This window comes from Nitrosomonas sp. (assembly GCF_019635155.1).
Lineage (GTDB): Bacteria > Pseudomonadota > Gammaproteobacteria > Burkholderiales > Nitrosomonadaceae > Nitrosomonas.
Genome location: NZ_JAHBZY010000009.1, coordinates 1 through 56348, shown reverse-complemented (window position 1 = coordinate 56348; position 56348 = coordinate 1). Strand labels below are relative to the sequence as shown.

Annotated in this window: 58 protein-coding genes, 1 tRNA gene, 4 pseudogenes and 1 other annotated feature (1 of these 64 running past the window's edge); of the genes and pseudogenes, 20 read left to right on the top strand and 43 right to left on the bottom strand. The window is 46.0% G+C overall.

From position 1 onward, the window contains the following. Positions 1-985 (top strand): annotated as a pseudogene (locus KF839_RS07895) (IS3 family transposase) (it extends 222 nt beyond the left edge of the window). Then, positions 57-173, top strand: a sequence feature (AL1L pseudoknot). (Overlaps the previous pseudogene by 117 nt.) Before the next feature lie 333 nt (positions 986-1318). On the opposite strand, the pseudogene KF839_RS14885 reads toward KF839_RS07895, so the two are convergent. The 6 genes and pseudogenes from KF839_RS14885 to KF839_RS07870 all read right to left on the bottom strand — a co-directional run. Further along, positions 1319-1483, bottom strand: a pseudogene (locus KF839_RS14885) (IS1595 family transposase); the annotation flags it as partial. Between the two features lie 49 nt (positions 1484-1532). Further along, positions 1533-1754: pseudogene (locus KF839_RS14880) on the bottom strand (IS1595 family transposase); the annotation flags it as partial. Between the two features lie 199 nt (positions 1755-1953). Continuing rightward, positions 1954-2268 carry a helix-turn-helix domain-containing protein gene (locus KF839_RS07885; protein WP_108698661.1) on the bottom strand — a complete coding sequence of 105 codons (315 nt, stop codon included), beginning with the start codon at positions 2266-2268 and terminating at the stop codon, positions 1954-1956. Beyond that, complete coding sequence (locus KF839_RS07880) at positions 2255-2635, bottom strand: type II toxin-antitoxin system RelE/ParE family toxin (RefSeq protein ID WP_292917296.1); 381 nt, start codon at positions 2633-2635, stop codon at positions 2255-2257. Before KF839_RS07880 ends, KF839_RS07885 begins: the two co-directional genes overlap by 14 nt. Positions 2636-2972: 337 nt before the next feature. After that, a protein-coding gene (locus KF839_RS07875; RefSeq protein ID WP_416362357.1) for an IS3 family transposase occupies positions 2973-4081 on the bottom strand; the annotation gives its coding sequence in 2 pieces (ribosomal slippage) (positions 2973-3820 and positions 3820-4081; 1110 coding nt in all). Positions 4082-4202: 121 nt separating this feature from the next. Continuing rightward, positions 4203-5549, bottom strand: a complete 1347-nt coding sequence (locus tag KF839_RS07870) for a hypothetical protein (RefSeq protein ID WP_292917294.1) — start codon at positions 5547-5549, stop codon at positions 4203-4205. A 209-nt stretch (positions 5550-5758) separates the two neighbouring features. On the opposite strand from KF839_RS07870, the gene KF839_RS07865 reads away from it, so the two are divergent. Beyond that, entirely contained in the window at positions 5759-6289 is a 531-nt protein-coding gene (locus tag KF839_RS07865) for a Slp family lipoprotein (RefSeq protein WP_292917293.1), read from the top strand. Between the two features lie 13 nt (positions 6290-6302). Here KF839_RS07865 and KF839_RS07860 read toward each other — a convergent pair whose 3' ends face one another. Both KF839_RS07860 and KF839_RS07855 read right to left on the bottom strand, forming a co-directional pair. Next, a complete protein-coding gene (locus KF839_RS07860) occupies positions 6303-7046 on the bottom strand; it encodes a GGDEF domain-containing protein (protein ID WP_292917292.1) in 744 nt (247 codons plus the stop codon). A 9-nt stretch (positions 7047-7055) separates the two neighbouring features. Beyond that, the gene (locus tag KF839_RS07855; protein ID WP_292917291.1) at positions 7056-7388 is read right to left on the bottom strand and encodes a hypothetical protein; all 333 of its coding nucleotides are present in this window, start codon (positions 7386-7388) and stop codon (positions 7056-7058) included. Positions 7389-7583: 195 nt separating this feature from the next. Between KF839_RS07855 and KF839_RS07850 the strand changes: the two genes are divergently transcribed. Together KF839_RS07850 and KF839_RS07845 are read left to right on the top strand one after the other, a co-directional pair. Next, positions 7584-7886 carry an antibiotic biosynthesis monooxygenase gene (locus KF839_RS07850; RefSeq protein WP_292917290.1) on the top strand — a complete coding sequence of 101 codons (303 nt, stop codon included), beginning with the start codon at positions 7584-7586 and terminating at the stop codon, positions 7884-7886. Continuing rightward, on the top strand, positions 7886-9070 hold the full coding sequence (locus KF839_RS07845; protein ID WP_292917289.1) for an iron-containing alcohol dehydrogenase: 1185 nt from the start codon (positions 7886-7888) through the stop codon (positions 9068-9070). The genes KF839_RS07850 and KF839_RS07845 overlap by 1 nt, the downstream gene beginning before the upstream one ends. A 64-nt stretch (positions 9071-9134) precedes the next feature. Here KF839_RS07845 and KF839_RS07840 read toward each other — a convergent pair whose 3' ends face one another. The 5 genes from KF839_RS07840 to aroQ form a co-directional block, all read right to left on the bottom strand. Further along, positions 9135-9941, bottom strand: a complete 807-nt coding sequence (locus KF839_RS07840; protein WP_292917288.1) for a zinc-ribbon and DUF3426 domain-containing protein — start codon at positions 9939-9941, stop codon at positions 9135-9137. 97 nt (positions 9942-10038) lie between these two features. After that, on the bottom strand, positions 10039-10956 hold the full coding sequence (gene prmA, locus KF839_RS07835) for a 50S ribosomal protein L11 methyltransferase (protein ID WP_292917287.1): 918 nt from the start codon (positions 10954-10956) through the stop codon (positions 10039-10041). A gap of 35 nt (positions 10957-10991) precedes the next feature. Beyond that, entirely contained in the window at positions 10992-12347 is a 1356-nt protein-coding gene (accC, locus tag KF839_RS07830) for an acetyl-CoA carboxylase biotin carboxylase subunit (RefSeq protein WP_292917286.1), read from the bottom strand. Positions 12348-12371: 24 nt separating this feature from the next. Then, positions 12372-12854: an acetyl-CoA carboxylase biotin carboxyl carrier protein gene (gene accB, locus KF839_RS07825; RefSeq protein WP_292917285.1), complete on the bottom strand. Its 483-nt coding sequence runs from the start codon at positions 12852-12854 to the stop codon at positions 12372-12374. Positions 12855-12968: 114 nt separating this feature from the next. Then, the gene (aroQ, locus tag KF839_RS07820; protein ID WP_292917284.1) at positions 12969-13424 is read right to left on the bottom strand and encodes a type II 3-dehydroquinate dehydratase; all 456 of its coding nucleotides are present in this window, start codon (positions 13422-13424) and stop codon (positions 12969-12971) included. Positions 13425-13649: 225 nt separating this feature from the next. Between aroQ and KF839_RS07815 the strand changes: the two genes are divergently transcribed. Then, positions 13650-13725 (top strand) — tRNA-Thr (locus tag KF839_RS07815). 293 nt (positions 13726-14018) lie between these two features. Here the strand turns inward: KF839_RS07815 and KF839_RS07810 are convergent. The 8 genes from KF839_RS07810 to KF839_RS07775 all read right to left on the bottom strand — a co-directional run bounded on the left by KF839_RS07810 (position 14019) and on the right by KF839_RS07775 (position 21162). Further along, positions 14019-14564, bottom strand: a complete 546-nt coding sequence (locus tag KF839_RS07810; RefSeq protein ID WP_292917283.1) for a 3'-5' exonuclease — start codon at positions 14562-14564, stop codon at positions 14019-14021. After that, positions 14561-15736, bottom strand: coding sequence for a hypothetical protein (locus KF839_RS07805; RefSeq protein ID WP_292917282.1), 1176 nt, complete (start codon positions 15734-15736; stop codon positions 14561-14563). The genes KF839_RS07810 and KF839_RS07805 overlap by 4 nt, the downstream gene beginning before the upstream one ends. Then, positions 15736-16632 carry an AAA family ATPase gene (locus tag KF839_RS07800; protein WP_292917281.1) on the bottom strand — a complete coding sequence of 299 codons (897 nt, stop codon included), beginning with the start codon at positions 16630-16632 and terminating at the stop codon, positions 15736-15738. The genes KF839_RS07805 and KF839_RS07800 overlap by 1 nt, the downstream gene beginning before the upstream one ends. Beyond that, positions 16629-17123, bottom strand: coding sequence for an HORMA-1 domain-containing protein (locus tag KF839_RS07795; protein ID WP_292917280.1), 495 nt, complete (start codon positions 17121-17123; stop codon positions 16629-16631). The genes KF839_RS07800 and KF839_RS07795 overlap by 4 nt, the downstream gene beginning before the upstream one ends. 3 nt (positions 17124-17126) lie before the next feature. Further along, positions 17127-18071 carry a CBASS oligonucleotide cyclase gene (locus KF839_RS07790; RefSeq protein ID WP_292917279.1) on the bottom strand — a complete coding sequence of 315 codons (945 nt, stop codon included), beginning with the start codon at positions 18069-18071 and terminating at the stop codon, positions 17127-17129. Positions 18072-18458: 387 nt separating this feature from the next. Continuing rightward, positions 18459-20102: a replication endonuclease gene (locus KF839_RS07785; protein ID WP_292917278.1), complete on the bottom strand. Its 1644-nt coding sequence runs from the start codon at positions 20100-20102 to the stop codon at positions 18459-18461. 7 nt (positions 20103-20109) lie between these two features. Next, positions 20110-20304 (bottom strand): helix-turn-helix transcriptional regulator, encoded by a 195-nt coding sequence (locus KF839_RS07780; RefSeq protein ID WP_292917277.1) that lies wholly within the window; start codon positions 20302-20304, stop codon positions 20110-20112. Positions 20305-20487: 183 nt separating this feature from the next. Beyond that, complete coding sequence (locus tag KF839_RS07775) at positions 20488-21162, bottom strand: hypothetical protein (protein ID WP_292917276.1); 675 nt, start codon at positions 21160-21162, stop codon at positions 20488-20490. Between the two features lie 105 nt (positions 21163-21267). On the opposite strand from KF839_RS07775, the gene KF839_RS07770 reads away from it, so the two are divergent. Both KF839_RS07770 and KF839_RS07765 read left to right on the top strand, forming a co-directional pair. Then, complete coding sequence (locus tag KF839_RS07770) at positions 21268-21537, top strand: BrnT family toxin (protein ID WP_292917275.1); 270 nt, start codon at positions 21268-21270, stop codon at positions 21535-21537. Beyond that, entirely contained in the window at positions 21506-21796 is a 291-nt protein-coding gene (locus KF839_RS07765) for a BrnA antitoxin family protein (RefSeq protein ID WP_292917274.1), read from the top strand. Before KF839_RS07770 ends, KF839_RS07765 begins: the two co-directional genes overlap by 32 nt. Positions 21797-21816: 20 nt before the next feature. On the opposite strand, the gene KF839_RS07760 is transcribed toward KF839_RS07765, so the two are convergent. Together KF839_RS07760 and KF839_RS07755 are read right to left on the bottom strand one after the other, a co-directional pair. After that, positions 21817-22149 carry a helix-turn-helix domain-containing protein gene (locus KF839_RS07760; RefSeq protein ID WP_292917273.1) on the bottom strand — a complete coding sequence of 111 codons (333 nt, stop codon included), beginning with the start codon at positions 22147-22149 and terminating at the stop codon, positions 21817-21819. Continuing rightward, entirely contained in the window at positions 22146-22412 is a 267-nt protein-coding gene (locus KF839_RS07755; RefSeq protein WP_292917272.1) for a type II toxin-antitoxin system RelE family toxin, read from the bottom strand. Before KF839_RS07755 ends, KF839_RS07760 begins: the two co-directional genes overlap by 4 nt. A 245-nt stretch (positions 22413-22657) precedes the next feature. On the opposite strand from KF839_RS07755, the gene KF839_RS07750 reads away from it, so the two are divergent. Further along, complete coding sequence (locus tag KF839_RS07750; protein WP_292917271.1) at positions 22658-22900, top strand: hypothetical protein; 243 nt, start codon at positions 22658-22660, stop codon at positions 22898-22900. Between the two features lie 108 nt (positions 22901-23008). Here KF839_RS07750 and KF839_RS07745 read toward each other — a convergent pair whose 3' ends face one another. The 4 genes from KF839_RS07745 to KF839_RS07730 form a co-directional block, all read right to left on the bottom strand. After that, positions 23009-24235 (bottom strand): tyrosine-type recombinase/integrase, encoded by a 1227-nt coding sequence (locus KF839_RS07745; protein ID WP_292917270.1) that lies wholly within the window; start codon positions 24233-24235, stop codon positions 23009-23011. A 247-nt stretch (positions 24236-24482) separates the two neighbouring features. Next, positions 24483-25463, bottom strand: a complete 981-nt coding sequence (locus tag KF839_RS07740; protein WP_292917354.1) for a tyrosine-type recombinase/integrase — start codon at positions 25461-25463, stop codon at positions 24483-24485. Then, the gene (locus KF839_RS07735) at positions 25373-25702 is read right to left on the bottom strand and encodes a helix-turn-helix domain-containing protein (RefSeq protein ID WP_292917269.1); all 330 of its coding nucleotides are present in this window, start codon (positions 25700-25702) and stop codon (positions 25373-25375) included. Before KF839_RS07735 ends, KF839_RS07740 begins: the two co-directional genes overlap by 91 nt. Beyond that, complete coding sequence (locus KF839_RS07730) at positions 25699-27066, bottom strand: replication initiation factor (RefSeq protein WP_292917268.1); 1368 nt, start codon at positions 27064-27066, stop codon at positions 25699-25701. Before KF839_RS07730 ends, KF839_RS07735 begins: the two co-directional genes overlap by 4 nt. Positions 27067-27933: 867 nt before the next feature. On the opposite strand from KF839_RS07730, the gene KF839_RS07725 reads away from it, so the two are divergent. From KF839_RS07725 to KF839_RS07715, 3 genes and pseudogenes are all read left to right on the top strand, one after another. Continuing rightward, positions 27934-29820: a P-loop NTPase fold protein gene (locus tag KF839_RS07725; protein ID WP_292917267.1), complete on the top strand. Its 1887-nt coding sequence runs from the start codon at positions 27934-27936 to the stop codon at positions 29818-29820. A gap of 863 nt (positions 29821-30683) precedes the next feature. After that, positions 30684-32570: an SLC13 family permease gene (locus KF839_RS07720; protein ID WP_292917266.1), complete on the top strand. Its 1887-nt coding sequence runs from the start codon at positions 30684-30686 to the stop codon at positions 32568-32570. A 184-nt stretch (positions 32571-32754) separates the two neighbouring features. Then, positions 32755-33486 (top strand): annotated as a pseudogene (locus KF839_RS07715) (IS5 family transposase). Between the two features lie 111 nt (positions 33487-33597). Here KF839_RS07715 and KF839_RS07710 read toward each other — a convergent pair. Beyond that, positions 33598-34962, bottom strand: coding sequence for an NAD-dependent succinate-semialdehyde dehydrogenase (locus tag KF839_RS07710; protein ID WP_292917265.1), 1365 nt, complete (start codon positions 34960-34962; stop codon positions 33598-33600). Positions 34963-35152: 190 nt separating this feature from the next. Here KF839_RS07710 and KF839_RS07705 point away from each other — a divergent pair, with 190 nt between their 5' ends. The 7 genes from KF839_RS07705 to KF839_RS07675 all read left to right on the top strand — a co-directional run bounded on the left by KF839_RS07705 (position 35153) and on the right by KF839_RS07675 (position 42164). Next, positions 35153-36925, top strand: coding sequence for a hypothetical protein (locus tag KF839_RS07705; RefSeq protein ID WP_292917264.1), 1773 nt, complete (start codon positions 35153-35155; stop codon positions 36923-36925). Positions 36926-37052: 127 nt separating this feature from the next. After that, a complete protein-coding gene (locus KF839_RS07700) occupies positions 37053-37343 on the top strand; it encodes a sll1863 family stress response protein (RefSeq protein ID WP_292917263.1) in 291 nt (96 codons plus the stop codon). A gap of 134 nt (positions 37344-37477) precedes the next feature. Then, complete coding sequence (locus KF839_RS07695; RefSeq protein ID WP_292917262.1) at positions 37478-38146, top strand: DUF1614 domain-containing protein; 669 nt, start codon at positions 37478-37480, stop codon at positions 38144-38146. Between the two features lie 73 nt (positions 38147-38219). Beyond that, complete coding sequence (locus KF839_RS07690; RefSeq protein WP_292917261.1) at positions 38220-39977, top strand: NAD(P)H-dependent oxidoreductase subunit E; 1758 nt, start codon at positions 38220-38222, stop codon at positions 39975-39977. Further along, positions 39974-40711, top strand: coding sequence for a 2Fe-2S iron-sulfur cluster-binding protein (locus KF839_RS07685; protein ID WP_292917260.1), 738 nt, complete (start codon positions 39974-39976; stop codon positions 40709-40711). Before KF839_RS07690 ends, KF839_RS07685 begins: the two co-directional genes overlap by 4 nt. A 203-nt stretch (positions 40712-40914) precedes the next feature. Next, the gene (locus tag KF839_RS07680; RefSeq protein WP_292917259.1) at positions 40915-41670 is read left to right on the top strand and encodes a fused MFS/spermidine synthase; all 756 of its coding nucleotides are present in this window, start codon (positions 40915-40917) and stop codon (positions 41668-41670) included. A gap of 335 nt (positions 41671-42005) precedes the next feature. Continuing rightward, positions 42006-42164, top strand: a complete 159-nt coding sequence (locus KF839_RS07675; RefSeq protein WP_292917258.1) for a hypothetical protein — start codon at positions 42006-42008, stop codon at positions 42162-42164. A 355-nt stretch (positions 42165-42519) separates the two neighbouring features. Here KF839_RS07675 and KF839_RS07670 read toward each other — a convergent pair whose 3' ends face one another. Genes KF839_RS07670 through KF839_RS07650 form a run of 5 tightly spaced genes read right to left on the bottom strand, consistent with a single transcriptional unit; the run spans position 42520 to position 44969 of the window. After that, on the bottom strand, positions 42520-43020 hold the full coding sequence (locus tag KF839_RS07670) for a phage tail protein (RefSeq protein ID WP_292917257.1): 501 nt from the start codon (positions 43018-43020) through the stop codon (positions 42520-42522). Positions 43021-43068: 48 nt separating this feature from the next. Then, positions 43069-43587: a phage tail protein gene (locus tag KF839_RS07665; RefSeq protein WP_292917256.1), complete on the bottom strand. Its 519-nt coding sequence runs from the start codon at positions 43585-43587 to the stop codon at positions 43069-43071. Positions 43588-43619: 32 nt separating this feature from the next. Further along, positions 43620-44141: a phage tail protein gene (locus KF839_RS07660; RefSeq protein ID WP_292917255.1), complete on the bottom strand. Its 522-nt coding sequence runs from the start codon at positions 44139-44141 to the stop codon at positions 43620-43622. A 49-nt stretch (positions 44142-44190) separates the two neighbouring features. Next, on the bottom strand, positions 44191-44838 hold the full coding sequence (locus KF839_RS07655) for a hypothetical protein (RefSeq protein ID WP_292917254.1): 648 nt from the start codon (positions 44836-44838) through the stop codon (positions 44191-44193). Continuing rightward, positions 44835-44969 carry a hypothetical protein gene (locus KF839_RS07650; RefSeq protein WP_292917253.1) on the bottom strand — a complete coding sequence of 45 codons (135 nt, stop codon included), beginning with the start codon at positions 44967-44969 and terminating at the stop codon, positions 44835-44837. The genes KF839_RS07655 and KF839_RS07650 overlap by 4 nt, the downstream gene beginning before the upstream one ends. Before the next feature lie 209 nt (positions 44970-45178). Between KF839_RS07650 and KF839_RS07645 the strand changes: the two genes are divergently transcribed. Both KF839_RS07645 and KF839_RS07640 read left to right on the top strand, forming a co-directional pair. Further along, the gene (locus KF839_RS07645) at positions 45179-45721 is read left to right on the top strand and encodes an NADH-quinone oxidoreductase subunit B family protein (RefSeq protein WP_292917252.1); all 543 of its coding nucleotides are present in this window, start codon (positions 45179-45181) and stop codon (positions 45719-45721) included. A gap of 1 nt (position 45722) precedes the next feature. Next, a complete protein-coding gene (locus tag KF839_RS07640; protein ID WP_292917251.1) occupies positions 45723-47201 on the top strand; it encodes a Ni/Fe hydrogenase subunit alpha in 1479 nt (492 codons plus the stop codon). 34 nt (positions 47202-47235) lie between these two features. Here the strand turns inward: KF839_RS07640 and KF839_RS07635 are convergent, their stop codons facing one another. The 10 genes from KF839_RS07635 to KF839_RS07590 all read right to left on the bottom strand — a co-directional run bounded on the left by KF839_RS07635 (position 47236) and on the right by KF839_RS07590 (position 55961). Beyond that, entirely contained in the window at positions 47236-47436 is a 201-nt protein-coding gene (locus KF839_RS07635; protein WP_292917250.1) for a DUF2905 domain-containing protein, read from the bottom strand. A 121-nt stretch (positions 47437-47557) separates the two neighbouring features. Then, positions 47558-48628 carry an alkene reductase gene (locus KF839_RS07630; protein ID WP_292917249.1) on the bottom strand — a complete coding sequence of 357 codons (1071 nt, stop codon included), beginning with the start codon at positions 48626-48628 and terminating at the stop codon, positions 47558-47560. A 164-nt stretch (positions 48629-48792) separates the two neighbouring features. Continuing rightward, positions 48793-49110, bottom strand: a complete 318-nt coding sequence (locus KF839_RS07625; RefSeq protein WP_292917248.1) for a DUF4389 domain-containing protein — start codon at positions 49108-49110, stop codon at positions 48793-48795. Between the two features lie 83 nt (positions 49111-49193). Then, entirely contained in the window at positions 49194-49682 is a 489-nt protein-coding gene (locus KF839_RS07620) for an NlpC/P60 family protein (RefSeq protein WP_292917247.1), read from the bottom strand. 53 nt (positions 49683-49735) lie between these two features. Then, a complete protein-coding gene (locus KF839_RS07615) occupies positions 49736-50815 on the bottom strand; it encodes a protein-glutamate methylesterase/protein-glutamine glutaminase (RefSeq protein ID WP_292917246.1) in 1080 nt (359 codons plus the stop codon). Positions 50816-50851: 36 nt separating this feature from the next. Continuing rightward, a complete protein-coding gene (cheD, locus tag KF839_RS07610) occupies positions 50852-51463 on the bottom strand; it encodes a chemoreceptor glutamine deamidase CheD (protein ID WP_292917245.1) in 612 nt (203 codons plus the stop codon). Between the two features lie 7 nt (positions 51464-51470). Then, positions 51471-52334, bottom strand: coding sequence for a CheR family methyltransferase (locus KF839_RS07605; protein ID WP_292917244.1), 864 nt, complete (start codon positions 52332-52334; stop codon positions 51471-51473). A 293-nt stretch (positions 52335-52627) separates the two neighbouring features. Beyond that, positions 52628-54811, bottom strand: a complete 2184-nt coding sequence (cheA, locus tag KF839_RS07600) for a chemotaxis protein CheA (RefSeq protein ID WP_292917243.1) — start codon at positions 54809-54811, stop codon at positions 52628-52630. 139 nt (positions 54812-54950) lie between these two features. Beyond that, positions 54951-55316: a response regulator gene (locus tag KF839_RS07595; RefSeq protein ID WP_292917242.1), complete on the bottom strand. Its 366-nt coding sequence runs from the start codon at positions 55314-55316 to the stop codon at positions 54951-54953. 60 nt (positions 55317-55376) lie between these two features. Continuing rightward, positions 55377-55961, bottom strand: a complete 585-nt coding sequence (locus KF839_RS07590) for a hypothetical protein (protein WP_292917241.1) — start codon at positions 55959-55961, stop codon at positions 55377-55379. Positions 55962-56348: the final 387 nt, after the last annotated feature.

Below are 56348 nucleotides of genomic sequence, written 5' to 3'. Positions count from 1 at the left end.
TTGGAACGGGAGAACCGGGAATTAAAGCGTGCTAACGAAATATTGCGTAAGGCATCGGCTTATTTTGCGCAGGCGGAGCTCGACCGCCGATCGAAATGATGGTGGTATTTGTCGAAAAAAACAAGGCGGAATACGGGGTCGAGCCAATCTGCAGACAAATACAGATTGCCCCATCGAGTTATTACGAAAATAAAAGGCGTGGGCGAGATCCGGATTTGTTGCCCGATCGCATCAAGCGGGACATGAAGCTAGAACTGGAAATACAGCGGGTTGGGAAAGCAACTTTCGGGTTTATGGCGCCCGTATGGCAACGATTGTTGCGAGAAGGCATTGGTGCTGCTCGCTGCACAGTCGAGCGATTGATGAAGCACCTTGGGATACAAGGTATCCGGCGCGGCAAGAAATGTTGGACGACTGTTGCGGATGATTCACTCTATCGGCCAACCGACAAGGTTAACCGGCAATTTACAGCAACCCGACCCAATCAATTGTGGGTGGCAGATATTACCTATGTTGCAACGTGGTCGGGATTTGTTTATGTGGCTTTCCTCATCGATGTTTTTGCCCGTTATATTGTTGGTTGGCGTGTTAGCCGGTCATTGCAAACCGGGGTCGTCTGTTGACAGAACAGGCATTGGGCGCGTCGAGAGTAAGGAATTAATTCATCACAGCGACCGCGGCTGCCAATATTCATCGATTCACTTCCTTACGGAACGTGAAGCCAATATTGAAGCTTCTGTTGGCAGTGTCGAAGATTCTTTATGACAATGCACTGGCCGAAACAATTAACTTAGTTATTCAAGACTTCAAGGTTATTCGGCATCGCGGCCCTTGGCGTAATATCGACGATGTGGAGTTTGCCACTTTGGAATGGGTGGATTGGTTTAACAATCGCCGATTACTGGAACCGATCGGAAATATTCCGCCAGCAGAATTTGAAATGGCATATTATCGACAACCAGGGGAGTCAACCGACACGGTTTGACTCAAGACAAATAGTCTCCGGAAAACCCGGGGCGATTCAGCTAACCGATAATGCTTATCAGTCTTAAGTCTCAGACAAGTCGAGGTTGCTTCGAAACTTTCATTTCACGCCGGTTATGAACATGCACACCGTCGAAGGAAATTTACACCGACCGTGGCTACCGGCGTCACGGACTGACAGAGGGAGTCAAGGTATGGATTACAGGTGCCAGGCGAACAGTGATGTTAGCAATCAAAAAGAAAATCAAACAGCGCAATACAGTGGAGCCAATGATTCAGGCACATGAAGAATAATGGGCTTTTTGGAAAAAACTTGGGATTGTAGTAGATCCGGTTAAATCTGAGTCCAAAGTTTAAGTACTTTTAGTTGTTGTTTAAGAGTTCCATAGTTGAGTCTGAATTCGCATTATTTGAGAAATAGTGGAAATGATCCTTTAGGAATACCATTGTATTTTCTTAAGACGCATTTAGTCTGATTCCAGAAGTTTTCAATGCCGTTGTAGCCTAATGGAATGGACACCCATTACCCTAAACGACATCTAAGTGCCAAAGTAGCTTTCATCTAATTCCACCACACCATCAAAAATTTCGTGAGATTCCTGCTCCAGATGGTAAACAATTACTTCCCGTATTTTGCGATAAAACAGTGCTGCACTATTGAGTTATATTTCCAGTATATCGGCTACCGATCTTGCTGTAACCTCCAACACAAAATACTCCAGCAGCCTTGATTGTATTTTCTTCAATAATCCACAATGACTTATCTTCATTCAATTAGCTTAGCATCTAAACTAATCTACTACAGGCCCCAAAACTTTCTCAAAAGCGCTGCAGGTGATGTCATGTAACATGCCATATCGTAAACGAGTAGGCAAGCTTGCATTCGGTTGCAGGAAATATTCTGGTCCTTGGTATTGAACACTACCGCGCAAGCACATAGATTGCTGCAAAAGAAGGAAATTAACCCACTCAGACGACAGCTTCCAGACCGCGTTTCTGCACAAGATATAGCAACTTAAGAGCGGTGCCTGTTGGCCGTTTCTGTCCAATCTCCCATTTTTGTACTGTCGAAACACTAGTATTTAGTATGGCAGCAAACACCGCCTGACTGACACGTGTGGCTTCGCGAATTTGTTTTATCTGCTCCGGTCCTAACGATTCAATAGGCGGCAAGCACAATCGGTCGAATTCATGCAGCGTAACCTGATCCAGCACATCAGCCTTGTGTAAGCCCTTGGCCGTGTCATGTACAGCCTCGAGAATGGTTGATTTAGTTTTGCGCATCGCAGTTAATCTCCATTAATTCTCCCGCATGTTGTGCTTGATCGAGCGCCTGTGTTGTCAGTGACAGCAGGTGAGCAGCCAACAGCTTTAGGGCTACCTCTTCATCTTTGTCAATGTTGCTACGTTCGTTCTTCGGAAAACCAAATAAGAATATCCAACGGTTTCCTTTATTGGTGGCGACCAACGTGCGAAAACCGCTCCTCTTTCCTTGCCCTGGTCGCGCAATTCGTTTTTTCAGCAGTCCATTGCCGAGATCGGCATCATGCAGTCCCTCTGTCATCTCATGTACGGCTGCGCAAAGACTGGACGAGGTTAACCCTTGTTTGTTTGCCCAACGATCAAACCATCGCGTCTTATAAACGACCATCCTGTATCTATCCTAAATGAAATATAGCACTTAGTGATATATCTGACAAGCTGAAACCTATAACATATTCGTTTTTAATTGGAACAGATAAACCGAAAATCCTCTGTTAATCACAAAAAATGTTGCCCTAAATGTTGCCCAAACTATGCCAAAACATGCCAATTTATGCTTATCCTTAGGCAACATTACAATTATAACTAATTGATAAATATGACACCATCAATTTAAACTGCTGGTTCGAATCCCGCTTTCTCCGCCAGTTTAAGGTCTCATCCAGACCACTCAGGACCAACTAAGACCCATATAGAACAGGGTAATCCTCCCCAAATTAGAGGGATTAGGAAGTAGAATTTAACGTTGTTTTGGCTTGCGCCAGTTTCATGGCGGGTGTGATGCCGCCGATGGCCATATTAGGGCGTTCGTTATTGTAAGTCCATAGCCAGCTTGTAGCAGTGTTTTGTGCCTGTTCGATCGTGTCAAACGCATTCATTTCCAGCCATTCATGGCGAACGGTGCGGTTGTAACGCTCGACATAGGCATTTTGCTGAGGTTTACCGGGTTGTATGAATTCCAGCTGAATGCCGTTCTTTGCCGCCCAGGCAGCTAGCAAGCCACTGATGTATTCCGGCCCGTTATCACAGCGGAGCATATCAGGCTTGCCGCGCCATTCGATGATATGATCCAGACTGCGTACCACGCGTGCCGCCGGAAGCGAGAGATCAACCTCGATCCCCAGCCCCTCACGGTTAAAATCATCCAGCACATTGAATGTGCGGAATGACCTCCCGCTGCTGAGCTGATCTGCCATAAAATCCATCGACCATATGACATTGGGCTTGTCCGGAACCGCCAGAGGACACGGTTTGGCTCGTTTCAACCGCCTGCGCGACTTTATCCGCAGGTTCAACTCAAGCTCACAGTAAATCCGGTGAATCCGTTTGTGATTCCATGTAAACCCTTTCACATTGCGCAGATACAGAAAACACAAGCCGAAACCCCATCTTTTATGGGCATGTGTCAAACGGAGTAACCAGTCGGCAATGCGCTCGTTGTCCGCATTGCGTTTGCCCTCATAGCGATAGCACGTCTCGCTGATCCCGAAGATCGCGCAAGACTGGCGGATACTGATCTGTCGATCACAAACCGCCTGACGCGCCAGAGCCTTTCGTGGTGAGGGCCGCGCTACTTTTTTCCTAAAACATCCTTCAGAATCTCGTTTTGCATGCTCATCTCAGCATACATCCGTTTTAAGCGCCGGTTTTCTTCCTGCAAAACCTTCATCTCGGACATCATCGATGCATCCATTCCACCGTATTTACTGCGCCATTTGTAAAATGTCGCATTGCTCATGCCATGTTCACGACACAGCTCAGGTACCGGCACCCCTGCCTCTGCCTGTTTGAGTATCGCCATGATCTGGCTGTCACTGAATTTCGATTGCTTCATCGCAGAATCTCCTCTCCATAAAGTACTAGAAAATTCTACTTTTGACTCCTGTTATTTTCTGGGAGGATTACCATGTTGACCCATCCCAGCACATCGTGGGACTAAACACCTAGTATCCGGACTAATCCCGGATCTTTAACTGAAACCTCGGTGGCCGCTGCTGTGCCGATGACGACTGATGATTGAGTCCCAATACGGTGACGCGGTGCGCACTATTGAAACTGGGTGCGCCGTCTTGGTCACGCAGGATCGACGATACTTTATATTCCAGCCGGTGCGAATGCGGATCGAGGCGGATATCGTGAATCCAGATACCGGCGCGCTGCAGTCTTTGTTGTTCGCATTCGTTGGTCAAATCCCAGCCGGTCAGCATCGGAATGGCGTAATCGTAAGGTAATTCATCAATTTGAAAGGTTTGGGTACGGACTACGCCGTCGACGCTTTTGCGGCAAGTATCGGCTTTACCGTTGCGGGGATTCAGCGCCAGGAAATCCCCGCGCACTTTAATACTGCGGCCATGAATCAATGCCGCACGGGTTTTGATGCGATGGGTGCGGATGCCGTTGTCTTTGAAAATGGTCTGTGTAGCCCAATTCGGGTTTCCGGACTGATTGGGCGTGGCACTGGTTTGTGTTAGATTATAAGCCATTTGCAGCAACGGATAATCGACGCGATCATTCCATTTGCAAGGCAACCAACGCCATTCGCATTCAAAACGATTGGCAAATTCAAAACCGAAACCGCGCGGTATGATCGCCAACGCATCGTATCGCCGCACCATACCTTTATGACCGCTACTTTCCAGAGTAGCGACCGCACCTTGTTTTTCATCCTGTAGCATCGTCGCTTCAATCCCGGCGTTATCTTCATCGACGACTGCATCGACTTCGGCTGCACGATACCCGAACGCGGTAAAAAACACACAAAATTCAAAGGCATCGTTGCGATTTTGATCGTCCAGTTTGCCTTGCGCTTCGAATACCAAGAAGGTCGAGCCTGTGTTTTTCACCAGTTTGCTGCGGCTGATCTCGGCGCGCAATGAATTGACTTCACGATCCTGCTTCAAATAGCGTAGATCCCAGCCATTGAGCACCACGGTGCCGTTATCCACATAACCCGGCATCTCAAGCCACTGCGTGATGATTACCGGTTCTGCGCCGTTATCGCGCTGCATGCATTTGCTGCCTTCCAGCATAATAAATTTGCCGCGATCTTCAAAAACAGTTCTCGCTTCCGCTTTGAAAGTCAGTTGTTCAAAAGGGGTCGGCGCAGCCGCTTTCACAGCCGCATCCAGCACTTTCTTCTCCGGCATTTTACTGGCGCAAGCGGAAAGCAGCAGCGGAATTAACAATGCGAAAGCAATATGGAGACAGCGAATCATTCCACCCTCTATGATAAACGTCGCGATCATTCGTTGAAATTGACTGCCAATAATAACGAAATTGGCGATCAGTTTGTATTCTACCATTCCGGCATGACAGTATGATTGACCTTTTGGCGCCGGTTAATTAATAGGCCATACTGAACAATTCCATTCGATCTTATTATCGCTGTATGTCAAGAATTTGACCCCGCTAAGGATTGATGAATTGCACCCATGAATATGTGAGCACTATTTTGTTGAAATATTGAATTGTGACACCATTTACGAGTCATTGATCTTATCCGGGAGGCATCATGAAAATTCTCTTTTTATTACCCGTTTTGCTGCTTAGCGCCTGTGCCGGACTGCCGCCTTCCATCGCCAATGCACCGGCTACCGAGATTTCCTATCAACAAGTGAGTCTTGATGCGAATAGTTTCAAAGATGTTCCGGTGCGCTGGGGTGGCGTAATTATCGATGTCGATAATGAAGAACATAACAGTATGTTGCAAATCGTATTCTACCCGCTGGATTATACAGGCCGTCCGCAAACGTACAGGGCCGGTGAAGGCCGCTTCGTTGTAAAAAGCCAGGCATTTCTCGATCCTGCGGTATATGCCAAAGACAAAGAAATTACGATTGCCGGCATAATTGCCGGTGATACCGAATTGACAGTCGGCAAAAGAATCATCCGTGTTCCGCTGCTAAATGCTACAGCGATATATCTGTGGCCCAAAGTGTCAAATCACAATTACTATAACCCTTACTACGGACCCTACCCTTACTATCCCGGTTACTACCCATTCTATCGCGGAGGATTTTATGGACCTTTCTACCGGTGGTAATCACTAATAAAAATTAGAAGAAATCAATGGAACCACTTTCTTTTCTGTCATCAATGCAGCCACTCTCAAGTAAAGTCTCATAGAAATGTAGCTGATTCCTGCCATTGTGTTTTGCATAATAAAGCGCTTGATCAGCTCGCCCAAGAATTTCAGACGCTAAATGGTACATTTCACCAATCAAGGTTGCCCCAATGCTGACAGTGATCGCATTGATCTGCGGGAAACGATAGGCCTCAATTTTTGTGCGGAAACGCTCTAAAACTTGACAAGCCTCTTCTTTGCCAGGCGCAAGGAAAATCACCACGAATTCCTCTCCGCCGAAACGAAACAATAAATCTTTTGCGCGAAAATTCTGCTTCATCACATAAGAAAGTAACAATAAAACTTCATCCCCCATCACATGACCGAATTTATCGTTGATCGACTTGAAATTATCGATATCGATGATAGCGAGGCAAAATTTTTCCTTGCCAGTTTTAGGTCTCCTGCGATTCCGATTACTGGTGTCTTGATATTGACCAAGCTCGGAATTCAAAGTAAGCGAGCTGATTTTATTGATGTTCGCTTCAAATGTTTGACGATTCAATAAACCAGTCAATTTATCTTTCTGACTTTCATCCAATAAACTGCGGAAATTATGCGTAATGCTCAGCAAGCTTGTAATAATGAGCATCTCGCTCTCGGTGAGCATGTGCGGCAACTCAAAAGTCAACATACTCTCGATTTTATTACTGGCGGCCAGAACCGGATAAACCACTAGAAATTTCTAGGATTGTCCGTGAATATAAGGTTTCTTTGTTGTTTCTATCCAGAGCTGTGCCGATCTGATTTCATTCGGAATTATTATTTCCGACGTATAAATTTCTTGAGACTCTGAAAATCGCCGTTTACTGCCATCTTCAATCAGCCTGGTTGAATAAGTGGACAACCAGCATGTTTTGTTATCCGGATTCAGTTTATACATCGATATCTGATTGACTTTTAGTAACTCAGCCAGCGTTTTTAACAGGCTAAGCTCAAACAGCTCGATATCGCGAATCGTCGTTAAAGAGGCTAAGCGATTTAACAGAGAGGATGTGCCGACATTTTTATTGGACATGAAAATGCTTAAAAATTGACAGAACGAACACAAAATGTGATTTTACTTAATCGGTAAAACTTCAAAGCACTTAATAGACCCACTAATCCCATCGTATAAAAAATTTGTATAAGTAACCCACAATTCCTCGCTTGAAAAACAAAATTTAGATCGTAGTACAATAAGAATCATCCATTATTCGAAAAGGAATCGGCTATGTATGTAACAATCGTCTATGCATCCGTGAAGCCGGATAAAGTTGATGCGTTCAAGCATGCTTGTCGTTTAAATCATGAAAACTCAATTCGTGAATCAGGAAATATTCGATTTGATATCTTGCAATCCGCCACCGATCCGACCAAATTTGTTTTCTACGAAGCTTATAAAACTCAGCAAGATGCTGCAGCTCATAAAGAAACCGCGCATTACCTGACGTGGCGGGATACCGTCGCGGATTGGATGGCCGAGCCACGCCGAGGTGTGCCGTATCAAGGCTTGTTCCCGGAGATAGTCGATTGATGTTTAATTTTTCCGTTGCACGGCTACCACGCATCGAATTCGGTTGCGGAACCATCAAAAAATTACCGGATATTCTATCCAGCTACGGCTTACACGTTTTACTGGTAACCGGTGCGCGTTCATTCGTCAACACCGACGGCTGGAACATCTTGCTCAGTGAACTTAGGCAACGATCCATTATCTGGCAGCATTGCACGATTGCCGAAGAGCCATCCCCGGGATTAATCGACGAACTGGTTAAACAATATGCTGCCGATTCTTTTGATGCTGTCGCCGGTATCGGTGGCGGTAGCACGCTGGATGCCGCCAAGGCCGTAGCAGGATTGCTGAAAATACAACGTTCCGTAATGGATTATTTGGAAGGCGTCGGCCCCGAGTTAACATACCAGGGCCCTGCCATACCATTCATCGCCGTACCCACAACCGCCGGAACCGGTAGTGAAGCCACAAAAAATGCGGTACTCAGCGTACAAGGTGAGAACGGTTTCAAAAAATCATTCCGTCACGACAAACTGGTTGCTGAATATGCCATCGTCGATCCCGATTTGCTGTCCAGTTGTCCTCCCGGCGTAATTGCCGCCAACGGTATGGATGCAGTAACGCAACTGCTGGAATCATATGTATCCACCAAATCTAACGCGTTTACCGATGCGCTTGCGATCAGCGGTCTGCAAGCCGCACGTAATGCATTAATGCCGTTATATCACCAACAGGGCGAACTAGCGCAACATCGCGAGAAAATGGCCTATGCTGCACTGCTCTCGGGGATTACTTTGGCGCAAGTCGGTTTAGGCTCGGTGCATGGCTTAGCTTCCCCGCTCGGTGCTTTTTATCCGATTCCGCACGGCGTTGTTTGCGGCACCTTGGTTGCAGCAGCGACACAGGTGAATATTGAAGCAATGCTCGCTCGAGACCCTGGTAATCAAGCGCTGGCAAAATATTTGCATGTCGCCGAGATATTGTGTGAAAAGCGATTTATCGATCCCGATGCCGCTTTTAACGCTTTGGTTGCTCAACTGACACAATGGACCAACGAGCTTAATTTGCCACGGCTGTCGCATTATGGATTGCAACCAGCCAATCTCAATAAAGTCATTGCCAATTGCCGCGGTAACAGTATGAAAACCAATCCGATTGTGCTCGACGATCACGAAATCCATCAGCTATTGCTGGCACGCTTATAATGGCAAAAAATGCGAATATTATTGCAGTAATTTGATGTCACGCTGCATAACTTCCGGCATACTTTCAAAGATATAGTAACAATAAGCGATACCCTAATGCACTTAATTCCGTGCTATCGAAATCCAGGCGTATTTCAATATCCTGGTGCGGCGCAATAAATAATCGCTGCCTATCTTCTTCTTGCAAATAATCATCCGCCGTAAAAATACGGCTGGTTATGACATGTTGCTGGGCATCAAGCAATACGAGCTGTAATGCCGGAAAAGCTTGCGGAAACGATGCGAAATTATGAATGGTCGCATGCATGGTAGTAACTTCGGGTTCGCCGGCAGGGTTTTTCTGCAGATCCGACGATTCGATGCCAATTTGGCGAATATCTTGCGAATAAGGAATCGTACACTTAAGCAATGCGCAATATTGCTCCAAATACGGTCTGGAATATGGTGCAATCACCGTCAATTCCGTCCGGTAATGATGCGTTATTTGCCCAACCAGCAACAGCAGTAGCAGAATGTTCGCAATCCGCAGCATTGGCGATGATCGTTTGGCCTGTTCTCCATCGTCAAACAATGAATCGGGTGACTCCGGTGCATCGGGTTCACTTGCAGGAGCGGGTACCGGATGAATGGTTGCGTCTGAATCCGGACCGACGTCATGGTTCTCAGTGAATGATTCAGGTGCGACAGCAGGCTGCGACCGAACGGTAAGCGGATATTCGATGGTTGACTCGTGCGCGGTTATCAGTGTAGCGAAACCGTTAAATACCCGTTGGCATTGTCCGCAACGCAAATCGCCGCCATGTGCTTGCAATTGCGCCGCATGAACGCGAAAAGTAGTGCTGCAACTCGGACAGCAAGTTACCAATGCCATGTAAGACTCGTCATTTTGAACGGTTTGTTATTTAGTAACAGGTTATCGGAGTACATTCCAACCGAGGTTATTCCCAGATCAAGACAGGGGCATTATTTCACTTTTTGCTTCCGCTTAACAGCACCCAGCCTTCTTGCGATGTAACAGTGCGCATGTCAAACCACTGCTGATAGACTTGCTTGACCTCTTCAGCTTGCTCTTGAAGAATTCCTGACAACACAATCTTCCCTTTGGAGCGGACCGCACGCGCAAGTACCGGCGCCAGCAACATCAGCGGATTTGTTAAGATATTAGCGACAACGACATCAACAGGATCGCCCGATGATGCATCCGATCCCAGCGCATGTTGTGCTGTCACAAAGAGAAATTTTGAAGGGTCACATTGATTTCGCAATGCATTATCTTGACTGGCTTTAATAGCTTGCGGATCGATATCGATGCCGGTTACATGCGACGCGCCAAGTTTCAACGCTGCAATGGCGAGTATCCCGGAACCGCAGCCATAATCAATTACCTTATCGCCAAGATTCAGATTTTGATCCAGCCAACCAAGACATAATTGCGTAGTTGGATGACTGCCGGTGCCAAAAGCCAATCCGGGATCAAGAATCAAATTGACTGCCGCAGGATCCGGAGACGCATGCCAAGTCGGAACAATCCAGAGCCGATGAGAAATTTGAATCGGATCAAACTGCGATTGAGTCAGCCGCACCCAGTCTTGTTCCTCAATACATTCCACATGATAGTCAAGTTGCTCGCCATCAGGCATGAGACTCGATATGTTCTGAAAAATCCCGGCGATATCCGCCGTTCGCTCGAATAGCGCTGAAACTTCCGCATTCTGCCAGATTTCACCACTTGGCTCGCCCGGTTCGCCGAACAGCATTTGCTCATCTTGAGTATCGGCTGCGGCATCGTGAATATCGACCGACAACGCACCCTGGTTCAACAATGCATCGCTTAGCACCTCGGCATGTTCGGCATCCGCTTTGATAATCAGCGTAATCCAGGACATGCTTTAGTGAGTATGGATAAAATCAAATTCGCGCCCTAATCGGTTTTATTATGCAGCGCCAGTTTTTGTTCCAAATAATGAATCGAGAAACCGCCACTCAAGAATGTTGCATCGTTAAGTAAATCCCGATGCAATGGAATATTGGTTTTTATGCCGGTCACGACCATTTCCGACAATGCGATCCGCATACGCGCAATGGCTTGCTCGCGGGTATCGCCATAGGTAATAATTTTCCCGATCATCGAATCATAGTATGGCGGCACCATATAATTATGGTACACATGCGAATCAACCCGAACCCCGGGACCACCCGGTGCATGGTATTGCGTAATGCGTCCGGCGGAAGGTGTTAATTTATAGGCATCTTCCGCATTGATGCGGCACTCGATGGCATGTCCCTTAAATATAATATCTTTCTGGCTAAAAGGCAGCGCTAGGCCGGCAGCCACATTGATTTGCGCTTGTACTAAATCGATACCGGTAATTGCTTCTGTAACCGGATGTTCAACTTGTAAACGAGTATTCATTTCAATGAAATAAAACTCATTGTTTTCAAATAAGAATTCGAATGTACCGACACCACGGTATTTGATACGGCGACAAGCATCGGCGCAACGTTCACCGATTTTATTGCGTAATTTCTCCGGTATACCTGGTGCAGGTGCCTCTTCAAGAATTTTCTGATGCCGCCGCTGCATCGAGCAATCCCTTTCACCCAAATGCACTGCGTTACCGTGCGCGTCAATCAATAATTGAAATTCAATATGCCGGGGATTTTCCAGATACTTCTCTGCATAAACTGTCGGATTTCCAAACGCAGCTTGCGCTTCATTGCGTGTCATGATGACCGCATTCGACAATGCAGCTTCAGTATGCACGACCCGCATGCCTCGTCCGCCACCGCCACCCGCGGCTTTAAGAATAACGGGATAACCGATTTCCTTGACGATCCTTTTTACTTCATCGATGTTTTCCGGCAACGCGCCATCGGAACCAGGTACACACGGTACTCCGGCATTTTTCATGGCATTTTTCGCGCTGACTTTATCACCCATCAAGCGAATCGTTTCAGGTCGGGGGCCGATAAAAACAAACCCGCTTTTCTCAACTCTTTCCGCAAAATCAGCATTTTCCGATAAAAAACCATAGCCGGGATGAATCGCCTCGGCATCGGTCACTTCGGCAGCGCTAATGATGGCAGGAATATTGAGGTAACTCTGCGCTACTGGTGCAGGGCCAATACAAACCGATTCATCGGCTAACATTACGTACTTGGCTTCCGCATCCGCCTCGGAATGCACCGCGACCGTTTTGATACCCATCGCTCGGCACGCGCGCTGAATCCGCAATGCGATTTCGCCTCGATTCGCTATAAGAATTTTCTCAAACATGGTTATCTGATCTCTCTCAGATAATTATTCGATAATAAAGAGAGGTTCACCGTATTCAACGGGTTGCCCATTTTCAGGTAGAATCGCTTTAATCACACCGTTCTTATCCGATTCAATTTCATTCAACAACTTCATTGCTTCAATAATACACAGCGTATCGCCTACTTTGACACTTTGACCAACTTCCACGAACGGATTTGCGCCCGGTGAAGCAGCCCGGTAAAACGTTCCGACCATCGGGGATTTGACAATGTGGCCATCCAATACCGCTTTTGCAGTGGAGGCTGCTCCATCGAAAGCATCATTATTTCCAACAGTTGCATTCGGCGCGGCTTGTGGCGTGACTTGCATCATGGTCGGCATGGCTTGCGGCATAATGGCATAGTTCGGTGTTCCGGAGCCTGGTTTGCTGATCCGTACCTTTTCCTCACCCTCGGTGATTTCCAGCTCGGCAATACTCGATTCTTCAACCAGCTCAATGAGCTTCTTTAGCTTTCTTAGATCCATATTCAATCTCCCGAGGTGGCGCCTCGCTTCAAGGTCGTTTTATCAAAAAATTAATTCTTAGTGAAAAAAACGCAACATCATGATATTGCGGAAGGAAAAAGTTTATAAAACCGGTCAGTAGGATGTCATGGCATATTCCAATGCCAACTCATACCCTTTAGCACCCAAACCACTGATAACGCCAATCGCCAAATCCGAGAAGTACGAATGGTGCCGAAAGGATTCGCGAGAAAAGATATTTGATAAATGCACTTCGATAAAAGGTAATTTTACCGCCGCAATCGCATCACGCAACGCAACACTGGTATGCGTGTAAGCCGCCGGATTGATAATAATAAAATCAGTTCCGTCATGCATTGTCAGATGTATTCTATCAATCAAAGCCGATTCCGCATTATGTTGAAAGAAATCCAGCTTAATGTCGCTATTTTCGGTTAAATTGCTTAATTTTCTGTTAATATCTCGCAGAGTAATTCCACCATAAATCTCCGGTTCACGTACCCCTAATAGATTCAAATTGGGTCCATGAATGATCAAGATATTTTTTATTTTAGCTTTCTTAGAATCCATTTGTGAATTATGGACTGTTATAGCTAAATTGTACAGGTTTTTGACGAAAATCGCCGAACTTAGGCGAAAATTGTCAGAAAAATATTGAATCTGGCTTTTCTAAAATAAACTTCATAACGAGTTAGAGTTTATTAAGTTTACATCACACAGGCTATAGAAAGCTGTTCTTTACATTTGCCCGCAATTCCCCAACCATCTATAATAGCCAGCTTCGTTTTGCCCAATGCTGTTGTAGCTCAGTTGGTAGAGCAACTGATTCGTAATCAGTAGGTCGGAGGTTCGACTCCTCTCAACAGCACCAAAAATTCAATAAGTTACATCAAATAACAACAAAATATTTTATTTGTGTAGACTCTATGTAGACAACAAATCAGATATAAAAGGCAGTTAAAAAATTGCTTTAGAAAATCTAACTACAGAGCAAATCAAACTTGCAATCAGAAGGGCCCGAGTTTGATTTTTAGTGTCTGCAACATAAAAACAATAACTTGCATTCTGTAAGGAAATTAGTTTGAAGAAAAAAAACGAAAATTTGTGTTAGGTATGTTAGTTAAACATACGATTGATGGAGCTAAAATCGATTAAAATTTATAATCAAAAATGAGCAGATAGAATTAGACGGAATAGTTCAGCCTGATAACGTGCATCTTGCAGTGCATCATGTGTGCTGGTTAATTTGGGATGGAGATTGGCTGCGATTTGGCTTGATTTGGTTTGATTCCATGAGCACTTGGAAAATCCCATGTATAACGATTTAATATCCAACGCAGAAAAACCAAAGGGGTTTTCGCCAATGTAACGATGAAAATAGTAGTTGATGAAAGACCAATCAAACGCGGCGTTAAAGCCTACAAATATAGGAATGCCGTCGAAACCGATAACACGCATAATCCAGTCACGAAAATTTTGCATAGCCTCAACGGGCGTGCAGCCTTCTTTTTCCAATACATCCAATGAAAGACCTGTTACTGTCAGAGCCTCTGGAACTATATTGAGAGTAGTTGGTTTGATCTGACAAGTAAATGTCTCCTTATCATCAAATACAAGACAAGCGCCGATTGTTAGCAGGCTGTATTCCCCTGGAATGGGGCCTGCAGCTTCCACATCCACTGATATGAAAATTTCACGCTTAGAATTCATGGTATAAGTGGCTCCGTTGGGACTAAGGGAGGACGATTTTTAATGGCTTCCCAGTGCTTGCGAAAATCTTTTCGGCGCTCTTCTACGGTTCCAGTCGTTTTCCAGTGATGGCCAGAAAACGAGTTAATATCAAAAGGATGATCAGTGCCATCTTTTGCAAGGAGCATAGTTGGGAGACCTCGCCCGAGCGCATATCCCAATTCTAAGAAGCAATTTGGGCGGCAACCAGTTATGTCAGCGATGACAACGCTACTGCGATGGAGTTTAGCGAAGATTTCTTCATCGATTCTGGCGTAATCATATGCCTGGTTTCCGTCAATTACTGTCAGTTTATAACCAAGTTCATCTTCTACCACCGGCTGTACAACACTGTCAAAGAAATTCTGAATATCAGAATAATCTGGAATTGCAGGATTAAGTAGCCGAACAACGAAAGCCTTGGGTGGTGAAATATCCTCAAGTAGAGCAGTCATGTCGCGCACCCTTTCGGTAGCATCTTTACGGTTAGGAAAATCAATCCGGTTGATCCATGTATGCGGTGAAATGCCGCTTTCCGTTTGAAAAAGTCGCCGTGCATGGCTGCTTGATAGGCCATACTCGAAGATTCGCTGCGCACCGGTATTGGGTGGACAAAGTTTGAGATTCAAAGGAATAACGGGTTTGCCAGCATCGTGATACAGGTTGGCTAAAAATAACACCCCTTCGCCGCCGCCAACCGCGATCAGAATATCTCCACAACGAGCTTGAACTTCCATCCGTTTGCTATTCATGTTCCAATGCACCGCGCTTTCAATCTGGACTAGATCAGAGCCGCGTAACGTATCCCACAGGTGCTGATATTGCTCAGGAATCTGCTCTTCGTTCTTGTGGTGTTTGACGGCGATAATGAGTGGATTAGGTGCGCCAGTCGGACGACTCGCCAGATTCTTTTGGATGGTATCCCAGACTAGCCAATCAAAGCAGATTGGAAGGCCATCAGATTTCCGTGACTTCTCGGCATCGACAGGGATAACGAAATTGGCGCCCTTTCGCAGCAATTCCTTAACCAGGACTTCCACTAATTGTCGTGCATGTCCAACTTCCTCGGCAGATGCGTACTTTTCCTCCTCTTCCTTACTCGGAATGCTTCCTGCAATATGAATTCGACGCCCGAAAAGCGGTGATCTTGCCATTAGAAATCCTCCAAGATTGGCGATGGGCGCATATTTTTTGCAACTTCATGAAGATGTGTGAAGCTAAGCGGTTGATTAGGAAAAGCCGAAGCTAATGCCGCCGGATAAAGTCGAGTTCGAATATCTGAAAAAGTCCATCCGGGAGCTCCATTTTTTGGTCCTGTTACAGATGCTAACTCGGCTAACTGGCTTTCAGTAAGAGAAACTCCAGTCAGATCCATTTTCAATAATTCCCGCCGCTCCACTTCATTTGGTCGCAGGAACTCTTCTATTATTGCTGCTCGCCTTTGAAGAGCAGCATCAAGCACCGAAAGCCGGTTTGTGCAGAGAAATACGACTATCCTTCCACCAAATCGCCGTAAGTCGTCTATACATTGTATTAAGGTATTGACCGCAACCTTATCTTCATGATGACTATGTTCCTGTGAACGAGAAGCAGCCAGGGAATCTCCTTCATCAATAATTAATATTGCACGCCTGTTCTTTCCTGCTGATTGGATCACTTCTTGAAATGCCTGGGTCAATAAGGTGCCCATCTCACCAACTTTTCCACTTCCGCGCACCCTGTTGCTCAGTTTGAATAGCATAGAGTCCTCAGTGCCAGATTCTTTTGCTAAGCGATTGGCAATACACTCGGCGGTTGCCGTTTTTCCGGTGCCTACGTCGCCATAAAAGATCACCAACGGATATTGATCTGCTACAAGATCGCAGAGAGGAATACGTTGTCCGTGATGTTTTTTGCTCCAATCTGCCAGCTCATTAAGGTTGAGCAGTAAGCGTAGTTGATCATGGATTTTCTCGTAACGGGACTCAAATCCAAGCAGTGTTTTCTGCCGTGCCGCCAAGCTGCTATCGGGAAGAATTGTTTTATTGTCGAATATATTATTTTGGCTCATTTGCTGAAATCCTTACGCTGCATACCGTATGCGTTACTGACATAGTTCCGACCTGAAGTGGAATTGAGTGTTGAATGACTAGTGTCTACGTTGGAGGGAACCCAAGAAACACGAAGCTTCCCTTTCATTTTTGATCGCGCTAAGTCATTATATTCTGGAGTGTACATCAGAATTATTTGGAGATAAGGTAGGTTAACACGCGGCCAAAGCACGCCTCCAGGTCGGCTTGTAGTTAATGTGCCTGACTCTCTGTTGACGTCATAGCGCACCGCTTTTACTTCGCTATTTCCGCTAAATAAAGTCAAATCTACTGCACTTAGGTATCCGTTTTTTGCAAGAACTTCAATGTCATGCCCCCATTCGCGCGCTTTTTCTTCAGAAGCAGCGCCAGTGCTGCTAGCTATCATGACGATGTCAGCGGCAACTCTTCGCATAACGATTTCAATATCAGTGACTGAGTAAGTTTCAGTCGCAGTGCTTGAATAACTCATAACTCAATCCTCTACTTTGAAACGAGGGCCAAACAGTTCTTTCCATATCTCGATGTCATCTTCGATAGAAGCATAGTTAGCGATTTCCCAACCATTCTTTGCAGCTTCCATAATTTCCAATCGCTCTTTCTCCGTGATGCGGCTAGCGACGTTATTACTGTTGCATACGGGATCAAGAATGACGACGGGTTCGGAAAATTGCGGAGTAATCAGCCCGTTTTCTGGAAAACAAATAACTTCCTTCAATTCTGATTGAGCGATATAAAGCAGAAAATCGCGAAAGCGTTTCTCGATTGAGCCGTCCTTACCTTTCTTTGCAAGCACATGGGCCATAATCAGTTCTATTATGAATGATTTCAGTGGTCTAAGCTCGATGTAGTTTCTCCATCTTTTAGCCAGTCGCACCAAAGTCCGGAAATCACTATCAACCTCCTTGCGATCGCGTACAAACTTTATTTGGCAAGAGGCGCACGTTTGTATTTTGGAACCGTCGTATATGTCGTACTGCCACCCGTAGTCTAATCTGGATGGATCTTCAATGACAGGAACGATATCAACACTCAAGCCCGATTTAATGAATTTGACGGTCGCTGCCTTGCGCTGAATTTCGAAGTGATCAACAGTCTTGTTGGGGTAAAGCTTAATCAACAAGCTGTAAATTGTTTCACTCAAGCTCTCGAGAGTTTCCTTATCGACACTACGACCGGAGATATAGAACACCACATCGACATCTATGGGATCTTCTGATGTTTTGCGAAGTATGGTGTATTTCGCAAACGATCCCGCCTTTACTACCTTGGTAATTTTAATGTCGGTCTGATCGTATAGTTTTTTACTAAGTTCACTGATAAGACGATCTACCTGCTCATGATATTCTTTGCGTTTTTCGGCAGGCAAGCGCAGGACATTGCTATCATAATATCTAAATTGGGTGTTGTTTATTGGCATCTAATTCATTCCCGATTCTAATTTTTAGTATTATAAATATCTAATTGCATAAAATCTCTTTTTATATATACTATTACTTTGATTCTAAACAAAAACTGCGGCCTAGATTCCTTAATGATATTAAAAGCAATCCCAGCTATAGTACTTCCATTCATATCAACAATTACCATTATCGATATGAGCTAAAAGTGATCACATCACAATCAATAGGTTCAAATATTGTTACTAAAATTTAAAAATTTTCGTCAATTTTGATATCTATTGCGTTTTTTACATTTGTTGCTTCGTTATATATCTCCGAGTAACAATATTTAAAGAACCTCAGAACTGGAATTATGAATTCATATGAACTGCAATCGTACAGTTATTAACAGAACTCCAAGGCGGCTACGCCGCAAAAGCGCCGCCGCGGTCGCTGACGCTCCCCCGCGAGCGCTTTGCGCTCATCTCTTCAGTTACTTCCATGTTAACTGCGCATCTTTCAATATGCCATTGATGCAATCGTGTCAGTAGTTGGACGGTATCAGTTTCAACGCCACAAATCTTTTTCCCGATTGGATCGCCATACTTGCCTCGCTCCTTCGAGTCGATTTTCATTAACTTGATGGGATTGTCTTTACGTTTGGCAGTAGTGCCGCCCATCAATTGAATAAAGCGCCACCACTCATTTTGGTCGGCTGCCTGTCTAGCTTGTTCCAGTATGCCTTCAGGCGCATCGCTGATCCGGCGCAGCTCCCGCCAGATTGAAACAGTTGCACCGCCGATTTGCTGGAATTGCCGGATTCCCCAAGTTGATGCCCAAGCCTCGACCCGTTCAGCAGCCTGCTGTATCGGACTGCCGTCAATGTCATGTTCAAGACCGTGGCCATCTATGTTTTTGGAAATATACTTGGCAACGTAACCAATTGCAGTTCCTTTGCTTTTATCGATAGAGACCGCCTTGAAACGGTGTTCCTGTGCGCCTGGTTCATCACCGTCGGTTTGCAAAGCATAATGCTCTATGATTTTTCTCACTCTTGCGGTTAGTTCGGGTGGCATAAATAACAGCATGTGCCAATGCGGTGTACCATCGTGTTGCGGTTCGGCAATACGAAAACCATACGTTTCAAGGTTATCTCGCTTGAGCTTTGCGCGGATTCTCGACCAGACCTGATCAAGATATTGTTGCGCTTGTTCAGGCGTGGTGCCGCCATATTTAGGGTTTGGTTCGCAGCTTTTTGATAACCGTGCATGCATTTTGGATGGGCAGGTGATGGTATAAAATTCACCAACATGCCCTAGTTCATTAGCGATGAATTCAAAACCAAAGATGCGCACCATCAATTCGCTGCGACGTACTAGAGGGTTGGCCAAGCTATGTTCTGCAATTTCACTGAGCGTTAAACCTTCACCCAATTCATTGACAGCCAGAAGCCCTTCAAGTATGCGGTGATTACGTTTCTTTTGCTCTTTGCGCCGCTGCAGGGTCTCATCGCTGACATACGCGCCTTTTCTCCGATTTACCAAGCCGGATCGGATCGCTTGATGTTCCAGTTTCTTGGCATGTGTTTTACGCAGTCTGCGCAACCACCAGTTTTCGTCAGTCAGGCGGGCATAGATACCCTTTGCTGTAATGCCGGGATCATCCAAAGCAGGTAGCCTGACATCATATCGCCGGGCAAAATGCAGCAGGCTTTTTGCCCTATCAGCTCGATTGAACATCAGATTACTAAAACTTCTTATTTCCAGCACGATGCGTTTGGATAGCGCCTTCAGATCATCGTCACTTGCATTCAGTGGAATCGTGCATTTAGTCGGCTGACCGAAAGTACTCAGCAAATGAAGATTTGCGTTTTTCCTGCCGTCAAAAATGTAAGTTTCTTTGTAATCATAGGCGACAGTTTCAGCAATACGCACGGGAAGTTGCCGGAATATCGGCGCGCGCCAGCGTTTATCGTTGCCATCCGGTTCATCAAGTGAACTCAAAATACCTTCGGCGATGCGTTCACCGGAGCTGAGCAGTTCATGGTTATTATGTACTGACGTGTGCATACACACCTCAGTACTGACTGGTTGAGTAATGAATGCAAGATTCAATATAGGCGAGCAGATCGCTATGGCGATAGCGAACTGCCCGGCTGCCTACTTTGACGAATGGCACTCGTGCTCCGGCCCAGCGGTCTCGTTCCAGGAATGCGGTGCTGACGCCTAAGATTTGTGCGGCTTGTTTAGTAGTGAGTAAAAGGTCATGCATGATTAACTCCATTTGTGGTTGAAATGGAATTAATACTGCTGCAACTTACCAAGAAATAAAAAAGGGTCAGTCGACTGAGGCATAATTAAAAATGCTGTTCAGGACTGGCAGGGATTTAGGAAATAAGTACTGATGCGGATTGATTGCATTTTGAGATGAAGTCAAGAATCACTATTTGCGCTTCTAATCTTCAAGCTGAGGATCTTTTATTAGTTCAATTTTGTATTGAATCTTCGGCGGAGCACCTTTTTTGCGCTTTTTTTGCGGATCAACGTTTTTAATCCAATCTTTGATCGTTTCTTCGCTATAGTCTCTGCCGTTGCCAAATCGCCGCATTATTGTTGATTGAGTCAAATGGACAGGGTGTATAGCGGGGTCAAGCTCCCATAACGCGCTGGCTATGGCTTGGCAACGAATCCGGTCTTCCGTTTCGTTAGCTGACCGGTAGTTCTTTGCTTCCTTAGTAGATATTTGTTTATCGAGTAAGTGTTTTGGCATCCAGCAAGGCGGAGGATCAAGTAAGATGACTTTGTCGCACCAAGTAATGACTTCATTCCTCCTGACGTAAAGATTATCCAGATAATCTTTACTGAATTCGTTATGCATCAGCCATCGATAAAATCTCATGCAATGCCTAGGTTCAAAAATCAATGAGATAAGCAAGTTATCGATAAAGATTCTACGCCCTCTCCATTTAGCGGAAATTTCTTTGCTGCTTATTGCTCGAAGCAAGCGATCAATAGCAATCCTTAGTTCTGGAGAAATTGCAGTGGGATCGGTTTTATCAGGCGTTTCACCCGTCCAATCATGAGCCAACTGCCAAATAGATTTAAAGTCGGGATTATTTTCTACATGCACGACCGATCATCCTGTGAGAAATAATCTCATTAGACGGCTCATCACTTGAACACTTGAGAAAATTGTATCTTGATAATATAGATATTAATCTATATTATTTGGAGTATGAACTTTACGTGGAATGAAGCGAAACGCAAAGCCAGCCTGAAAAAACACGGCTTGGACTTTGCCGATGCTGAAACAGTTTTTGCTGGTTACACGCTAACCAAGCCCGACACACGTTTTGCATACAGCGAAAACAGATATTCCACGATAGGTTTGCTAGGGGTTGAGGTGGTGGTTATTGCACATACTGAAACCGCTGATGAGATTCATATTATTTCCATGCGAAAAGCTGAACGCCATGAACAAAAAAACTATTTTACCAACTTCTGATGATTTGGATGAAGCCCCCGTCTGGACAGATGATGATTTTAAGCACGCAGTACATCGAATCGGATTGAAGCCTTTGCCGCAGAAGAAACAGAAAATCAACATCACACTTGATCCGGATATTGTGGCCTGGTTCAAGCAGCAAGCCGGGGGGCGAGGATATCAGACACTTATCAATGCTGCCTTGCGGGAAGCCATGCAGAAAAAGACCATCGAGGAAACGATACGAAAAGTAATCAAGGAAGAATTACATTCATCCTGAAAGCTTCCTGGTCGGTAAAACTATTTAGTTTTGTGAATGGCGGTATGCACTCGTTCAAGCATCTTATTGGTGACGGTGTCGCGACGCTCAATTTGGCTCACATAAGCTTGACTGACACCAAGACGCTGGGCCAGTTGTTCCTGGGTAATGCCTGCCTTGATTCGTGCTAACGCGACGGGATTATCGACATAATCCTCAAGCACAAACGGTTCATAGGCTTGTTCGTCACTCTGATTTGCTTCGCAAGCCGCTAATTCTTTTTCGATCTGATCTTTCAGAACGCGATAAACTGCTATTGGCAACAAAACATATTCATCTTTGCCTTGTATGGATTTGATTTTTTGCAGTGTCATTTGTAAGCATCTCCACGCGGTTTGATTTTCTCAATCGTAATAATTCTAACGACATCATGCCGTTCAAAAATAACGCGCCAATTACCAACTCTTAGCCGGAAATAGGGTTCGCCTTCCAGTTTCTTGATATCAAGCGAACGATCATCGGGATTCCGGCCTAGTTGTTCCAATTTCTCAGCAATCCTGAATCGATCCGTTTTCGGCAAGCTTTGCAATTTCTTTTTGGCTTGCGGCCGGATCAATAAATTATAACAATCAGACATATTATAAGTTATAAAACATTATATTCAAGTGCCTTGATAGACCAGAAAATCTCCAACGTTGGTTGGTAGTCTAGGAATAAAAATACCGGATGAGACAAAATTATTTTAATAACATATTATTTTATAAAGAAAAACCAATATATGTGAATTTTTTATAAATATTTTGTGAACTTTCTGTGAACTACAGACTCTTACTGCTCGTAAACTTTCGATAACTTCAATAAACTTTCATTTAGGAGATAAAAATGAAAACCAGTCAAAGCCTTTTGAGTACAGCCATAAAAGCTGCTTTCGTTTTATTAGGTGCTTTACCGCTAGCTGCACTTGCCGCAGTCGGCGATTTACATTCACTTTCAGTCATGCAATCTGAAATAAGCTGGTTAGAAATTGATCTCATTTTGGGAGTAGTATTCTTTGTAAGCTATCTTTTAATTGGAAGTGTATCGAAAAGTAAAACGCGCCTTCCGATGAAAAAAATATATGCCTAAACCGTAAGTTTTTTCAATTTCCTTCCTATAAGGTCAATGTTATTTAAGCATTGACCTTTTTTGTTTACAAATCGACGGAAATTAAAAGTAAAATAGCTTTGTAATATTTCATATTCCGTTAGTACAAAAATACTGTAATAATTGTGCCGATACCTGTTCCATTGGTTTTCTTAAACGTTCTACATCACTGACAATGTAGCCAGCCGTTACATCATTTGACATTTTGTGATTGACCAATCGTTTAAGCGCATAAGCTGAGATATCGAGGCTTTCAGCAATAGTTATGAAAGTGCGGCGCAGATCGTGCAATGTAAACGATACACCGGATAGTTGAATGACCTTTTGCACTTGGCAGCGAGGTTCAATCAGATAGCCTGACTTGCCATCTCCGGCAAAAACATAATCAGAATTTGCCACAGCTTTTCGTTTTTCCAGCAATTCATAAATAAAATCTGTCAGCGGTAACGTCAAAGGTTGCCGGTTTTTGGTATCGGTTAATGTAAAAGATCGGTCATTCAAATCGATAGCTGACCATTTTAGTGTCGCAGCTTCCTGACGTCTCAGTCCTGTAAACAAGAGAAACAAAAGATAATCAGCCACCAGTGCGGATTGGCTTGAAATCGGATCGTGTTTGAGTGATATAACGGCTTGGTACCACGATGCGAGTTGATGCGGTTTGATTACGGTTTGGCGTCGATCAATCCGATACCAGGCGCGAGTTTGGGTTAGGCGCATCACCGGATTTTCATGCAAGATGGATTTGCCGCTGCCATCCTCATATTGTGCGATGGCAAAATTAAACAGAGCGCGTAAAAATCGCATAGCCAGATTGGCGTAGGCTTCCCCTCTCTCCGATCCGATTTTGTTATGACGCTTGCTGATCATATCTTTGCTGATACCGGTCATTGCCTTTTCTTGCCAATCGGCAAACGCAACTTTCATCAGCCGCCGGTAATCATAGAGTGTTCGTTCTTTGAGATTCTTCCGGGTTTTAACGAAATCATCAAAAGCCTGCTGCAGTGTCGTGCCTTGCAAAGCTTCTTGCTTTTTCTCAGCGACAGGGTTGCGGCCGGTGGCGATATGGCCAAGTAATTTATGCGCTTCCCTTCTGGCTTGCTCGACGGTTAATTCCGGATAGCGGCCCAATGTTAAGCGCTTCACTTTGCCGTCAATTCTTTTTTCCAGGATAAATGATTTTGTGCCGGATGAAGTAATGCGCACGGCGAAACCTTTCAGTTCGGTATCACGAATAAACGCTTGGCCGGTGTCTGGTGTAGACAATCTGTCTACATAGGATTTTGTGATTTTCTGCGGTAGCGTTTGAGGTGTAGTCATTGTTTTGATCTCCATTCATGTAGACGCCATGTAGACACTATGTAGACAGTAGACGTAAAACTATGGGGTGGATTTTAAAACAACATAACAGTTAAAATCAATACAAAACAATGACATTAATAGATATTCAAAAATATTAAAGCAACGTAAAACAGTGCATTTTAGAATTCGTAATCAGTAGGTCGGAGGTTCGACTCCTCTCAACAGCACCATAAAACAAAGACTTAGAAGCGTAACTGAACTTGCTTTACTTCGATTGTGCCAAATTTGTGACATTTAGCACACCATCCAAGACCCGGGCATGCTGAGCAAATTGCTCAGGTGCAAGGTGAGCATACCGCCTCACCATCTCAGCAGATTCCCATGCGCCCATTTCCTGAATGACATTCAATGGCACGCCATTCTGAGTTAACCAGCTTGCCCAGGTATGGCGCAAATCATGCCAGCGGAAATCTTCAATACCGGCACGTTTTAACGCCTTATACCAAGCTTTTGTATTCACTTGTGTGATTGGCTTACCCTTGTAACTAAATACTGATTTTGGATGTTTGCCAATCTGCCTAGTCAATACCGCCATTGCCGTTGCATTTAGGGTTACATGAATCGGTTTTCCCGCTTTGGCCTGATCGCCATGTATCCACGCAACATTTCTTTGCATATCTACTTGCGACCATTCCAGTTTTGTGACGTTTGACCGCCTCAAACCTGTAGCCAGTGAAAACGTCACCATATCCGCCAAATGCTGCGGCAATTCCTGAATCAGAATACTAGCCTGCGTTGCACTCAGATAGCGCACCCGGCGCTTTGCCTCACGATACAGCTTAATCACTGGGGGTTTATCAATCCATTCCCAGTCAAGAGCCGCACGGTGCAAGATTGAACGAATCAGAGCCAATAAACGGTTGGCAGTCGCCGGACTCGTTTCTTTTCGCTTTAATTCGCCAATCCCCGCAATCACATCGCGCGTCAATTCATCGAGATACTTGCCTCTAAAAAACTGTTGGAGCCAGTTTATTTTAGCCACGTCATCATGATGTGTCTTTTTATCCTGCGTTTCCATCAGCCATTTATAAGCCGCTTCATCCCAAGTGCGTTTTGGCTTATCCCCCAGTTTCACAACCCGCCAAGATTCAGCTTTCAGCTTGTCGTGGAATTCCTGTGCTTGGGTTTTATCTTCAGCTGCAGCAGAGCATCTAATTCGCTCGCCGCTTGGTGTGGTGAAATTAATCCACCACGTCTTACCACGTTTACAGAGTGACATAATTGTTTCTCCTCATGTCCCACTTGCAACGCTTGCCGAGGTGTAGCATATAACGAGCGCAGGTAGGCAACAAGATCATCTTCAACAAATACCCAACGTTTACCCGATTTTGCGCCAGGAATAATCCCCCTCTTAGCGCGTCGGCGCACTTCTTCTGGGTGCATTTTGAGAAATTGGGCAGCTTCATTTAAGGTAAGGGTTTTCATTCTCCCTCCGAAGCTTTGCGATAATCTTTAGCAGCCCTTTCAACTTCCAGGCGTTTTTGATCTGCTTCATTGATATTTAGAATGGTGTTGTATTCTTTGCCACGTAAGCGCACCTTTTCAAGTAGATAATCCTCCGCTGACAAACCCATAAATTCGCCGCAGGAATAAAGATGCTGATGCAGTGCCAGCAAATAGCGATCCAGGCCTTCATCAAAATCGGTAATGCCATGCTTGGCCATAAAACAAGCCATTGAGCTGATGCCTAATGTCAGTATTCGCTTATCTTCAGGTAAGCGTTCCGGTTTGAACGATCTGGAAAGCGTGTTGAAGTCGGTTTCCCAGTCTATAGAAGAGATATATCCCCACAATGGATGAATCGGCCAGCGTGAGCGCGTTTGATCATCGGGATTGGGCAATGTTAAGCGCAACCATTCCGTTGAAGCATAGCTCCATAATCCGTTTAAATTGGCCAGCACAGTATCAAGGCTTATCAAACCGTGCTCTGCCAATACATCGCGCATCAACTGAAATTCAACACGCCAGACGGGTTCATCTTCTTGCCAACCGGTTTCTTTCCATAAAGGAACAAGATCGGTTCTGCCGCTGGTATGAATCTCTAGTAGTTTGTTATACAACCGGCAGGAAATCTTGCCACCCAAGCCAATCGACCAGCCAGTGAATTTCTCATTAACTGCATGGGCATCAATCTTTTTGCCGCGCGTTATCCATCCTTCACGCCCCCAGGATTCCATGTTCTCAGGAGAAACAAAATCAGCACAGAGATCGATACGGCTAACATGGGCATAACTATCTAGGGTACCCAGTTCCTTGAGAATTTCGCGTAAATGCTTTTCTGCTTCAGCAGGCTTAACGCTGCATAGATACCGGGAGGATATCTTGACATACGCCATCGGTGTTTTCTTGCTGGTTCTGGACAAGCTGATGCGGAATGCGCCATCTTCCAGCACATACGGGAATATTGACGAGCCTTTATCCTTGACTTCAAAGATATGGCCAGCAATAGCATATTGTGCTTGCGCTTGTTGATCTGCTTCTGGATGCTGTGCCAGTTGTTTAAGCTTGACCAACCGTTCTTTGACTTCTGGAAACAGTTCACCTTGATAGGATAAATACAGGCTATCAACCCCAATTCTCAAAAGCTTGAAGTACTCACTATTGCAGTTATAGGGTACTGTGTTACTAACCAGCGTACCCTTAATTGTTTCCCCGTTCGTCTGTCCGTCCGGATCGCGCTGGACGCGCTCCCGGTCAGACAGTCTCACGGTTGCGGTTTTTGGTAATGCGGAAGAAACACTATCACATCCATCGGGTACGTTCCCGATCAAAGAATCATCATTGCTCATGTTAAACCTCACTTAATTGTTAAAAAATGAAGTCACAAGACGCAAAAAAGCCACACCACAGCAGCCGGACTGGTGTTTTATTTATTCAAGAAAATTTGTTTCAATAGGGAATTGTTAGCGCAGGAATGAGCCTAGACGTTTTTTGAGTGTTGGCACGTTTAGGATTTGGCGCAGAATGGTTAGACTTTATGGATGGTTAAGGTGGATAGGTCGGTTTCGATGTTTTTACTATTGGAGCTTAACTAAAAGCTTCACGAATAGCCTTTTAAATCGCAGGTTAGTTTTCCCCCGTTTTAGATTAAATTAGTCACTAATAAGCGCATAGTAATTTAAGTGCTCTGGGTAAGTTTACTGTCAATTGGTTATTTTGGCGCAAAGTATCTATCAGGTCTTGAAAACCCGGACATTTGCAGTTGACTTTTTAAAGAGCGACTTACGACGATCGCAATTTCTCACGATTAGAATTTATTGTCAAACATTGTGGGTGAGACTGTGCAAGATTGAATGAGATTGGTTTAACCTAATCTTTTCATGATCATTTAGCTACTAAAATAAAAAAACAGACTCAGCATTTACCAGAAAACAGCAGAATTAAAGGTAAATTTAAGTCATAACAAGATAGTTACACCTTTAGTTGCCAGTAATTATTGAATAATTAATCCGATAGTCAAAGCACTATAAATCTGTTAATTTTCTTATATAACTTTTCGTAGCTTCCCATGCTGCCAAATCAGATAGTGTGATTAGGTTTATCAGAGGAAGGAAAGTCATTTGTAATTCGACTTAGTTCTTGGGTTATTGAATAAATGAAAAAAATATCTCTTGTGTCATCTTACAAAAACAGCATTATTCTCAGTAGAAGCTAATATGTCATTAAAAAATCAACATATTCATGATTACCTTTCTTACTATACAGGTTTGAATACGCGCCCAGAATATGCTGTCATGATAAAAGGTTCTTGGGGATGTGGAAAAACATGGTTTATTACAGATTTCTTTAACAAACAAACCAGCAATAATTATTTGTATGTCAGCCTTTATGGCATCAGTTCAATCGAAGAAATCGAGAATGAATTTTTTAGGCAATTACATCCGATTCTAGCCTCTAAAGGTATGCAGGTATTGGGTAAACTGACAAAGGGTGTTCTTAAAGCAACGATACAACTTGACTTCAATAATGACGGCAGATCGGATGGAAATGTAGGTGTTGGCATTCCAGATGAAAATTTACTTAAGCAAAATATTCCAGAAGAAAAATTATTAGTTTTTGACGACATTGAACGCTGCGCAATTTTACTTCCTAATTTATTAGGGTACATAAACCAGCTCGTGGAGCACAGTGGCTTTAAAGCAATATTAATCGCTGATGAAGCGAGAATTGAGGAAAATAAAGAATACCAAGAATATAAAAGAATAAAAGAAAAATTAATTGGTAAAACGCTGGAGTTAGAACCTGAGCTTATACCCGCGCTACAGTTTTTCATTACACAACTTCAGCATGATGAAACAAAGTTAATAATCTCAGAGAATGAGGCTCTTATTGAGCAAATTTATATAATTTCAAAATACAATAACTTAAGAATATTAAGGCATGCACTTTTAGATTTTGATCGTTTCTATGTAATGCTTGAAGCAGAATGCAAGAAAAAGAGAAGCCTTGTATCACATTTACTTGCATATTTCCTAATATATTCATTTGAATTTAGAAGCGGGAATCTCGATGCCTCAAAACTTGGAAATCCGATAATAGATCGCTTTCTGGGATTTAGAAAAAAAACAGAAGATCAAGATCAGATTAATGAACTTGGCAAATATTCTACTTTAGAGATTGATTCAGAAGACTCTGTATTAACAAAATCAATTTGGAAAACTTTATTTACAAGCGGATTGATACCATCTGATGATATTAATGAAGCACTTCTCAATACCAAATACTTCAAATCTACAAAACAATCTGACTGGGTACAATTACTAGCTTATAAATCTCTAACTGACCCTGAGTTTGAATCACTGCTCCAGGGAATCAAAGAAAAATGGAACAATAAAAAATATACAGATGCGGGAGTGGTAATGCATCTTGCCGGCGTATTCATGCATTTATCGGAGATTAGTTTGTATGATAGTAATGAAGAACAGATTCTTAACTTCGCAAAACAGTATATTGATGAGTTGAAAAATAAAGACCTGCTTCCATTTAGCAGCAAATATTTTGATCCATTTTTTGATCAAAATATTTGTTATTCTCATGAGTTTTATTCCTCTGAAAAGGCTTCTTTTCAAGAACTGAAATCACATTTATATCAACGAATAAATACGGTTCTGCAGGAGAGTTACAAGCATGAAGCAGAGAATCTTATTAACTTGATGAGGAACGACACAGGTAAGTTCATGCGTTCACTCATACTTTCTAATCACGAGGATAATAAATTCTACGAAATACCAATTCTTCTTGAACTACCGCCGCAGGTATTTGCTAATACTGCCGTTGCATTATTGGAAGCATCGCCAGAGCAATTCAGGCTACTTGCATATGTATTTCGTGAAAGGTATACCGTAGATGCATTTAATAAAAAGCTTATATCTGAGCTAGCTTGGTTAAAACAAGTAACCAAATTGCTCGAAGAGAAAAAACAAGAACGTTTTGGGAAACTAAGCGGATACTTGCTCGGTTTGCTTATCGCTCCTTATCTTCAAAATGCAATAGCAAAATTAGAGCTCCTAAAATCTTCAAGTTTAACTGAATCTGGCGATTAAACTTTTTTCTGAAAACAGCCAGTAACAGAGATTCATATCCAACTTCTCAGGATATCGAAAAACCCTTAACTCAGTACTCAGATTTATCTGATTTGGTGAGCCAAATAGGTTGCGAACATTGTGTCAAATTTGTGCCAAACTATTCTAAGAACTCCACCGATTGAAACTGTCTGACATTGTTTTTTATATATGGCAAGCATTACAAGCAATTGATTTATATATTATTAATATTTATAGTTACGTTTCGTAATCAGTAGGTCGGAGGTTCGACTCCTCTCAACAGCACCAATAAATCAATAGCTTGCAATATATTGCATAAGAATTATGGATTCATGTAGACATTATGTAGACGGCTAAATAAAAAACAATAGACCCTATAGCTTTATACACATATACATGAGCAACCATAAAAAATTCAATTAATTCAATGCTATAATAGTTTATGCATATCTTGCACCTTTCATAATCAAAAAAAAACCATATAAAATATAAATAAACTGTATTTTCCTAAGTTTGCAACTGTTTAATAAAGCATCCCGCCGCAAGCGGCGAGGTATTAAATACGCTCTTCAAACTGCTGGTTTTCAACCAGCCTACACCCCAAGGGGCGAGGAATTAAACCCGATAGAGATTAAAAATAAACATTTATCATCATGATGATAATTACTAATAAGTGGAATTATACGGAGATTATTGGCATACCATGCCTTATGCATCGCTATGACTGTAAACCGTGCAAGCAGCGAACCGGCTACCAGAGGAGCAGAGGTTTTGAAACGTATAGATAAAAGCTGTAAGGTGCGACACCTCCAGAAAGAAACCGATTGCTCGGGAATTCTTTTAATCAAGCTGCGACAGCGTTCATGACACATGATCAGTTGCTGATTCTGTTGATTCTATTCGCCACCTTGGGAATGTTTCTATGGAGTGGCTGGCGTCACGATATGGTGGCGGTTGGTTCGTTGCTGGCGTGCGTACTGACCGGATTGGTATCGCCGGATGAAGCATTCGCAGGCTTTGGTCATCCGGCGGTCATCACCGTTGCGTGCGTGCTAGTGCTCAGCCGCAGCCTGCAAACCTCGGGCGCGGTGGATGCATTGACGCACGCTATATTGCCCGCCCGGGCGGGGGTGGCGCTTAGCATAGCCGCACTGTGCACGCTGGGTGCAGTACTGTCGGGATTCATGAACAATGTTGGCGCAATGGCGCTCTTGATGCCGGTTGCCGTGCGATTGGCCGGCCGTTTGCAGCTCACTCCCGGACAAATGCTGATGCCGTTGGCTTTTTGCACCATCTTGGGCGGCATGACGACGCTGATTGGAACTCCGCCTAATTTGATCGTATCGGGGTTTCGCGCCCAGGCCGGCAATGGCGCTTTCGCTATGTTTGATTACACGCCGGTGGGGTTATCAGTCGCCGTGGCCGGGATTGCTTTCGTCGCCCTATTGGGCTGGCGGCTGGTGCCAGTTCGCAAGCAAGCCGGAGTCGAGGGTTTCGAGTCAGGAGCGTACATCACCGAAGCACGTGTGCCGGAAGGCGGCAAAGTAGCAGGCATGTACTTGCGCGAGATCGAAGCGGCGCTTGGTGAGACCGATGCGCAAATCATCGGTATGATACGCTACAACATTCGCATGATGGCGCCCAGTCCGTGGCGCAGCATACAAGCCGGCGACATTCTGATAATCGAAGCCGAAGCCGAAGCATTGGCCACCGTACTTTCCACCCTGGAATTAGAACTCGAGGAAGAAATTCAGCCACCCCAGAAACACGAGGCTATGGCGATAGAAACGAATACGCCACAACAAGACGTTGCGAAGCACCCCAAGGAAAACGCAAAAGATACGGATAAATCGATCGCAAGCAAAAGCGATGACGGCAAAGCCGCACCTCCCGGGGAAATCGGGTTAATGGAGCTCGCCGTGCTACCGGGATCGTCACTCGTTGGACGCTCGGCCAGCGACATTCTGCTGCGCACACGCTACGGCCTAAACCTGCTCGCGGTATCGCGTCATGGCCAGCGTTCGCTGTCACGATTGCGCTCACTGGCTTTCCGCTCGGGCGATTTGCTGCTGATGCAAGGCCCTCCCGAAGCACTCTTGGCATTTGCGAGCGACAATGGTTGCGTACCACTGGCCGAGCGGGAATTGCATATCCCGAATAAGCGCAAAGCCTGGGAATCCGGCATCATCATGGCCATGGCGGTGGGTAGCGCCGCCTTCGGCTTATTGCCGGTGGCAATTTCGTTCGCCGTCGCTGTACTGACCTCCATGGCATTGCGCACGGTATCGCCGCGTTCGGTCTACGAAGCGATCGATTGGCCGGTGATTGTCCTGCTCGGTGCGCTGCTCCCTGTAGCTGGAGCGATGGGGTCCAGCGGCACTGCGGATGTAATAGCCCGTTTCCTTCTGGATAACGTGGCGCAGAGCAATGCGGTAGTGGCACTGGTGCTGATCCTGATCGTCAGCATGTTTCTGTCCGATCTCATGAACAATGCCGCCACCGCAGCCGTGATGTGCCCGATTGCCATCGCCACTTCGGCCGCACTTGGCGTTAATGCCGATTCATTCCTGATGGCGGTAGCGCTCGGCGCTTCCTGCGCTTTTCTCACGCCTATCGGCCATCAAAACAATACTCTAATCCTGGGGCCTGGCGGCTTTTACTTCAGCGATTACTGGAAATTGGGCGCACCGCTAGAAATTCTGGTGGCGGTGATCAGTATTCCGCTGCTGCTGCTGATATGGCCGCTATGAATGATTATCAAGCTGGCGGTATTGTTGCCATGACCGGCTGCAATTTCTGTGAGTATTTGATCTGTCACGATCCCATACTTCACTTCGATAACTAGTGTCTGTTGACGTTTTGAGATAAGTATCTCATAGAAAAAACAAACTCGTAATATTGGGGTTCCTATATCACCAACAAAACGAGTTTGCGATGCCCCACTTGATGCTCAATGATGAGTTTTGGTCGAAGCTGGAGAAGATTCTGATCTATAACAAGTGCAATCTGCACATGACGGTAGAAGGCATGCTGTATCGAATGCGGATTGGTTGCCCGTGGCGAGATTTACCGAAGGCTTTCGGCTGCTGGAATTTCATCTACAAAAGATTCAATGCATGGTCATTAAGCAGGAAATGGTTAAGGATTTTCAAGGCGTATTGATCCGGATTGGGAGTGGGAATTCATTGACGACAGCTACATTAAAGCGCATCAGCATAGTGCAGGAGCAGCAGTTTAAGAACCGCAGGCCATCGGAAAAAGCCGTGTGGGTAACATCACAAAGATTCATCTGGCAGTCGATGGTGATGGTTTACCTGCTGAGTTTGAAATCACCAGTGGCGAAGTCAATGACTGTTCTGCAGCACCGCAGTTAATCGCCAAATTACCTGATGCACAAGCGATTGTAGTGGATAAGGGTTAGACAGTGAGTTTATACGTGATCAGATAGTAAAGAAAGGAACCAAAGCTGTGATACCAAGGAAGTGCAATTCGACAAAGGGTAACACAGACATGGATTGGGGATTGTATCGATACCGGCATTTTGTAGAAAACGTCTTTGCCCGGATAAAACAGTACCGGGCAGTTGCTACGCGATATGGCAGACTGAAGAGAAATTTTGAGAGTATGCTTGCCATGGCATACGGGTATCTGTGGTTACCTATGTGAAATGTCAACAGACCCTAGCAATTTCTCCATTCTTAATGGAACAGACCGTAGAAAATTTTAACTCGAAAGCTTCCGCTTTTCTGCTATTTCTTCAACAGCTCCTCCCTCTTTCTACCGAATCCACACGGTTTTAATATTCACAAACTCTCGAATACCGTGATAGGCCAGTTCTCTGCCAAAGCCGGAGTCTTTGATGCCCCCGAACGGCAAACGCGGATCGCTTTTGACGATGCCGTTGACGAACGTGCAACCGGCGTGAATTTGCCGCGCGAGTGCTTCACCACGCGCCGGATCGCGTGTCCACACGCTGCCGCCCAAGCCGAAATGGCTACGATTGGCGAGCCGAATCGCTTCCTCGGCATTTTTTACACGCACGATGGCGGCCACGGGACCGAACAGCTCTTCGTCAAACGCCGGCATGCCCGGTTGCACGTGATCCAGAATTGCCGGTGAATAATAGGCACCCTGCGTATCCATCGGAAAACCGCCGGTCACTAAACGCGCGCCCGATGCCTGACTTCGTTCCACTTGCGCATGCAGTTCGGAACGCAAATCCGTTCGCGCCATGGGCGCGATGGTGGTTTCGTCATCTTTCGGGTCGCCGCTGCGCAGTTGGTTGATGAGTATTTGCAACCGTTCCACAAACGCATCGGCGATAGTTTCCAGTAAGATAAAGCGTTTCGCGGCAATGCAGCTTTGCCCCATGTTTTGCAGCCGGGCGATCAATGCTTGCTGCGCGGTCCATTCGATATCGGCATCGTCGAGCACGATAAACGGATCCGATCCGCCCAATTCCAACACGCATTTTTTCAGATGCTGCCCGGCGATCGCCGCGACTTTACGTCCCGCGGCGCTGCTGCCCGTCAACGTCACGGCGGCAATGCGGCGATCGGCAACCACTTGCTCCGCTTGTTCAGCGCTGATCATGAACGTGCGGAAGGTATTTGCCGGGAAACCGGCTTGCTGAAACGCTTGTTCCAACGCCAATGCACAACGCGGCACATTCGATGCATGCTTCAGCACTACCGCATTGCCCGCCATCATCGCCGGCGCGGCGGCACGGATTAATTGCCAGAATGGGAAATTCCACGGCATGATGCACAAAATGGTCCCTAACGGTTGATAAACGACCACGCTACGGCTGGCATCGGAAGCAATAATCTCATCCTTCAAATACGACGATGCATGCTCGGCGTAATGCTCGCAACCGATAGCGCATTTTTCGACCTCCGCGCGCGCTTCTTTGAGCAGCTTTCCCATTTCCTCGGTAATCATAAGCGCATAGGTTTCGCTGTTTTGACGGAATACTTGCGCCAAATTCCGCATGAACCGGGCGCGTTGCTCAAAATCGAGCACCGCCCAACCGGTTTGCGCCGACTCCACTTGATCCAACGCGGCATCAATTTGATCAGCCTGCCATATCGGAAAAGACTGTATGATTTGGCCCGTGGCCGGATTGATCGATTGCATCGGCATAATAAGAATCCTTAAATCGTTAATTTAAAAACCATTTCGGTTGGCGCTTGCGCGATTCATCACGATTGCCATAATAGTTATAGTACGGAATCAATGCAATCGCCCACTGAATGGCAATTACACATCGGAGTACAATGCGCTTCATAGGTGCATTGATTGTTTCCGAGCAACAACCCGATCGAGGTCATCCATGAATTTTCCGCGACTGAATTTTTGGACACTATGCCTATGGGCATGGCTTTATATACCGTTGGCGTCGGCCAGCGATATCGCATGCGAGCAAACCGGCACGGCCCGTATCTGGATTGCGCCGCTGTCGCCTCAAGCCGGTCAACCGGTCAAAATCATGGCCGTGTCAGTTGATGGCCCGCTATCGGAATTGATTCTAATGGACTCGCAGGATCAATCAATACCGTTGCAAATCCGTCAACGCGGCGGACCGCCCTGGAGTTTGATCGCAAATTTGGAAAGCCTTGATGACGGATCCTACCGGGTCATCGCAAACCGGGATCATCAACAAGCCGGATGCCATGCAATCGTCATTAGCAAAGCGATCGCTCAGGGAAAACCGGAAACCTGGAATCTGACTACCGAAGCCTTTTACTCGGCTTGGATCGAAGAATTGTTCGGCGCACCACCCGAGGAGAACCTCAGTTTCAATTCGCTGGAGCCGGTGTTGCGTAACAGTGAGCGCAATTTTCTGCATAATTATCTGGGGCTTCACGAAGACAATAACCTGCCGCTGACACCGGATTGCGCGGATCTACCTTACACATTGCGCGCTTATTTCGCCTGGAAAATCGGTTTGCCGATGGCTTTTCGCGCCTGCGGACGCGGTTCGGCCAAGGCACCGCCGAGTTGCGGCGCCCCCACCATCGTCAGCGAGTTCACACGGGGCGTGCAGACGCAAACCAATTTCCGCAAACGCTACCGACAATTGGTGGATACCGTACATTCCGGCTCGGTGCGAACCGGTCTCGCCGCTGATAACACCGATTGGTACCCGATTCCACTCAGCCGCGAGACGTTATGGCCGGGAACCGTATATGCCGACCCCTACGGTCATATTTTGGTACTGGCCGAATGGGTGCCGCAAACAGCCGACCGCCCCGGCATGCTGCTGGCGGTCGATGCTCAACCGGATAATTCGGTAGCACGCAAACGCGTATGGGAAGGCACACTGTTGTTTGCCGACACAGGGAATGCCGGACCCGGTTTTAAAGCATTCCGTCCGGTTGTGCTGCCCGCATCGGGCACAGGACGCATGCTGTCGAATCAGGAATTAACCGATCATCCGGATTTTATGCCCTTTTCTTTGGAGCAGGACTATCTCACACCCGATGATTTCTATGCGCGGCTAACACAATTGATCAACCCGCAGGGATTGGACCCGTTGCAAGCGTACGAGGCTATGCTGACAGCACTGGTCGAGCAAGTGGAAACCCGCGTCAACTCGGTCCAAAACGGTGAAATGTATTTCCGCAAAAATCCGCGTGGCACGATCGCAATGCCCAGCGGGGCGGCAATTTTTCAGACGATCGGCCCTTGGGAGGATTATTCCACGCCATCACGCGACATGCGCTTGATCATTGCAATCAATGTGCTGAACGGCCTTCCGGAAAAAATCGTACGTCATCCGGAATTATTCGTGCTGAACGACCAAAATCCGGAGCAAGCCAAAGCTGCGATCGAGCAATATCACGTCAAGCGTACCCAGGAACGCAGCATCCGCTATATCCGTTCGGACGGCAGTGAATGGGAATTGACCATCGCTGACGTGCTGGCGCGCAGGCCCGATTTCGAAATCGCTTACAATCCCAACGATTGCGCCGAGATACGCTGGGGTGCGCAACCGGATACGGAAGAGTATGCGACCTGCCGCCGTCATGCCCCCGCGGAACAACGCGCCCGGATGACGCAATACCGCGCGTGGTTCCGGGAAACGCGTAGACCGGCGCCATGAAAATAGCCACGTACCGGATTGTAAGTCATTTTCGCAATCCTTCGATCGGTCACAATACATGCAGCCATTTTGCTGATACTATGGCATAGTGAACAACGTTCAAATTTATCAATAAGGAGATATTCAAATGACTGACAAGTCCATTCCCCAAAAATTACAAGAGGAACTGTCCAACCTGCAATCGGTCGTTGACGAGGTCAAGCTGCAAATGCACCTGGGAAGCAAAGAATTACAAGATAAATTGCAGCCGCATTTGGACGAGCTCGAACAGGAATTAAGCCAGGCCAAGGAAAAATGGCAAGCCTTCGAAAACAGCTCGGAAAGCGCATGGGGCGATATTCAAACCGGTTTGAGAAAATCTTTCAAATCAATGGAACAAGCGTTTGAAAGAGCGAAACAACACTTTCCGCCAAAATAAATTTTTTGTAACCATACCCAGTAACAGCCACGCAGCAATCGCTGCGTGAGCCAGTACATTCAACAGTGATTGTTCGCGCATTTGTAATCTTCGCGCCGCTTTAACAGCAATCCGCTAAGATTTCCCAGGCATCAATGAAAAATTTCTATTCCCCTTTTCATCTGCTATTTTTTGTTCTAGTACTCGGCATTCTGGCAGTACTGATTCAAGTGGAATTATTGGCATTTGCTTTTGAGAAGCTTGGATTATCGCCGGAATCGGGCTTAGCCCTGCTGTTTCTTTCGTTGTTCGGCAGTATGATCAACTTGCCGGTCACGCGCATTAAAAGCGAGGTGCCGGTCCATGAACCACCGTCGCCGGTTTACTGGGGATTACTCCGAATCCCCGCGCAACCATTCCATAACGAAACGCAAATTTGCATTAACTTCGGCGGTTGCCTGATACCCGTCACCTTATCCGTATTTTTGTTTTCTCACAGCACATTGGGCGTATTCCCGACATTGTTCGGCATCACCATCATCAGTATCGTCAGTTACTATTTCAGTCGCCCGATTCCCAGGCTTGGCATCGCCATGCCGATATTGATCGCGCCGGTCAGTGCGGCGCTCGTGGGGGTGCTTATCAATCCCGAGCAAAGCGCGCCGTTGGCCTACATCAGTGGCACCTTAGGCGTGTTGATCGGCGCCGACCTGTTACGCATCAAAGATATTTCCCGGCTCGGCGCGCCATTCGCTTCGATCGGCGGCGCGGGGACGTTCGATGGCATTTTCATTACCGGTATTGTCGCCGCACTTCTCGCCTGATTCTTGATTTTACGGATCAATTACCCGTCATTGCTACCGGTTCGGCGGCAATCCGGCTATACTCAATAACATGATGAACCGCCCCAGCTCATTCGCGCACGAACACCTGCTGCACCGTCTATATAGGATTCAGCAGCAATGCCGGCATATTCCGCCGCAAGCGATGCAGCAAGTCGCGATCGATTACCAATTACCGCTCAGCCAAGTCGCGGCAGTGGTCGAATTCTATGCGTTTTTTTCGACGCATCCGCGCGGCCGCTTCGATCTATTGTTCAGCAACTGCACCAGTTGCGGTTATCTTGCTGATGGCGAAAACCTGCTCCAGATACTATGCCAGCAATTGCAAGTCATTCCCGGAAAAACACGCGCGGACGGCTTGGTCAGCATCGGTGAAGCATCGTGCATCGGTACGTGCGACCATGGCCCTTCGATGTTGGTCAATGGCTTTCCCGTAATCGGTTTGAATGCCGTCAAACTCGCGCAAGTGGCACAGCTCGTAGCGAATGAAATACCGCTTCCGCAATGGCCTGCCGCTTGGCTTGAAATATCCGATACCGTGTATCGCCGTGATTTACTGTTGAGCGAACGGCTAATACCCGGCAGCGCGCTGCAGCACGCTTTGCGATCAGGCGCCAGCGAAACCTTAATGATCATTCAACGATCCGGATTACGTGGCCGTGGCGGCGCGGGATTCGATACCGGCAAAAAATGGCAATTGTGCCGTGAAGCCGCCGGTGAAACGCGTTATGTCGTCTGCAACGCTGACGAAGGTGAACCCGGCACGTTCAAGGATCGCCTGCTGCTGCATGAACAAGCCGGCGCGATGCTTGAAGGCATGACGCTGTGCGCGCGGATCATCGGCGCGCAGCAAGGGTTTGTTTATCTGCGCGGCGAATACCGCTATTTATTGCCACACTTGCAAGCCGAATTGGAGCATCGCCGCAAACTCAACTTGCTAGGCGTAAACATCTTGGGACAAATCGGATTTGATTTCGACATCGATATCGTCATTGGCGCCGGCGCTTATATTTGCGGAGAAGAATCGGCGCTGATCGAATCGCTCGAAGGCAAACCCGGCATTCCACGCATCCGCCCGCCATTCCCGGTAACACATGGCTATTTAGCACAACCGACCGTGGTCAACAACATCGAAACATTCATCGCCGCCGCGCAAATCGCCATGCATGGCGCCGATTGGTTCAAGACCTCGGGCACATCGACATCGTCAGGCAGCAAACTCCTCAGCATCAGCGGCGATTGCGAAAAACCGGGAATTTACGAATACCCATTCGGCGTAACGATCCGTCAAGTGCTGGGCGATTGCGGCGCCGCAGATGCGCAAGCGGTGCAAATCGGCGGCCCTGCCGGTACCTTACTCGGTGCAACGGAATTTGAGCGAACCATTGCGTTTGACGATGTTTCCACCGGCGGATCGGTATTGATATTCGGGCAATCGCGAGATTTGTTCGCGATCCATCGCAATTTCGCGCATTTCTTCGCACACGAAAGCTGTGGTTTTTGTGCGCCGTGCCGGATCGGCACGCAGTTATTGAAAAATTCCCTGGATACGATTGCTGCTAACCGTGGCTCGGTTCATGCTCTTGAAGAACTTCAACAGCTCGGGAAAATTGTGAAACATCAATCACATTGCGGCTTGGGCCACACCGCCGCAAATCACGTATTGGATGGGTTACGGCAATTTCCGCAGGCATTCTCCGATCGCCTGCAACCGCAATTCACTGCACGTTTCGATCTCGATCAAGCCTTAGCCGACGCACGGCAGGTCGCCCACCGCGACGATGCTGCCGCACATTTGGATCAGAAGCGATGACAACCGTCACTGATACACTTCACATCGACGGCGAAGAGATTCCGTTCACGCCGGGTCAAACCATCATGGATGCGGCATTGATGGCCGGTCAATATATTCCGCACTTGTGCCATTATCCCGGCTTGCCGCCACGCGGCAATTGCCGCTTGTGCGTGGTGGAAGCCAACAACCGCAGCGTCGCCGCTTGCACCACACCGGCAACCCCCGGTCTGCAAATCCGCAGCGACACACCGGAGTTGAACGAAATACGCAAAGCGATCACGCAAATGTTGTTCGTCGAAGGCAATCACATTTGCCCATCGTGCGAAAAAACCGGCAACTGCAAATTACAAGCCATGGCTTATCACCTCGGCATGCTCGACGATCATTTTCCGCAGTTTTATCAACGCCGCGAAATCGACGCATCGCACCCGGAGATTTTGCTGGATCGCAGCCGTTGCATCTTGTGCGATCTATGCGTACGCGCCAGCCGCGATATCGATCAGAAAAATGTGTTTGCTATTGCCGGACGCGGCACTGATGCTCGCCTGATTGTCAATTCGCCGAACGGCAAGCTCGCTGATACGCCAATCGCCATTACCGATTTGGCTGCACGTATTTGCCCGGTCGGTGCGATTCTGATCAAGGAACAAGGCTACCAAGTGCCGATCGGGCAGCGTATTTACGACCAGAATACGATCCGTGAAACTGGTTTAATGGAAACGATCGCGAAGAAAAGTGACGATGAGGTCTAAAGATTGATAATTGACACGAATCGATTCGCTCGTACAGTCAGTTAATCAGCGTTTCCTTAGGTTTCTACAGGTTTTCCGTTGATAATCACGCGCACCAAATTTTTGATCCGCCGGCAAGACTATGACCCAACGTTAGCAGCTAACCGAATGTACCAATAACCGAACCAAATACTTATCACAAAATTTTTTACAGTGGGCACATCATGAGTTTTCCTATTGAAATTCGCGAACAGGCCGGTGTGCGCAGCTTGCATTTCGGCTCCGATTCGATCCAAGGTGCGATGCGCATCGCGCGCCCATGGCATTTGGAACTCGACTACACCCGCGAAATGATGGCAAGCTTGTTACTGCGGGACGATACCCACTTTCCGCGTAACGTGCTATTGATCGGTTTAGGCGCGGCATCACTGACCAAATTTCTTTATCGCCACTGCCCGCAAGCAAAACTGACTGTGATTGAGATCGAACCGCGCGTAGTCGCTGCAGCAAGGCAATTTTTCAAATTACCGGACGATCCGCTGCGCCTGAATATCGTCATCGCGGACGGTGCTCAACATATCGCCGGGTACGATAACACTTACGACTTGATTCTGGTGGATGGTTTCGATGCCAGTAATCGTTCCAACACATTGAGTACGTTGCCATTTTATCAAACATGCCGCACGCGATTGAACAATAACGGCATACTTGTTGCGAATCTGCTGGGCCGCAGCCGCGGCTACCAGTCCAATTTCGCACGCATTAGATCGGCATTTGACGAACGCGCGCTGGCTTTTCCTTCCTGCGACAGCGGTAATGTCATTGCACTGGCCGCAGGCAGGGAAACGATCCGGATACCACTGAGCGAATTCAAAGAGCGAGCGCTCGAATTAAAAAAACGAACGGGGCTCAATCTGCTACCGACACTGATGCGCCTGGAACAGGCAAAATCCTGTCCGGGTGAAATCCTTACGATTTAACAAAGATCGGAAAAGCTCATCTGAATTCAGAGCTTTTGTGCATAATTTTTTCGGATCAGGAAATAATTTTTTTGCAGAGTCAGTGCACTTATCATGCTATAGTGCCAAGGTGACGATCAGTTTTAGGGAATCGCTCATTCATTCGCTGCACGGGTGAATCGCTTCGTTGCACGATACTCGCCGCCTTGTCTATTGATGGATATGCGTTGGTTGCTGTGTTCTGTGTATCTCGCGCTTTATCGCGTTTATCGGATTAATCAGCGCTTCCTTAGTAAAGATTGAGTGTCACAAAAAATATTGCAGTACTTTTTTAAAATTTTAAGGATATTCTTTAAATGAAAATTTCAGCATTTTTTGTTGCAGCATTTTTCGCATTATCATTAGTTGCATGTGGCAAACCTACAGCACCGGAAAGCGCGAGTTCCGAAAATTACGGTACAACGCATGAAGGTAAACCGGCTGAAGGTCGTAACGAACTTCCAACCGAAAAATAGTCACACGAAACTATTATTCGCATCAACCTTATCGTTCAAAGTCGTTGGCTGAGATGATAAACCTTGCAGGAACAATATTTTAGTATATCGAGCCTGCAGGGCCTTTAAATAACTTTTACCTTCCCCGGCAACAGAAATCCCTGGCTTTTTCATTATCAATTAATCAGTCGCTTGTTTTCAAACAGCATACCCTCCGCTTTCAAACGAAATGCAGGTTATTTTGTGGATTGCAGTGCACAGCCTTTATCATGATTTCTGAGAGCGACTGATTCTCAAGATTAGGCTTTAGTTGCTACCCGGGATACTTAGAAATCCACTACCACCAGCTTCGCTGATGGTACCAAGTTTACTATTACTAACTCCGGCTTGGAAAAATACCCTGCAAAGCGATGCAATAATTCACCACGAGATAGGGTTGCATATTGGGATGCGGCGCTCCACCCACATTACCAACTGCTGCGGCAGCCATGGTTGCGCCGCCCGCATTGCTGAACATAACATTGCCATCGGAATCCTGCGCCCAGAATTTTCCCGCCGGGCTGGCTTGAGTTCCAATCACATTGCTGCAGTTTGCCGTATGACTGTGCAGAGGAATTTGGGTGGTTGTAAGCGTCACGTTTTCTTGCCCCCCTCGTTCTCCCTGGGTGTGAACTGAATTCACGTGCATCCCCGCACGTCCGCGAAGATCCGGCAGTGCGAACGTGGTGCGGCCGTCTCCGCCGTACATCGTGCCCAATAACGAAAACAGTGCGGCATTTTGAGCAATCGGCAGCAATTGACCATCGCAGGCCGCCCAACCCTTGGGCGTGAAACCAAATGCAAAGGGGCGGATTTCTCCTAAAAATGGTTCGTCCATACTATCCTCTCATTTATCTTGTCGAATTTTGCTGCGAAACATCCGGCTTCAGCTTCTGGGTGGATATACGCCTTGCAGTGCAATGCAGTAATTCAGCACCAGATACGGCTGCAGATTATTGTGCAATTGTCCGCCGCCGGTAGCGGTAATTGTTCCAGCCGCCATCTGCGCTGGTCCGCTATCACCGTATTCCTTGCTGCCACCCAAATCTTGCGCCCAGAAACTTCCCGCGGGATCGGGCTTGTTGCCGTCTCCGGCTTGCACGTTGGCCGGGTGGGTGTGCGATGGAATCTGCTCAATCGTCAATGTCTCCGTCACCGTACCGCCGAATTCGCCCAGAACACGTTTAGTAAGACCGCTTCCTTGTCCCGCACCCATCGAAACATTGCCCTGAAGGTTAGGCAATGCGAAGGTTGTTTTGCCATCACCACCATAGGTTGTGCCAAGAATCGAGAACAATGCCGTATTACTTGAAATGGGTAACAGTTGCCCATTGCACTGCGCCCAACCAACGGGCGCGAAATTAAAACCAAACGAGCGGATCTCTCCAATATACGGATCACTCATGCCAAAATCTCCTTTTTCCAACTGCCGCCATTCTAGGATCTGGAAGGGTAGATGCCTTCGAGCGCAATGATATAGTTGATAACCAAGTAAGGCTGCACATTGTTATGCGGTTGCCCGCCACCGGCAACACCGATAGCGGTTCCGGCCATGGTGCTGCCGCTGGTCGTGCTGTAGGCTCCGGTATTACCGCCGGGATCAGTCGACCAATAGCTGTTGACAGGACTGGCGCTATTGGCAGTCGTGTTAGAACAAACTGCGGTATGATTGTGCGCCGCCAGTTGTCCGGTAGTCAACGTAACCGCTTCGCTCCCGCCCAGCTCACCGATCACTCTCGGACTGAGGCCGGATCCGGTACCTTGATGCAGCGGGATACGGCTGGCGAGATTCGGCAAGGCGAAATTCGATACGCCGTCGCCGCCATAGGTTGTTCCGATGAGTGAATACAACGCTTCATTCTCTGCGATTGAAAGTGCTTGCCCTTGGCATAAAGCCCAGCCGACGGGGGCAAAATTGCCGGCAAAAGTCCTGATTTCACCTAAAAAGGGATCGGGCATCATTTTCTCCTTGTTGCCGAAAAACTTCAGTCACAATAGCGCAATCGCATCAAGCCATCTTGCGCCGCGCCGCAGCCAATACTGCCGGAACTCCGATCAGAAGCAACGTGCTCGTCAATGGTTCCGGAACGGCTGTGGCGATATCCAGCGTGGAAAAATCCAGCGCTGCACCATTAAATGTCGTTTCACCGAATAAACCCAATCCCGGGCCTTTCAGAGATAGCGCGACATTGACTGTGCCCGATGCCAGTCCCGCAAAAGTCGATGCCGGCAACGCCAGTGTATACACGTTATCCTCCCGGCTAGCACCACCGTGCGCTTCGAACAGCGTATTGAGTGCGCCGGTGAGATCAACGCCATTAACGGTAAAAGATGCGACTTGACTTCCGCTAGCAGCAGATTCGTGATCATAAATCCCGAGTATCAAACTGCCACCGGTGATAGTATCCGCAATCGCGCCATAGGAAAACGTCCAGCTGGCGGAGAAATTCGGACCACTGACATCGGAACCGCTGAATAGGCCATCGAACGGCGCAGGCTCACCGGCTCCGGCAGTCAGAAAAGCGCCGGTAGTCGGCTTTTCACCATCGGCAAAATCCTGGTCTCCTAACGTCACGATGGTATTTGCGAGTGCACATTGTGATCCCGCCAACAATGCAAGTGCTGCGATCGATTTTGAAGGCAAATATTTTTTCATTGAGATACTCCCATAGATTTATGTATTTTCTTATTTTTAACAAGGCCATTGCGACAACTACCGGTTTCTCTATAAATCACTTTTGCATGATTTTTGCCGTTCATTTCAACATCCTTATACGCCTGCTTCATGATTTAAGTCAAGAAGTTCTGTGCGATATTGACGCAGTCAAAGCATTCGCTCAATTATCGCGCAATCAGTAAGCGAATCTCTGATGAAGGCAGTGGAATAATCTGCTGCCATGCTATCATTCATGTGTACCAAATACGCGTTTTTTGCGGTTTGATCACCACCAGATCAATAAACCCCGTTTTACCGATAAACCTTGCGAATGCGCATGATGGGTAAGCCCAAATTTAAAATCGCCACTACTTCTCTGGCAGGCTGTTTCGGTTGCCACATGTCGTTTCTCGACATGGACGAGCGATTGGCCGGTTTGCTCGAGCAGGTTGAATTGGATCGCTCGCCGTTCACCGACATCAAGCACTGCGGTCCATGCGACATCGGATTGATCGAAGGTGGTGTTTGCAACGCGGAGAATGTGCATGTGCTGCGCGAATTCCGCGCCAATTGTAAAATCCTGGTGGCCGTCGGTGCGTGCGCGATCAACGGCGGCGTGCCGGCAATGCGCAATTATTTCGACTTGCAGGATTGTTTGGAAGAAGTGTATTTACGCGGCACCAACGTGACTCATCCGCGCATCCCGGACGACCCGGAGTTACCACTGCTACTCGATAAGGTGTATCCGGTCAGCGAAATTGTAGCGATCGATTATTTTCTGCCCGGCTGCCCCCCTTCCGCGGATGCTTTTTTACAATTACTACAACCGCTGCTGGCCGGGCAGCAACCGGATATTGCCAGCACCCGCTTGCACTACGACTGACATGAAGCCGGAAAAACCCGCATCATCAACCACTCGCCGCATCGCTATCGATCCGGTCACGCGTGTCGAAGGGCACGGCAAGATCACATTGCTGATCGATGACAACCATCACATTGCCGAGGCACGCTTTCATATCGTCGAGTTTCGCGGTTTCGAGAAATTCATCCAAGGCCGCCCGTACTGGGAAGTGCCATTTTTCGTGCAACGGCTGTGCGGCATTTGCCCGGTCAGTCATCAACTGGCGGCGGCGAAGGCAGTCGATCAAATCGCAGGTATCGAACAACTCACACCAACCGCATCGAAGCTGCGCCGCTTATTACATTTCGGTCAGATATTACAGTCGCATGCATTGCATTTTTTTCATCTGTCATCACCGGATTTTCTGTTCGGATTCGGCAGTGATCCGCGGCAACGCAATATCGCCGGCGTGCTGGAACAATATCCGGAGATTGCGCTGAAGGGTGTGAAACTGCGTAAATACGGCCAACAAATTATTGAAGCGATTACCGGCAAACGCATTCACGGCACCGGTACCGTACCTGGCGGCATGAACAAACCGCTCACCGTCACCGAGCGCGACGCCTTGCTCGCCGACATCGATGATATCCTGCAATGGAGTCAAGATGCCGTCACGCTGAACGAGCAGATTCACACCGCACATCCGGAGCACCGCGATTTCGGTACCTTCCCTAGTCACTACCTAAGTCTGTCTGGTGCCGGTGGTGAGCTGGAGTTCTATCACGGCGAATTGCGTGCCCGCGCCGCAGACGGCAGCGCGTTGCTCGATCAATTCGATTACTGCGATTACCAGCAACTTCTCAGCGAGGAAGTGCGCTCATGGAGTTATCTGAAGTTTCCTTACTTTTCCAGCTTAGGCACCGAATGTGGTTGGTATCGTGTCGGCCCACTGGCGCGTGTCAACAACTGCGATGTCATTACCACGCCGTTAGCCGAAATGGCGCGTCAGCGCTTCAAAGCCACAGGTAACGGCGGCCTGGTGCACGATACGTTGGCGTACCACTGGACGCGTATGATCGAATTGCTACATTGCGCCGAATCGATTCACACGTTGCTGACCGATGCCGACATCACCGGAACGGATCTCGTGATCGGCAAAGGCGAGCATCAACCGCAAGGTATCGGTGTCATTGAAGCCCCGCGCGGTACATTATTTCATCACTATCATGTCAACGGCGACGGCCTGGTCACAAAAGCCAATCTGATCGTGTCGACTACCAGTAACAATCAGGCCATGAATGAATCGGTACGTGTTGTTGCCAACCAATACCTCGACGGCCAGGAAATCACCGAGGCGCTGCTGAATCACCTCGAAGTCGCGGTACGCGCTTACGATCCCTGCCTATCCTGCGCAACGCATGCATTGGGTAAAATGCCGCTGCAAGTGACACTACAGCGTCTCAGTGGCGCAGTAATTCATCAGTTGACGAAGAAAGTGGACGGTACTATCAGTGATGAATAATCCCGGTATGAGCAGAAAATCTTTATGGCATGATTTACCTCCGCAACCACCACATGATCAGCGTCAGCACAACAGAGATGATCAATCCCGTCATCAGTGGAAAATGGAAGCTGAAATTTTCGCGTTCAATATGGATATCACCGGGCATACGACCCAGCGGCAGTTGCGATAGCCACGGCCACAATAGGCCGAGGATAAGAAAAATGATTCCTAGAGTGATGAGTATCTGCTGCATGTCTCCGTCCATCCCGCTGAAACAATCGCGCCTCGGTAAAAGCTTACTCTCGCTTTGAATCGATCAACCGGGTCATTCAAAACCGAGTATAGCAATAATCACTAACAACCAAACAGTTATGTCACGACACATAAAGCGCAGGATAGTCGGTATAACCATCCGCACCATCGGTATAAAAAGTCGCAGGACTGGGTTCGTTGAACGCCGCCCCTGCACGGATACGCGCAGGCAAATCAGGGTTTGCCAAAAAAAGCCGGCCAAACGCCACGGCATCGATTTTATCCCCCGCAATGTCTTGATTCGCTTCATCCGGCGCGTAGTCGAAGTTGCCGATTAGCACACCTCGATAATACCGGCGAATCGGCGTCATCACGTCGCCGCTTTGTTGCTGGTAAATATCGCCACGAATCACGTGCAGGTACGCAAGATCATAATCATTGAGCCGAGTGGCAAGCCAAATCGATAACCCAATCGGATCACTATCAATCATGCTGTTATAGCTACTCAACGGCGAGATCCGCAAACCAATTCGGTCGCTCCCCCATACGGTACTGACGGCTTCGAGCACTTCCAGCGTCAACCGCGCACGATTCTCAATCGAGCCGCCATATGGACCACTGCGTTTGTTCGAGCCGTCTCGCAGAAATTCATCGAGCAAATAACCGTTAGCGCCGTGAATTTCAATACCATCGAATCCGGCGATCTTGGCATTCTGCGCGGCTTGTTTGAAGCCGGAAACAATGTCAGGTAACTCGTCATCACGCAATTCGCGAGGTATGACGTAAGGTTTTTTTCCTTCCGGCGTACGCACTTCATCAGCAATAGCGATGGCACTAGGTGCGATCGGCTGCGAACCGTGATTGAGCAGCGGATGACAGGCTCGTCCACCATGCCAGATTTGCAAAAAGATTCTACCGCCGGCGGTATGTACGGCAGCAGTTACTTGCTTCCATGCGGCAATTTGTTCCATTGAGTAAATACCGGGTTCCTTCCAGAACGCCGAATACCCTTCCATCGCCATCGTCGCCTCGACGATAATCAAGCCGGCGCAGGCACGCTGCTTGTAATATTCGACCATTAAATCATTCGGCATGTGCGCTTCACCCGCTCGGCAGCGTGTCAATGGCGCCATAAAAATCCGGTTCGGTACCGTCAGCGAACCAATTGTAAGAGGTGTAAACAACGTGGTCATGGGGCTGTGTCTTATAAATCCAGATAGTCTTGGAATGCTTCGGAGCTCCAATGCATTCGAGTATTAAACCATTTTTAGATTACGATAGCTGTTTCCTGTTACAGCCGAATCATGAAAGATGAGAAAAGCTTTAAACTTCTGAGAGTTTGCAAAGCAATGATGCACTAATCGCTTATATTGCGATCTTTGGTAAGCTGTTCGGAATTACCGTCATTTGGCCATGCACTGAACGGAAAAGGCAGATAATCGGTGTTCAGCGTCATGTACGCAATAATCTGACGGATATACGTGCCGAGATTTTTGCCAAAATCCAATAGCAATGCGTTGGGTTGGCCAGCGATGATTAATGCTACAAATTGGAAAACAAAAATAGCAATCATTAAAAAATTGCAGAAACCATAAATTCCCATGTACATCACCATGAAGAAACCTCGTTGCCATATCTTCTTATTTTGAAGTCGTTGCCTGATTTCTTCATTCATGTCGCATTCCGCAAAGATTAAGGTGTGATACGAGAAACCGGGGATATTAATCAAAAGTGGCAAGCGCTTATGCTACCGAGTGACTAAATACGAATCGATTTCCAATAATTGGCTTTCCAATATACGTGATCCAGTCTGGAAATAATGACGCCTTTCTTTTGTGAAGCATGAAGAAATTTATTGTTTTCAAGATAAATACCCACATGATTCGAAGCTGGCCCCGTTCTAAAGAAAATCAAATCGCCTGCTCTGAGATCTTCTTTGCGAATTTCTTTTCCTATTCGGGATTGTAAATGAGTCGTTCTTGGTAAATGCATGCCTAGCTTTGACTTGTATGTAATATGCACAAAGCCCGAACAATCAACCCCGCGCCGGCTAAGCCCTCCGCGCTGATAACGAACACCTTGCCATTCGTTGTACTGAGAATAAAGCGCTTTCTTGATATGATTGAAATTTGCCGGTTTATTGATTACAGGACCAGATTTAACTGCTGGTTTTTCCTGTATTGTCCCACAGCTCGCCAAAAAGCAGATGACAATCAAAATAATAAGTTGAGAAATAAACCTTTTCATTGACGATGTATATTGAATTACCTCGAATCAAGATGCAGGTTACTACTTAACTGTTATACGCGGTTTCCATGCGATCCCATACTGGATATCTTCGACAAAACGCATCTGGCCATATCTTTTAAAGGAACAATTTCGTTTACACCACCCGCTGCAATTGCTTCTTTCGGCATACCGAACACTACACAACTACTTTCATCCTGTGCAAAATTGTACGAACCCGCTTTGTGCATTTCCAGCATCCCCGCAGCACCATCTTTACCCATACCAGTCAGAATCACACCGATCGCATTCTTCCCTGCACAATTAGCCGCTGAACGAAATAGTACATCAACCGACGGCCGATGTCGACAAACAGGTTCTCCATGATTCAGTTCGGTCATATAATTCGCACCGCTACGTTTCAGTAGCAAATGGGAATGACCGGGTGCAATAAAAGCATGACCGGGTAATACCCTCTCTCCTCCTTGTGCTTCAATCACCGATATTTTACAAAGTGTATTCAATCGATTGGCAAATGATTTGGTAAACCCTTCAGGCATATGTTGGGTAATTAAAATTCCGGGAGAATCCGGCGGCATTCGAATTAAAAAATCTTTAATTGCTTCCGTGCCACCGGTAGAAGCTCCGACAATGATCAATTTCTCAGTCGATGCAATGCGATTTGATACCGAGGGCAAAACCACATCAGCTGAGGCGCTTTTTGTTACCGATATATTTACAGATTTTTTAAGCCGCGCAGATTTGGCAATACGAATTTTATTTGCAATCTCACTACCATATTCTTTCAACCCAGCAGCGATATCAATTTTAGGTTTTGAAACAAAATCTACAGCACCCAATTCTAGCGCACGAAATGTAATATCGGATCCGCTCTCCGTTAACGTTGAAACCATCACGACAGGCATAGGCCGCAATCGCATTAATTTCTCAAGAAAATCCAGGCCATCCATTTTTGGCATTTCAACATCAAGCGTCAACACATCTGGATTCATCTCGCGTATCATTTCTCTTGCTACTAAAGGGTCTGGAGCTGATCCTATGGCTTCCATATCTGGCTGGCTATTTATAACTTCGCTTAATAAGCGACGAATTAACGCTGAGTCATCAATTATCAGAACTCTTGTCTTATTCATCTTAAACTCTCAATCTAATTTAACTAACTAATTCTATTAAGAAAAAAGTTCAACATCACCACCGGAATCCACTCGGTGTAATCGCTGTCTGTAGTCGCTTTCTCGCAGAGAGATCGTGGTATTACGTACATTGCGTAACTTCTTAACCATCACTCTGCTATTTTTGGGAAAGAAATAAACTTTACGTGGAAATATATCGACCAAATCTTGCGCAACAATCCGTATTTTTTCGGTCTGAAGAAATCTCAATACGAAATCCGCATTCCGTTGCCCTACATTCGCAACAGTCAATCCATCAAGAACATTTCCACCACCGAATACCTTGGCTTCCAGATTACTGCGACGAGCACCCAACTTTAATAACTGATTGATCAGTATTTCCATTGCGTATGTTCCATATCTGGCTGATGCATTTAACGGACTTCCCGCATCGCCACCACCGTCAGGTAGCATGAAATGGTTCATTCCTCCAATGCCGCTGTAGCAATCACGTATACATGCGGCGACACAAGAACCGAGAACGGTTACCAGCATGATATCCTTATCAGTAACATAATATTCACCAGGTAACAGCTTTACTGCCTGACTATTAAAATTTTTGTCAAAATAGAAATTAGTGGCAAGTTGCTCATCAACGATCATAGACATACGATTATTACCTCGGTCTACTTGCTAGCTCGTAAACAGTTTTTTCTCGCAGTTTAAATAGATCAACCGCATGTTGGAAACTCTCAGAGTGCCCAGCAAACAATAGGCCATCTGGAGCAAGTAATGGTACAAATTTCTTTAAGATTTTATATTGCGTTTGTTTGTCAAAATAAATCATGACATTACGACAAAAGATGGCATCGAACGGGCCGCGTATTGGCCAATTATCATCAAGCAAATTCAATTGACGAAAAGTAATCATATTACGTAACTCAGGTCTAACCCGTGCCGAGCCTTCATGGTGACCTTTACCTTTAAGAAAAAACCGCCTCAATTTTTCCTTTGGGAGCTTCTCCAGTTTATCCAATGAATACACACCAAGTTGCGCTTTTGCGAGAACATTAGTATCTAAGTCTGTCGCCAGAATATGAACAGGAGGCGTTAATGTGTTAAATGCTTGTACCATCGCCATCGCCATTGAGTAGGGTTCTTCGCCCGTTGACGAAGCACTGCACCAGAGCTGAATTTTGTTTTGGTTTTTGCGTTTCTCGACATGTTTCTCGAGAATAGGAAAATGATGCTGTTCACGAAAAAAAGCGGTCAAATTTGTTGTTAGCGCATTCGTGAAAGCTTCCCATTCTTCAGGATTTCCACGTTCGAGGTAATTCAAGTATTCATGAAAACTATTGATACCCGTCGCACGCAAACGGCGAGCAAGACGGCTATATACCATGTTCTGCTTACCCGAAGACAATGAAATACCAGCATGCTTGTATATCAACTTTCTAACTCGTTCAAAATCTTCTTTCGTGAAGACATATTCGCGAGTTTTATCATTAGAACTTTCATCAAAGTTAGAAATTATTTCCATGCCATTTCCATTCAAATTTGCGAAGATCAACTTACAAGAAAAATTAACGACGATAATAAACAAGAGCTTCCAGCTGTTTTTTAACCTAGTTATTGTTAGATATGCAGTATTTATAGATGACTATCTTCAATATAAACCGCTATAAGAATAGCGTTATTAATAAGATTGTCCTGTTTTTTTGGGCAGCGCTAAACATTGATAAAAATTTCAGACCATTCTTGTTATGTCTGGCAACTATCCAACCACACGACTCATATAACAATTATTCTATAAGTCTGTTTGCAGAATATTATTTATACAATCTCTTGTTGCGATGCCATTACCAAAGCAGCTGTATCAAGAATAAGTGCAACTTTGCCATCACCCATGATTGTCGCACCGGATACACCCTGCACTCTTCGATAGTTACTCTCAAGACTCTTAATGACTACTTGATGCTGCCCAACGAGATCATCCACGAATAATGCCGCTTTGTGACCTTCAGCTTCAAGAATTACAAGAATTCCTTCGTGGACATTTGTAACTTTCGGACGCAAATTAAAGATTTCATGCAGTGCAACTACAGGCAGATATTCACCTCGCACCTGCACCACACGCCCTTGACCACTGACTGTTTTTATGTCCGCGGCAGCGGGCTGCAATGATTCAGTAATATAATTAAGTGGAACAATGAACATCTCATCACCCACAGTTACGGATAAACCATCAAGAATGGCCAATGTTAAAGGTAAACGAATGGAAATACGCGTGCCAGCTCCTAAGGCCGACTCAATATCGATCCGCCCTCCCATACTCTGTATGTTGCGCTTAACAACATCCATACCAACCCCGCGCCCAGACACATCTGTGACTTGATCAGCAGTCGAGAATCCTGCTTCAAATATCAATGCCCAAACTTCTTGATCCGTCATGCCATCATGCACAGGCAATCCACGCTCTTTCGCTTTGGCAAGTATTTTCCCTCGGTTTAAGCCAGCACCATCATCGCTCACTTCGATCACAATACTGCCTCCTTGGTGAAATGCTCGCAAAGTTATAGTACCGTGTGCCGGCTTACCGGCTGCTGCCCGTTTCTCTGCAACCTCAATTCCATGATCCAAACTGTTTCTCACCAAATGAGTAAGTGGATCAGCAATTTTTTCTATGAGACCTTTGTCCAGCTCTGTGTTCTCACCAACAGTTTTTAATTCAACACGTTTGTTCAGCTTTGCAGCAAGATCACGAACAACTCGAGGGTAACGGCTAAAAACAAAACTAATCGGCATCATACGAATCGACATTACAGATTCTTGCAAGTCACGAGTATTCCTCTCTAGTTGACTCATTCCGCTATGCAATTTCTCAAAAAGTACCGGATCATATTGTGAAACGGTTTGAGCTAACATCGCTTGCGTAATCACCAACTCACCAACCAAGTTGATCATCTGATCTACTTTTTCAATACTGACTCGTATTGAAGAAGTTTCACTGGCTGAAGAAGCAGCAGCATTTTTGCTCGAAGATTTATTTAAACTACTTGATGATTCATTTTTACCATAGCCTGTATTTTGCTGCTGCCCAACATTTGGGCTCGATTCTGGTGCATCAATATCACTTGGTGCAGCCGGTGCTCCAGGAAAAAAACCATATCCTGGGGCCGGTGGTAAATCAGCCATAGAAAAATCATCTTCATTTCCACTTGCTAATGATTCAGTGTTCTTGGTAGTTCCGTCAGAATGATCGATAACTGCTGCGCTTGCCTCAGCATCCTCCGCAACAAATGTTTCGATTTTCAGATTTACCGGATCAACAACAAAAGCCAATGTTTCCCAAACATCTTCCTCGCAATTAGAAGTCGCAAGTTTTAGCTTATAACTATCACTAGTGTTGGTAGGCGCCAAATTCTCTAAAGCCCCGAGATGTTTTAGGTTTTCAAATAAATGGTCGAGGGTCGCTGCACTCACCCCGGTACTAAGAAATTCAATACTAAAAATATTTTTAGCTGTATCTTCTGTTGGCAATTCTGCAATCTCGGTCTCAACCTGATTAATTTCTGAGCTCTCTTCAGGTTCTTCTTGCGGTGTCGGTGCTACAACTGATAGGTCCTGCGTCTCGTCACTTAATTTCTTTAATTCTCCGCAAACTGCCGCGGCAACAGCTGGATCCGCTTGTCCTTCACCGCGATGACCTGCCAACTGTTCCTTTATGACATCACCCGCCCTAAGAAAGGCATCAATCATTTCGCTACGAACCTTGAGTTCACCTTTACGCAATTTATCCAGCAATGTTTCCAACATATGAGTCATCTCCGTCATATCTGTAAAACCAAATGTACCAGCGCCGCCCTTAATAGAGTGAGCGGCACGAAAAATAGCATTCAAATCTTCTAAGTCAGGAGAATTTACATCCAGCCTCAAAAGGCATGTTTCCATCTCAGCCAATAGCTCAGAAGATTCTTCAAAGAAAATTTCGTAAAACTGTTCGAGATCTGTACTCATCGATAACCCTATTTCATGTGGATACTTAAAGGCTAACACTCCAAGGAGACCAGCAAATCAAGAAACAGATTAATAAAAATCATTCAATCTTGAAAATCAGAAAAACACCTGTAACCTACTGGTCTACAACAAAGTTTCTTTAGCCTATGACTTTTCCAATTACTTCTAACAACCGTTTGGGATCAAATGGCTTTACTAGCCACCCTGTTGCTCCTGCTGCTCTACCTTTAGCTTTCATTTCATCCCCGGATTCAGTTGTTAAGATCAAAATTGGAATATTTTTGTAATTCGCCAACTTCCTTAACAGTTCAAGTAGCTTTAAACCATCCATTCGTGGCATGTTAATATCCGTCAAGACCAAGTTTACTTGGTGATAATTGGCTTTATCTAATGCATCCTGACCATCAACAGCCTGAATGACTTCATAACCGGCACCTTTAAGTGTGAAAGTAACCATTTGCCTTATTGATGCTGAATCATCCACTGCAAGAATTGTCTTTACCATTTACCTTACCTCTCTTCCTAATTTGACCATTTACCGAGAAAACACAAAAATCCAATCTGATTAGAAAAGCTCGATATCACCCATCTGCATACCCTGCTGAACAACCGGTTTTCTCTTGCTATTATTTTTTGTTAACGCGACCGCTTCGGATATTTCTTCATGAATTCTATTCAATGTTTTCTTGCTGCTTCCTCCCCTCCAACTACTTTGCCGATCAATTCGTTGCAGCTCGATATTCAGCATTTCCACTTGGTTAGAAGTATGCGCAAGTAGCTGTGTAACTAAGTCACCAAACTGCAATGAAGTAATCGCCATTTCTAATTCCTGCTCAATCTTGTCAGCAACAACCATTTGTTTCTCGAGCAGATCAAGAATAGGATTACTACCTTCAGGAGCTGCCAATTTCTCAATAGCCAGAACCATATCATGATGAGATTTGGTCAATTTACTAATAAATTTAAAATTGATGACCAGATTATTAACCGCATCACTGACCAATCTATCGACTTGGTTAAGCTCTCCCTTAATATTAATAAAAAATTCATCGGCTTCAGTGTTACGCAATATACACTCAGTATCGTCCAGTCTTGTCTCATCCGCCGAGCTTCTATCTTTCTTGATACCTGTTGATAGTATTTTTGACATAACCACTCTCCTCGTTATGCATTTAGATCAAGGCAATTAATTGAGTTAGTAAACTGAAACCAACTTCATTAGAATATTTCCAGTTTTGTAGCTTCTTAAGCATTTTTTGGGTTCCAGGTTGATGTAAACAAATATGTCTACTCAATTTTCATATCATTTTTTCAGCAAACTATCGGTTTTATTTGTAATAACTTTAGCAGTGACACACCACTTGGTTTTTGTTCTCAGTCATCGTTAAAAAAATAAAGCAATAAAAAATAGAATTTAAGATTTAAAAACCGACTATTAGCAGATAGCACAAGATATTCTTCTTTGTGAAAAGAACGATCGGTGCCAGAGTATAGGGAAGCTTCCAATAGGATTGCCCACAGACTCCAAACTCCTGAT

Bases quoted from the DNA above. Each gene is read 5' to 3' on its own strand.
- KF839_RS07670 (WP_292917257.1), bottom strand. From the start codon at position 43,020: ATGGACGAACCATTTTTAGGAGAAATCCGCCCCTTTGCATTTGGTTTC.
- KF839_RS07590 (WP_292917241.1), bottom strand. From the start codon at position 55,961: ATGTCAAAAATACTATCAACAGGTATCAAGAAAGATAGAAGCTCGGCG.
- KF839_RS07730 (WP_292917268.1), bottom strand. From the start codon at position 27,066: ATGAGCAATGATGATTCTTTGATCGGGAACGTACCCGATGGATGTGAT.
- KF839_RS07685 (WP_292917260.1), top strand. From the start codon at position 39,974: ATGACAACCGTCACTGATACACTTCACATCGACGGCGAAGAGATTCCG.
- KF839_RS07795 (WP_292917280.1), bottom strand. From the start codon at position 17,123: ATGAGTTATTCAAGCACTGCGACTGAAACTTACTCAGTCACTGATATT.
- KF839_RS07650 (WP_292917253.1), bottom strand. From the start codon at position 44,969: ATGAAGCAGGCGTATAAGGATGTTGAAATGAACGGCAAAAATCATGCA.
- KF839_RS07805 (WP_292917282.1), bottom strand. From the start codon at position 15,736: ATGGCAAGATCACCGCTTTTCGGGCGTCGAATTCATATTGCAGGAAGC.
- KF839_RS07595 (WP_292917242.1), bottom strand. From the start codon at position 55,316: ATGGTAAAGACAATTCTTGCAGTGGATGATTCAGCATCAATAAGGCAA.
- KF839_RS07620 (WP_292917247.1), bottom strand. From the start codon at position 49,682: ATGAAAAGGTTTATTTCTCAACTTATTATTTTGATTGTCATCTGCTTT.
- KF839_RS07655 (WP_292917254.1), bottom strand. From the start codon at position 44,838: ATGAAAAAATATTTGCCTTCAAAATCGATCGCAGCACTTGCATTGTTG.
- KF839_RS07700 (WP_292917263.1), top strand. From the start codon at position 37,053: ATGACTGACAAGTCCATTCCCCAAAAATTACAAGAGGAACTGTCCAAC.
- KF839_RS07845 (WP_292917289.1), top strand. From the start codon at position 7,886: ATGTTTAATTTTTCCGTTGCACGGCTACCACGCATCGAATTCGGTTGC.
- accC (WP_292917286.1), bottom strand. From the start codon at position 12,347: ATGTTTGAGAAAATTCTTATAGCGAATCGAGGCGAAATCGCATTGCGG.
- prmA (WP_292917287.1), bottom strand. From the start codon at position 10,956: ATGTCCTGGATTACGCTGATTATCAAAGCGGATGCCGAACATGCCGAG.
- KF839_RS07615 (WP_292917246.1), bottom strand. From the start codon at position 50,815: ATGAATAAGACAAGAGTTCTGATAATTGATGACTCAGCGTTAATTCGT.
- cheD (WP_292917245.1), bottom strand. From the start codon at position 51,463: ATGTCTATGATCGTTGATGAGCAACTTGCCACTAATTTCTATTTTGAC.
- KF839_RS07605 (WP_292917244.1), bottom strand. From the start codon at position 52,334: ATGGAAATAATTTCTAACTTTGATGAAAGTTCTAATGATAAAACTCGC.
- KF839_RS07675 (WP_292917258.1), top strand. From the start codon at position 42,006: ATGAAAATTTCAGCATTTTTTGTTGCAGCATTTTTCGCATTATCATTA.
- KF839_RS07870 (WP_292917294.1), bottom strand. From the start codon at position 5,549: ATGGTAGAATACAAACTGATCGCCAATTTCGTTATTATTGGCAGTCAA.
- KF839_RS07725 (WP_292917267.1), top strand. From the start codon at position 27,934: ATGTCATTAAAAAATCAACATATTCATGATTACCTTTCTTACTATACA.
- KF839_RS07865 (WP_292917293.1), top strand. From the start codon at position 5,759: ATGAAAATTCTCTTTTTATTACCCGTTTTGCTGCTTAGCGCCTGTGCC.
- KF839_RS07790 (WP_292917279.1), bottom strand. From the start codon at position 18,071: ATGCCAATAAACAACACCCAATTTAGATATTATGATAGCAATGTCCTG.
- KF839_RS07705 (WP_292917264.1), top strand. From the start codon at position 35,153: ATGAATTTTCCGCGACTGAATTTTTGGACACTATGCCTATGGGCATGG.
- KF839_RS07720 (WP_292917266.1), top strand. From the start codon at position 30,684: ATGACACATGATCAGTTGCTGATTCTGTTGATTCTATTCGCCACCTTG.
- KF839_RS07630 (WP_292917249.1), bottom strand. From the start codon at position 48,628: ATGACCACGTTGTTTACACCTCTTACAATTGGTTCGCTGACGGTACCG.
- KF839_RS07690 (WP_292917261.1), top strand. From the start codon at position 38,220: ATGAACCGCCCCAGCTCATTCGCGCACGAACACCTGCTGCACCGTCTA.
- KF839_RS07855 (WP_292917291.1), bottom strand. From the start codon at position 7,388: ATGTCCAATAAAAATGTCGGCACATCCTCTCTGTTAAATCGCTTAGCC.
- KF839_RS07840 (WP_292917288.1), bottom strand. From the start codon at position 9,941: ATGGCATTGGTAACTTGCTGTCCGAGTTGCAGCACTACTTTTCGCGTT.
- KF839_RS07810 (WP_292917283.1), bottom strand. From the start codon at position 14,564: ATGAATTCTAAGCGTGAAATTTTCATATCAGTGGATGTGGAAGCTGCA.
- KF839_RS07635 (WP_292917250.1), bottom strand. From the start codon at position 47,436: ATGCAGCAGATACTCATCACTCTAGGAATCATTTTTCTTATCCTCGGC.
- KF839_RS07765 (WP_292917274.1), top strand. From the start codon at position 21,506: ATGAACAAAAAAACTATTTTACCAACTTCTGATGATTTGGATGAAGCC.
- KF839_RS07760 (WP_292917273.1), bottom strand. From the start codon at position 22,149: ATGACACTGCAAAAAATCAAATCCATACAAGGCAAAGATGAATATGTT.
- KF839_RS07750 (WP_292917271.1), top strand. From the start codon at position 22,658: ATGAAAACCAGTCAAAGCCTTTTGAGTACAGCCATAAAAGCTGCTTTC.
- KF839_RS07785 (WP_292917278.1), bottom strand. From the start codon at position 20,102: ATGCACACGTCAGTACATAATAACCATGAACTGCTCAGCTCCGGTGAA.
- KF839_RS07735 (WP_292917269.1), bottom strand. From the start codon at position 25,702: ATGAAAACCCTTACCTTAAATGAAGCTGCCCAATTTCTCAAAATGCAC.
- KF839_RS07770 (WP_292917275.1), top strand. From the start codon at position 21,268: ATGAACTTTACGTGGAATGAAGCGAAACGCAAAGCCAGCCTGAAAAAA.
- cheA (WP_292917243.1), bottom strand. From the start codon at position 54,811: ATGAGTACAGATCTCGAACAGTTTTACGAAATTTTCTTTGAAGAATCT.
- KF839_RS07745 (WP_292917270.1), bottom strand. From the start codon at position 24,235: ATGACTACACCTCAAACGCTACCGCAGAAAATCACAAAATCCTATGTA.
- accB (WP_292917285.1), bottom strand. From the start codon at position 12,854: ATGGATCTAAGAAAGCTAAAGAAGCTCATTGAGCTGGTTGAAGAATCG.
- KF839_RS07680 (WP_292917259.1), top strand. From the start codon at position 40,915: ATGAGTTTTCCTATTGAAATTCGCGAACAGGCCGGTGTGCGCAGCTTG.
- aroQ (WP_292917284.1), bottom strand. From the start codon at position 13,424: ATGGATTCTAAGAAAGCTAAAATAAAAAATATCTTGATCATTCATGGA.
- KF839_RS07880 (WP_292917296.1), bottom strand. From the start codon at position 2,635: ATGGTCGTTTATAAGACGCGATGGTTTGATCGTTGGGCAAACAAACAA.
- KF839_RS07800 (WP_292917281.1), bottom strand. From the start codon at position 16,632: ATGAGCCAAAATAATATATTCGACAATAAAACAATTCTTCCCGATAGC.
- KF839_RS07710 (WP_292917265.1), bottom strand. From the start codon at position 34,962: ATGCCGATGCAATCGATCAATCCGGCCACGGGCCAAATCATACAGTCT.
- KF839_RS07625 (WP_292917248.1), bottom strand. From the start codon at position 49,110: ATGAATGAAGAAATCAGGCAACGACTTCAAAATAAGAAGATATGGCAA.
- KF839_RS07780 (WP_292917277.1), bottom strand. From the start codon at position 20,304: ATGCATGACCTTTTACTCACTACTAAACAAGCCGCACAAATCTTAGGC.
- KF839_RS07660 (WP_292917255.1), bottom strand. From the start codon at position 44,141: ATGCCCGATCCCTTTTTAGGTGAAATCAGGACTTTTGCCGGCAATTTT.
- KF839_RS07645 (WP_292917252.1), top strand. From the start codon at position 45,179: ATGGGTAAGCCCAAATTTAAAATCGCCACTACTTCTCTGGCAGGCTGT.
- KF839_RS07850 (WP_292917290.1), top strand. From the start codon at position 7,584: ATGTATGTAACAATCGTCTATGCATCCGTGAAGCCGGATAAAGTTGAT.
- KF839_RS07640 (WP_292917251.1), top strand. From the start codon at position 45,723: ATGAAGCCGGAAAAACCCGCATCATCAACCACTCGCCGCATCGCTATC.
- KF839_RS07665 (WP_292917256.1), bottom strand. From the start codon at position 43,587: ATGAGTGATCCGTATATTGGAGAGATCCGCTCGTTTGGTTTTAATTTC.
- KF839_RS07755 (WP_292917272.1), bottom strand. From the start codon at position 22,412: ATGTCTGATTGTTATAATTTATTGATCCGGCCGCAAGCCAAAAAGAAA.
- KF839_RS07695 (WP_292917262.1), top strand. From the start codon at position 37,478: ATGAAAAATTTCTATTCCCCTTTTCATCTGCTATTTTTTGTTCTAGTA.
- KF839_RS07885 (WP_108698661.1), bottom strand. From the start codon at position 2,268: ATGCGCAAAACTAAATCAACCATTCTCGAGGCTGTACATGACACGGCC.